We start from the raw sequence: 57,671 nt of genomic DNA on the forward strand, positions 1-57,671 counted from the left end.
CGATTGACATTGATATGTTCGCTTTCTCTGATTGGTTAGCTGAAGCGAGAGCGAAGGTTCCTTGGCTGAACCAATTGTCGCAGCTGAATCAATTAGACAGCCATGATACGGCTCGTCTACTGACGCTGCTAGGCGGCGACCAAGCTAAGCAAAAACTGGCTCTGACGTTGTTGTTTACCTATGTTGGAACTCCGTGTTTATACTACGGAACAGAAGTCGGTTTAGAAGGGGGGCAAGACCCAGATAACCGCAGATGTTTCCCATGGGGAGAGGAAGAGTCTTCGTCTTGGTTCCCATTCCATCAAGCCTTGATAAAACTGAGAACAGAACGTCGCAGCTTACAAAGTGGTGCCTATCTCGAGTTGTATTGTGACGCTGAGACGTTAGTGTTCGCCCGCAGCCTCAACGGTGAAAAAACACTGGTTGTGCTCAACCTATCCCAAAATGAAAAGGCGTTGTCTTTGCCTGTGTGGATGCTTGGACAAGAGCAAGGAGAGTTGGTCAATTTGCAAGGCAAGGAGAAGAGCTTGCCGATTGCTTACGGTGCCGTTGACATTCTTGTTCCAGCGATGCAAGCGAAGATTTTTGATGTGGTAAATTGTTGAATTTTAAAATGACTTAAACAATCTCATCTAACCCTGCTTCATGCAGGGTTAGTTTTATAAAAGGAATTGTCTGTTCAATACTTAGGCTCGATTCATATCAATTTACACTCTTTTACCTCGAGGAAAATGGCAATTAATGTAATAATATTAATGGGGTAAATGAAAATAGCTGAACGCTAAGAGCACATTATATGAAAGTAAATAGGCACTTTAGCCTAACCTTTGTCTTCGGGTTTCCCGCGGTGATCGCGACGATGCTGCTTGGCTTAATCGGAAAGAATCATTTTGATTTGGTGAAGAAAGACATTGGCAGCGAATTCCAACGTATTGAAGAGGTGTTCAAACGAACCACAAAGGTGGTGACAGCCTTAGATTACAGCTTCTCCAACTACTACAAATCAGGAAACCCTCTCTTTCTTGATCACAACAAACAAGTTGTGAATGGCCTTTGCCAAATTTGGCCGATCGACGTGTTACTTCTCGCTGATGGTAAAACCTCAGACATCCCTTCCGTCGATATCGACTATATGTTGGTCGGTGAAGAGTCCCTTTGTTCCGAAACCAGTGACAGCTACAAAAGTGCATCTGAGAAGATTGCTCTTGCGCCAATTCTTTCATTCTTATCCCAACTTGATGAGTTCCATAACGGTGTGCACTTTATTGATACGCGTGGTTATGTGATCTCGTCGCCTGAAGGCTTTGCTAAGAAACTGAGTAAGGAATTGCTTTCGACCATAAAAAGTCGTCCCTATTGGCAAAAAACAGCCAACAATCCAGAACAATTAACACTAACCGGTCCTGCTTATCGATTTGAGTCTCTAGACCGAATGATCAGTATGACGATCCCAGTGTTCCACCAAGGTGTGCATCAAGGGATGCTTTCGGTTGATATTGACGCTGACAAGCTGCTTGCAAACTCGAATGAACATCTTGCCGGTCGTATCGATATCATTGATACCACTTTAGCGACCCCGGTAGATTCTGCGGCTTTTTATCACGAGATCAAACTGGATGGTGTCGCGTCTCACCATGCGATGTATTACGAATTAGACATCACGAAAGAGGTTGAGCACTTTTTCGTCTACGAGAAAGACAGCCTTATTGTTGCCATCATTGTGTATCTGTTCTCTGTAACCATCTTCTTCTACGTCAATTCCAATATTGAACGTGGTTACTTCAAAGATCTCGCAGCCAAAGACCCTATGACAGGGTTATTGAATCGTCGTGGCTTAGAAGCGTTCTGGCGCAGCGTAGAGCACGATCAACTGTTTGCCTTAACCGTCTTCGATATCGATGATTTTAAGTCAATTAACGACACCTACGGCCACGATAAGGGTGATGATGTGATTCGTTATATGTCGCGTCAGATCAGTAACAGTATTCGAAGCAGTGATGTTGCAGCTCGGTTTGGCGGTGAAGAGTTTGTCGTTTACATGAAAGGCGAAGATCGTGAAACTCTGATGAGAACATTAGAGCGAGTGAAGAATGCGATTTGTTCCACTTCAGCCGACATTATTCCAAATGGGTTTACGGTATCTGGTGGTGTCTGCATTGTTGAAACTGAGCAAAGTAAACTTAACTTCGATGAGATATTTAAGTACGCCGATGAAAAGCTGTACGTAGCCAAGACGACGGGTAAAGACCGTCTTGAATTCTAGCCACGTTATTGAATCGTTAAGCGCGTAATCTTAAACAGCTTGGTGGCGTTCTTCTTGATAACGCTGAAGGCGTTCTACAATTGGTGGCGCCTTCTTGAAAGTACGAATTTCTTTAAATAGTTCGTTCGCTTCAGGGTAGCCTTTGCTTAAATAAACAAACCACTGCTTCACTCTATTAGGGTAGTACATGCCTTTGTCCCCTTTAATTTGGAACTCTGAATAGCGCAGCAAAAGTTCAATGACTTTATCCCACGGCATTTTTTGGTGGTTGTGCTTAACTACGTTGCCAAGGTTTGGAATATTGAAAGCACCACGGCAGACCATCAATGAATCGACGCCTGTGGCTTCTATGCAATCTTGACCATCTTGATAGTTCCAGATTTCCCCATTAGCAATCAAGGGTATAGACGTTTTTTCTCTTATTTGATTGATGAAATCCCATTTGATTTCGCTGGCTTTATAGCCGCCAACTTTGGTTCTTGCATGTACGGTGAGTTCGTCAGCTTTTGCTTGTTCGATGGCATCGACGATTTCAAAGCACTCTTCCGGATGCTCCCAACCTAATCGAATCTTTGCGGATACAGGAATGTGTGCAGGTACTGCTTCTCGACAGGCGTTCACCACTTGATAAATGAGTTCTGGCTCTTTTAGCAGTGACGCACCACCATTACTTTTGTTTACCGCCTTTGCTGGGCAACCAAAATTAAGGTCAATGCCTTTAGCTCCTAAGCTAGCAGCTTGAAAAGCATTCTCGGCCATCCAATTTGGGTGTTGCCCTAGAAGTTGGAGATGGATTGGCACACCAGCCATGGTCTGAGAGCCTTGATGTAGCTCAGGGCAAATTCGGTGGAATACATGCGGGGGAAGAAGTTGATCCACGACGCGCACAAACTCTGTCACACAGAGATCGTAATCATTAATCTCTGTGAGAATTTCACGCATTAGGTGGTCTAGAACGCCCTCCATAGGGCCAAGTATTACGCGCATGTTGCTTTACCTAAACTGAGTGAACCGAAAAATCGAGGCGTGATTGTACGGTGTGCTTACAGGATTGTCACTATGAGTGTGGTGTATGTCTTAATGATGGTTTCGTCTCTTAATAGCGACATCTTGGGGAGGATGGCGTTATAATATCGAAAATGCCCAATATCCAGAGCTTTCATGACATATCAATTATTAAGCCTACCAGAATCAATCACAGACATTACTCCGCAGTTTATGGAAGGTGCAATCCTTGCCTCTAACTTAGCGACCAAACCACTCGATCCAGAAGAGTGGCTTGCTATCGTTGCGCCTGAAGCGGGTAAAGAGTTGGTAACAACGGTGACAGAACAGATTAACCGCCAACACAACCTGATTCAGCGTAATGAATACCTACTGACAGACGTATTGGCTGAAGGTGACTTTAACGAACAGTTCGCCGATTTTTCTGAAGGCTTCATGATGGTTTGGCCAACAGTGGAAGAGCAGTGGCAGAGCGTAACAGTCGCGGATGGCACTCTACGCATGTTACAAGCGCTCCTAACAACCTTGATGCTTGCGATTGATGAAGAGCAAACTCAACAACAAATGATCGCAGCAGGGCTTACCAATCCACCATCGCTTGCCGATTTAGTAGGTCAAGTCGATCTGATGATCTCAGAAGTGGCAATGGCAGCGGACGAAGCTATGTTGGGCAATAAATCCCAGAGCGTGAACCCGTTTAAAGATATTGGTCGAAACGACCTTTGCCCTTGTGAAAGCGGCAAGAAGTTTAAACAATGCTGCGGCAAAAACAGCTAATCGCAGTTTGTTGATGAACATCACTTGAGTCAGTAACAGACTCTCTTTATATGTTCAAAAGCTTAAGTAATAAAAAAGTCGACCTTAGGGTCGACTTTTTCGTATCTGAACATGATGAGCTAATTGTTAGTCATTCTTTGATTTAACGAATTGAGAAATAACCACAAAACCGAAAGCAACTAAGTTGCCCGCGAAGATAATCACCAGCCACTGTGGCATCGAAAGCTCTAAGAACTGCCACACCACCTTGCTGCAGTCGCCGTAAGCCTCAAACATCCACGGAGCCCATTGGTTTAAAGGTGCCCAGCTTGGGAAGGTCACGAATAGGTCACAAGTAGCAAAAGGAGACGGATTAAACTGATAGTCAACGTGCTCTAAAGCCAGCGTTAAACCTTTATATGCGCCAAATCCCCAGCCAGCAAGGCCTAACCAACGTGATATTGGGTTATTCGGGGCAATAGCACCAATCATGGCTGCAACACCGATAGCAAGCATAGCAACGCGCTCATAGATGCACATTACGCAAGGGCCAAGCATCATCACGTGTTGAAAGAAGAGAGCGCATGCCTCAAAAAATACAATAAAAGCCAGCAGTAAAAGCCAAGATAAACGTCCCTTAGAGAAGTCTTTGATCATTGCTAAAAAGTTCACGAATTTAATCCCGTCTATAAAATGAAAAAGCCCTGATTACTCAGAGCTTTTTATCTTGGATAAGTTTCCTAATCAACTAATATTTTTGATTAGTTAGTTATACTTAATGTCGTTTGCGACACAGTGTTTAGCTTAGTGACCACCAGAGACAACTGGAGCAACAGCTTCACCAGTGCGCTGAATGATCCAACCTGCATCATAGAACCATGCTGTCATTGGCTCTACGAAGAACACAATGCCTGCTAGGCCAACAAGTGCCAATACGATGGTGTATGGCAACGCCATGATAACCATGCGGCCGTAAGACAATCGAATTAACGGAGCAAGTGCTGATGTTAATAGGAATAGGAATGCAGCCTGGCCGTTTGGCGTAGCAACAGAAGGTAGGTTAGTACCCGTGTTGATAGCAACAGCAAGTAGGTCGAACTGGTCACGAGTGATGATGCCTTCAACCAGTGCAGTTTTCACTTCATTGATGTAAACCGTACCGACGAACACGTTATCTGAAACCATCGATAGAATACCGTTGGCCACATAGAATAGTGCAAGTTGTGCGCCTTTATCTTCAACGTGAAGTACTGCATCGATCACTGGCTTAAATAGCCCTTGATCAATGATTACCGCAACGACAGCGAAAAAGACAGCAAGAAGTGCAGTAAATGGCAGTGCTTCTTCAAAGGCTTTACCCATCGAGTGCTCTTCAATTACACCAGTAAATGCCGTTGCCAAGATGATCACTGAAAGGCCAATCAAACCTACTTCAGCGACGTGAAGCGCAAGGCCAACAATCAGCCAAACTGCGATTGCACTCTGAACCCATAGCTTTGCTACGTCTTGCTTGGTGCGGTTTGCACGTTCTTTGTTGTCAAACTCAACCAAGATTTGGCGAACATTCATTGGCAGCTCAGCACCGTAACCAAACACTTTGAATTTCTCGACAAGTGCACAGGTTAAAATACCGCAGAAGAAAACGGGTAGTGTTACTGGCAGCATACGGATGATAAATTCACCGAACTCCCAACCTGCTTGCTTAGCAATGACTAAGTTTTGTGGTTCACCTACCATGGTCATTACACCACCCAGTGCTGTACCCACACCAGCGTGCATAAGCAGTGAACGTAGGAAAGCACGGTAGTTTTCTAGGTCATCACGAGTTAGCTCTGAGATCTCTTCATCATGCGTATGATCGTGCGAAGACGTTGTGCCTTTACCTGATGCAACCTTGTGGTAGATAGAGTAGAAGCCGACTGCAACGCTAATAACTACGGCGATTACTGTTAGTGCATCTAGGAATGCTGATAAGAAAGCGGCAGCAACACAGAAGGCAACAGAGAGTAAAATTTTAGATTGGATGCCAAGCAAGATCTTCGTGAAAATGAACAGAAGCAGTTCTTTCATGAAGTAAATGCCAGCAACCATGAATACGAGCAAGAGTAATACAGGAAGGTTTGCTTGCAGCTCGTGATAAACCATTTCTGGTTTGGTCATGCCAATGGCGACTGCTTGAATAGCTAGTAGACCACCCGGTTGAAGTGGGTAGCATTTGAGAGCCATAGCTAGAGTGAAAATAAACTCAACCACCAATAGCCAGCCCGCAACAAATGGGTCAACTAGGAAGAAAACAAACGGGTTGATGATTAAAAAGGAAATGATGGCAAGTTTATACCAATCAGGAGCTTTACCAAGGAAGTTCTTGATAAAAGCGTTTCCGAGAGACATCGGCATGTTAATACTCTTTTATGTTGATTATGAATAGACAAGCAATACAACATTTTGAGAATCGAGCTATAGAAATTGTTAAAAACTATAACTAACAGTGACTTAGAAAAACTACATTCCATGTAATGTTCTGTGGTCTTGCCAAGTCACTCCCTTAGAAACTCAAGCACTGCTTATTTTTGAGCGCAACTCTACTCTTAGATAACATTTAGTCAACAGGAAAAACCCTGTAGCACTAAAAATACCTCTTTTTTGTTGAGAAACGCGATCAAAGTAGCGCAAGCATACCACTTAAAATGTGATAAAAACCGACTAGAATCAATATTTCAGCGAAATGATTGAAAATTACAGAATAACGACGACTTATATATGATTATTACAACTTAATATTGCAAATTAATAGCTTTAAAAATATGACCAATCTCATTGATTTTAAAGAAAATTTGTTGTGTTAACGGTTTGTTGAAATGGTGGTTTAGAGTCGCTTGCTTTACAAACCTGAGGTGCAAACGTGTGCTGAACTTTAGAGTTATAGCTCTAACTGTGTTTAGGGTGAGTAAAATTTTTGAGGGTGTTTCCGCTAGGTGTGAACTAGTGGTATGATGAGTAAATTAGAACAGAATAATTAAATTGGATTGAAGTGTAGATGGTCATTAAGGCGAAGAGCCCGGCAGGATTTGCAGAGAAGTATATCATTGAGAGTATTTGGAATGGCCGTTTCCCTCCAGGTTCTATCTTGCCCGCAGAGCGTGAGCTTTCTGAGCTGATTGGTGTTACACGTACTACGCTTCGTGAAGTACTACAACGTCTTGCTCGTGATGGTTGGTTGACAATCCAACATGGCAAACCAACTAAAGTTAACCAGTTTATGGAAACCTCAGGTCTTCATATCCTTGATACGCTAATGACGTTGGACGTTGATAACGCAAGCAAAATGGTAGAAGACCTGCTTGCTGCTCGTACTAATATCAGCCCGATCTTTATGCGTTATGCATTCAAAGCAAACAAAGAAGCTTCAGAGCGTACTATCAGTAACGTGATTGAATCTTGTGAAGCGCTACTTGCGGCACCAACTTGGGATGAGTTCCTAGAATCGTCGCCATACGCTGACAAGATCAAACAAGCGGTAAAAGAAGATTCAGAAAAAGATGAAGCGAAACGTCAGACGATCTTAATCGCGAAGACTTTCAACTTCTATGATTACATGCTTTTCCAACGTTTGGCATTCCACTCAGGCAACCAGATTTATGGCCTAATCTTTAACGGTGTGCGTAAACTGTATGACCGTATCGGTAGTTACTACTTCTCTAACCCAGAAGCACGACGTTTAGCGATGGACTTTTATAAAGAGCTGTTCATTATCTGTGAAAGTGGTGAGCGCGAAACTTTGCCATTAGTGATTCGTAACTACGGTATCGCAAGTGCACAAGTTTGGAATGAAATGAAAACGACATTGCCAACGAACTTCACTGAAGACGACAGCTAAGCCATAGGTTTAATATTGTTGTTCCTGTTTATTCAGTGACGTAAAGAAAACGAAAAAGCGGCGAGATAATTCAATTATCTCGCCGCTTTTTATTTATCTGTCGTTACTAGAAAATTATCCGTGGGTCAGTTACTTACCTATGACGAGTAATTTATCTAGGAGTAGCGACTTAACCCGCAAACTCTTCTGAGTCTGGACGGTTGGTAAATTGCACGCCGTTTAGAAAATCGCAAAGTAGTTGGTCTTCACACACTTTGTAGTTTTTGTTTTCTGGCTTGCGGAAGTAAGCGCCGATTTCATACTTGCTCAAGCAAATGCCAACCACTTCTAGTACGTCCAAAACATCTTCTGCTTTCATGTTTAATGCGATACGAAGCTTCATGAAGATCATGTTGTTCGTCAGTGCAACTTCAGGTTTAGGTTGCTCGCCTTCTTTTTTGCCACGCTTAAGGTTGATGAAACCATTTAGGAATACTGCTAACTCTTTATCTTTCATCTTAGAGCATGACTTGTCGTTGTCGTCTTTTAGCCAGTTAATCACTTGGTCATGAGCAACGGTCACATCAGCTTGTTCGATAGCTTTGATGATTTGTGCATTTTTAAGGTTTAGTGCGTGTTGAATACGACGCAAGATTTCGTTGTTAGTCACAGGGGATTCCTAAAAAGGGTTTTAGAGTAAAGAGGTGTTGGTTTCGCCTATTTTTGTCGACGAACCAGTTTCTACTCTACATAGCATAGTTGACGGCGACTCTAACAGAGAACGCTAATTTTCGGTAGATATAAAAAATCCCCAATGCTGATTAACTCTTTCAAGTCAAAAATGCATTAGGGATTTAGTGATGGGTGCTTGTTATCTGACTGGAGTCAGAATTACATTACACGCATACCAGGTTGAGCACCTTCGTGTGGCTCAAGGATCCATAGGTCGCTGCCGCCAGGGCCCGCTGCTAGGATCATGCCTTCAGACATACCAAACTTCATCTTACGAGGCTTTAGGTTGGCTACCATTACAGTTAGCTTGCCTTCAAGCTCTTCAGGTTTGTATGCTGATTTGATACCAGAGAATACTTGGCGAGTCTCACCACCGATGTCTAGTTGGAACTTCAGTAGTTTGTTCGCTTTTGGTACTTCTTCACAAGAGATGATACGAGCAATACGCATGTCTACTGCTGCAAAGGCATCGAACTCAATCTCGTCTGCGATTGGCTCTTTGTCTAGCTCAGTTTGGCTTGCTTGCTCTTTTTCAGCTTCTGCTTTTTCTTTCGCTGCTGCTTCAGCGGCTGCATCTTCTTTAGAAGACTCAACCATTGCTTCCACTTTCTTAGGGTCAATACGGTTGAATAGCGCTTTGAACTTAGTGATCTCGTGATCAGTTAGCGGAGTCGCTATCGCTTCCCACGTTAGCTCTTCGTTTAGGAAAGCTTCAGTGCGAGCTGCAAGCTCTGGCATTACTGGTTTCAGGTAAGCCATCAGTACGCGGAATAGGTTAATACCTACAGAAGAAACTTGTTGAAGCTCAGCTTCTTTGCCTTCTTCTTTTGCAAGAACCCAAGGTGCTTTTTCGTCGATGTACTGGTTAGCTTTATCCGCTAGTGCAGTGATTTCACGGATAGCACGGCTGAATTCACGAGTTTCGTATAGCTCACCGATACGCTCAGCAGCAGCAACGAATTCGTTGTATAGCTCAGGTTCTGCAAATTCAGCAGCTAGCTTGCCTTCAAAACGCTTAGTAATGAAGCCAGCGTTACGAGAAGCTAGGTTAACAATCTTGTTTACTACGTCAGCGTTTACACGTTGAGTGAAGTCTTCAAGGTTAAGATCTAAGTCATCGATGCGGCTGTTTAGTTTCGCAGCGTAGTAGTAACGTAGACACTCAGGATCTAAGTGGTTTAGGTACGTGCTTGCTTTGATGAATGTGCCTTTCGACTTAGACATCTTCGCACCGTTCACTGTTACGTAGCCGTGTACGAATACGTTGTTTGGCTTACGGAAACCTGCGCCGTCTAGCATTGCTGGCCAAAATAGGCTGTGGAAGTAAACGATGTCTTTACCGATGAAGTGGTAAAGCTCAGTTGTGCTGTCTTTCTTCCAGTATTCATCGAAGTTTAGATCGTCACGCTTGTCACATAGGTTCTTGAAAGAAGCCATGTAGCCAACAGGTGCGTCTAGCCATACGTAGAAGAACTTGTCTTTTTCGCCTGGGATTTCAAAGCCAAAGTAAGGCGCATCACGTGAGATATCCCATTGTTGCAGACCAGACTCAAACCATTCCTGCATTTTGTTTGCAGTTTCATTCTGTAGAGAGCCAGAACGAGTCCACTCTTTAAGCATGCTTTCGAACTGAGGTAGGTCGAAGAAGAAGTGCTCAGAGTCTTTCATTACTGGAGTTGCGCCAGAAACCGCTGATTTAGGGTTAATTAGCTCAGTTGGGCTGTATGTCTCACCACAGTTATCACAGTTATCACCATACTGGTCTTCTGACTTACACTTAGGGCAAGTACCTTTTACGAAGCGGTCTGGTAGGAACATCTCTTTCTCAGGATCGAAAAGCTGAGAAATAGTACGGCTAGAAATGAAGCCGTTCTTTTTAAGTTCTAGGTAGATGTGAGAAGCCAGTTCACGGTTCTCTTTGCTGTGTGTGCTGTGGTAGTTATCAAAGCTGATATCAAAGCCAGCGAAGTCTTTTTGGTGCTCTTCACTAACAGCAGCGATCATCTCTTCTGGCGTGATACCCATCTGTTGAGCTTTAAGCATAATTGGCGTGCCGTGAGCATCGTCAGCACAGATGAAGTTTACAGTGTTGCCACGTAGACGCTGGTATCGAACCCAGATATCAGCTTGGATATGCTCAAGCATATGGCCAAGGTGAATAGAGCCGTTAGCGTACGGAAGCGCACAAGTTACCAAAAGTTGTCTTGGATCAGTTGCCATACTTAATAATTCGCTTTTTTGATAGGTATAAATTTGAGAGGTAATACTACTTTATAACGTGTGATACGCCAAGGTATCAGACAAAGGATTCCCCTAGTTTTTTAGGGGTTCAGTCTTCATCTCGTGGGTGATAGCATAAATAAAAAAAGGAGCCCCAATGCGTAACTTTACTTCTAAGCAAGATTTCTGTTCATGGTTGAATGAGTTCGAGTCACCAATCCTCATCCCAGAGTGGGCGCTACACCAAAATATTGTATCGGTTGATCCGCGTGGATCATTTGTTATCACCTTACCTTTTGCCGCTAATCAGCTTGCGGTTGAATTGGAACAGTGGCTTCACTCTCAGATTGAACAACAGCTTGTTAGCGCTTTTCAGTTTGAAGTAAAAGTGAAACCGTCTGCGCTGGAAACCACAGTCGCGACGCCATTGAAGGGTGTTAAGAATATTATCGCTGTGACGTCGGCAAAGGGTGGGGTGGGTAAATCAACGACTTCAGTAAACCTTGCGCTCGCGTTATCTAAGTCAGGTTCAAAAGTGGGTTTGTTGGATGCGGATATCTACGGTCCATCAGTACCTATGATGCTCGGCCAACTAGACGCGAAACCAGAAGTACAGAACAACAAATGGATGATGCCCATCGAGGCACATGGCATTTTCACCCACTCTATTGGCTATCTTGTGTCGAAAGATGATGCGGCAATCTGGCGTGGCCCTATGGCAGCGAAGGCTTTGGGGCAGCTTGTTAATGAAACTGTATGGCCAGAGTTGGATTACCTTGTGATCGACATGCCACCGGGTACCGGTGATATTCAGCTGACGTTATCGCAACAGATCCCAGTGACTGGGGCTGTAGTGGTGACCACTCCTCAAGATTTGGCGCTAGCGGATGCACGTAAAGGCGTAGCGATGTTCGATAAGGTAAGCGTGCCAGTGGCAGGCTTAGTTGAAAACATGAGTTATCATATTTGTAGTCACTGTGGTGAGAAAGAGCATATCTTTGGTGCTGGTGGTGCAGAAGCTATGTCAGAAGAATTTTACCTCGATATTTTGGCACAGATCCCTCTTCATATTGATGTGCGAGAAGACATTGATGCAGGTTGCCCTACGGTGATTCGTCGTCCAGACAGTGAACATACACTTCACTACTTAGAGCTTGCTGAGAATGTGGCTGCGAAGATGTTTTGGACGGGCAAGGCGAGACCAGAGGCGATTAACTTTTCTTTGGTTGAATAGCGAAAGCCAATCAAAGAGTCATGTAAATCATGCTGGATTAGATAAACAGTGGTCGGATTTAGGCTGATAGCCAATGGGGTTGTGCAAATAGTTGTAGGCAAGTTATTTGAAAGCAAACGATTGTATTCATTAAATGCATTGATATCATCAATTTGACTGCAATTAGCTAAAATGGCGACTAGAATCTATGTGCTTTAGCCCCTATAATCAGGCGGTTTATCTCTTCCCACCACCAAACCATATCGGGTGCAAAATTAATGTCTGATAATAATCAATGTGTCATCGTAGGTATCGCTGGCGCTTCAGCTTCAGGAAAAAGTCTGATTGCTAGTACAATTTATAATGAATTGCGCGAAAAAGTAGGCGACCATCAAATTGGTGTTATCACGGAAGATTGCTATTACAGCGACCAAAGCCACTTGAGTATGGAAGAGCGTGTTAAAACTAACTACGATCACCCAAATGCACTAGATCATGATCTTTTATGTGAACATCTACAGCAGCTAATGAGTGGCAACGCCGTAGAAGTTCCTGAATACAGCTACACAGAACACACACGTACTTCTGAAACGACTACACTTACTCCAAAGAAAGTGATCATTTTAGAGGGTATTCTGCTTCTAACAGACCCGCGTCTTCGTAAACTAATGCACGCAAGTGTGTTTATGGATACACCATTAGACATCTGTCTATTACGCCGTGTTAAGCGTGATGTAGAAGAGCGTGGTCGTACAATGGACACTGTACTCAAGCAATACCAAGAAACAGTACGTCCAATGTTCATGCAGTTTATCGAGCCTTCAAAACAACATGCAGACATCATCGTTCCTCGTGGTGGTAAAAACCGTATTGCGATTGATGTGTTAAAAGCGCACATTGCGAAGTTGTTGAAGTCTTAATCGAATAAAATTTTGCCTAAGTGACTCACTTAGCTTTATTTTTTACCGAATCAGTGGCACTTTTATAGTGCCACTTTCTTTTGGAATCTAAGCAAGGAATATGCGGATGAAGAAACTACTCATTTTCATAGCTGTACCAGTGTTTGTTGTCGTTGCAGCAATTCTGGCACTAGTGCTGTTAGTGAATCCCAACCAATTTAAGCCATTAATTGTCGAACAAGCCCAAAAACACACAGGCCTAGAGCTTGTGATCGAGGGTGATATCAGCTGGCAATTCTTCCCATCGATTGGCTTTGAACTTGGTCAAACTGAATTACGTAATCCTGAAGGGTTCACCCAACCAAACCTATTCAAGGTTGATACCGTTGGCGTTGATGTTTCGGTTACTCCGCTATTTAGTAACCAACTAGAGATCGGCAACATTACTCTAGATGGTGCAGAATTCTATTTAGAAACGCTTAAAGATGGTCGCAAGAACATTGATGCACTAACGCAAGCGTCAGCGCCTCAAGGATCTGAGCCTGCAGCAGATACAAGTTCTGAATCCGCGCCTGCCCCTCAAGAGCAAACTACCACAGACGCATCGGGCTGGACGATCAACCTTGCAGGCGTAACTGTATCAAACGCATTGTTTGAAATGGACGACAAGCAAGCGGGTTCATTCACTAAGCTATACGATGTGTCTTTGAATCTTTCTGAGTTTGCCGTTGATACATGGACAACCGCGACATTTGCGGCTTCTGGTGAGAACAATCAACAGAAGTTCTCTGCACAAGGCAGTGCAGAATTCAAATTAGCTGAAGGCTTCGCAAGTTACGCACTTCGTAATATCGACTTAAACGCTAAGTTCAATGATCCAGCGACGTCGATTGAGTCAGCAAAAATTGGCTTGAATACGTTTGAGTTTGATAAGGTAAACCAACTGACTTACGCCGTAATCGGTAATGCGGCTGGCCTTGACCTTGATCTTAAAGGTGGCGGTGAACTTACGGTTGATAGCGCGATTTCAAAAGTAACGCTGAACAAATTAACGTTAGACTCAACATTCAAAGGCGATACGCTTCCTCAGTCTCCAATGAAAGTCGACATGCTGTCTGACTTAAGCTTCGATCTTAACAAGAGCCACCTGAGCTTTGTGTTAGAGAAGCTACAAGCTAACGCTATTGCATTAGACGGTAAAGCAGACGTAACCCTATCTGAAATACCAAAGGTTCGTTTCTCTCTTCATAGCCCGAATATTGATTTAGATGAATTCCTAGGCTTAGGCAATACAACAGAAACCGCGAGCACAGCGCCTTCTGGTTCTGCTGGTGGCTCAACGTCAAACTCAGGTAGCTCTGCTCCTGCTAAAGAAGTGGAACCTGATCTGTCGGCTCTGAAAACGTTAGACGTGAAAGGTGACATTACGATTGATAAGTTCAAGGCGAACAACGCGAAAATGCAGAATGTTAAAACGGCATTTTCGGTTAACCGTGGTATCGCAGAGCTAACTTCATTCACATCGAATCTTTACCAAGGCTCTATTTCAGCTACGGCTAAGCTAGATGCTCGTAAAACACCGGCAACTTATACGGCTAAGAAGAAAATTAAAGGCGTGAAAGTACAACCGTTACTGGTTGATGTTGCAGATAACGATATGCTGGAAGGTACCGGTAATATTGATGTCAACGTGAAAGGTAAGAGCTTAACTCCAACAGGAATCAAGAAGAACCTTGTCGGTACTATCGCGATTAACTTTGAAGATGGTGCGGTTAACGGCATCAACGTAGCTCAACTGATTCGAGAAAACTACGCTAAGATCAAGGGCGAGAAAGTTGAAAGCACAAATGAAGCTCAAAAAACGGACTTCAGTGCAATGAAAGCGACGCTGAAAGTGGATAAAGGTTGGGTTTCAACTAACGACTTATCAGCACAGTCGCCACTGTTACGTGTGACAGGTCAAGGTAAAGCAAACTTCATCAATGAAACGGTCGACTTCCTTGTGCGTACATCAATTGTGGGTTCACTTGAAGGTCAGGGCGGTAAGAGCATTGACGACCTGAAAGATGTGACAATCCCAATTAAGGTAACTGGTCAGTGGGCTGCCCCGAAATTCGCACTTGTTTTTGATGATGTATTGAAGCAGAAAGCACAGAAAGAAATTGACCGTGGTGTGAACAAGCTAACGGACAAGATTAAAGACGAGAAAACTAAAGAAGCAGTTGATGGTTTATTGAAAGGTTTCTTTAACTAAACGTTTTTAACTCATATATAAAAGAAGGGCCATTCCTACTGTAGGAATGGCGCTTTTGTTTGGGTGCTTATAATACTTTCGAGAGATTCCCTATGACACGCGTCACTCGCTCTAGGGGATGAAGACAGGTCTCGTCCTTTGTTCAAGGGCGTGAAAGTCTAGTGGTCGTCATCCTTGAGAGGGAAGAATGACCGAGTCGGGGATCTCTGGTTGAGTGCGATTACCAGTCAACGCCTTGAAGCGCTTTTACACCAGACTCGAAAGCGTGTTTAACGTTACGAACTTCAGACACGGTATCGGCCATGTCCGTTAAAGTTCGGTGCGCGCCACGGCCAGTAATGATCACGGATTGCATTTTCGGACGGTTGTTTAGAGCTTCTACCACTTCATCCAGTTCAATGTAGCCGTAACTCACCATGTAAGTCAGCTCATCAAACAGAATTACATCAATCGACTCATCGGCTAGCATACGCTGACACTCTTTCCACACGCGCTGGGCGGCTTCGATATCTTGAGCCTTGTTTTGAGTTTCCCAAGTAAAGCCAGTACCCATCACTTGGAACTCTACATCGAGCTTTTGAAGAACGTTCTTTTCGCCGTTATCCCATGTTCCTTTAACAAACTGAGCGACGGCACATTTCTTACCATGACCGACTGCACGTGTAATCGTACCAAAACCGGATGTTGATTTACCTTTACCGTTACCCGTGATGACCAACAATAGGCCTTTTACTTCTTGTGCTGCAGCGACACGAGCATCGACTTGTTCTTTTACTTTCTGTTGTCTTGCTTTGTGGCGTTGTTCTTTGTTGTCTTCAGTCGACATAACAAATCCTTTTAAGTTGTGATTGCGCCTATCATAGCCTAACTTAACGATAGCAAAAACCATCGGAAGAACAGGTGATTAGGGATGAAAAAGATACTCGTAGTTTGTATGGGAAACATTTGCCGTTCGCCAACAGGTGAAGCGGTGCTAAGGAAGAAAGCGCAACAACTGGATATTGACGTTGTGGTCGACTCTGCAGGGACGATTGGTTTTCATCAAGGCAACCCGCCAGACTCGCGTTCGAAATCTGCAGGAGAGAAGCGAGGCTATAGCTTTAAGGGGATAACTTCTCGTAAAGTGGTTGATAATGATTTCGAAGAATTTGACCTGATACTCGCGGCCGATAGGGCGAATCTAGATGACTTAATGAGCCAGTGTCCCGCTCATCTCCAATACAAGCTTGCGTTATTTTTAAGCTTTGGAAAGTCACAATATCAAGAGATCCCCGATCCGTATTATGGTGAGGGAAATGGCTTTGAATTGGTGTTGGATTTAATCGAAGAGTCTAGCGAAGCGATACTACGTTCAATGTAGTTTAGGAACAATGTGCGTTGTTAGGTGTTCAGCGTAAGAGCTGACCGATAGGTATAAAAAAGGCCGACATTGAATGTCGGCCTCTCTAAATCTAACTTAAAGCTACAGCTAAGATTACTTAGACATTACTTTGTAGATTGGGTCTTCTGCAACGTTTGCTTCAACTAAGCTACCTGCTTTGTGCAGCATAGCAACACAGTCTTGGCTTAGGTGGCGAAGGTGAAGTGTTTTACCTAGCGCCGCGTAACGGTCAGCAATCGTGTCGATCGCTTCAATTGCAGAGTGGTCAGTCACGCGTGAGTTTGCGAAATCAACGATCACATCTTGTGGATCGTTGTAAGCGTCAAACAACTCTAGGAAGTTAGCCGTCGAACCAAAGAATATTGGACCGTTAACTTTGTACTCTTTTGAGCCTTCAGCGTTTACTGATGTATCTGCGTAGATGTGTTTAGCATGTTGCCAAGCAAACATTAGCGCTGAAGCTACAACACCAACACCTACCGCTACAGCAAGGTCTGTCAGTACGGTTACTACGGTAACAAGAACGATAACGAAGAAGTCTTGCTTAGGAACGCGACGTGCAAGCTTGAAAGTAGCCCATTCAAATGTGCCGATAACAACCATGAACATTACGCCCACAAGTGCTGCTAGAGGAATCATTTCAATCAGTGCAGAACCGAACAGGATGAACATCAGTAGTGCAACTGCGGCTACGATACCTGAAAGGCGACCACGACCACCTGAGTTTACGTTGATCATCGATTGACCGATCATCGCACAACCACCCATCGCGCCAAATACAGAACACGTTACGTTAGCCATACCTTGACCAACACATTCACGGTTAGATTGACCACGAGTGTTTGTCATTTCGTCTAGTACTGTTAGTGTCAGCAGAGATTCAATCAGGCCGATAGCCGCAAGGATAATCGCGTAAGGCAGGATGATCTGTAGTGTCTCTAAAGAAAACGGAACAGCAGGAATTGAGAATGTTGGTAGAGAGCCCGCTAGCGTAGCAGCTTCGTCACCAGACATTGTACGTAGGAAGTCGACAACAGTGCGAGTTTCAAGGTCAAGACCCACAACCAAAGCTGTTACTGTAACAATAGCAACCAATGAAGATGGTACTGCTGTTGTTAGCTTAGGTAGGAAGTGGATGATAGCCATTGTAAGGGCTACTAGACCTAGCATTAGTGTCATTTGACCGCTTGGTAACCAAGTCAACGCACCTGTTACGTCTGGTGCTTTAAATTGACCAAGCTGAGCTAGGAAGATAACAATGGCCAAACCGTTCACGAAACCAATCATTACTGGGTGTGGAACGATACGGATAAATTTACCTAGTTTAAATACACCCGCTGCAATTTGCAGAAGGCCAGCCAGCATAACGGCTGCGAATAGGTATTGAACACCATGGGTTGCCACTAGGCTCACCATTACCACGGCCATTGCGCCAGTTGCACCAGAAATCATACCTGGACGACCGCCAAAGACAGAAGTGATTAAACCTACGATGAATGCTGCGTAAAGACCAACCATTGGGTCAACGCCAGCAACAAAGGCGAATGCTACAGCTTCAGGTACCAGAGCTAGGGCTACTGTAAGACCTGAAAGCACGTCATTCTTTACAGAGTGCTTTGAAAATTGTGGGAATTCGAACATGTTTGCTCAGCTATGCTTAAGATGGATTTACCGACACGGGTGTATTGCGTAGCCAAACAGTGATGGAAAAGAGCGGCAATAGCGAAGTGTCGAAAAGATAAGTGCGCGAATGCTACCCAAAAATGTGATTAAGTTCAAGGTTGAACCTAACTTTGAGTAATATATCTGTTAATTTTTATTCGATTAGTAGATATGAAAAAGGCTGCTTTAATAAGCAGCCTTTGATTCTATTTACTTGCGATTATCTATCAGTAATCACTAGTAGTTTGGCTTAGTCATCGCCGCGCCAGCTTTGTTCGACGCTGCCTGACTGCCTGCACCTTTCGATACAAAACGTTCAGTGCGGAACGGAGCTGCAATCACTTCAATCTCTTTGATCTCTTGAGGACCAGGAGCTTTAGTCATTGGTGAACCGGCTTGCTTCTTAGCAACAGCTGCCTTTGGTGCCGCTTTAGGAGCTTCTGTTTTTACAACAGGTGCTTCTTCAACTTTTGCACTTTCAGCTTTAGGCGCTTCAGCTTCAACAACTGGTGTTGCTTCTGCTTGTACAGCTTCTGCTACAACAGGCGCTTCAACTTTCGTCGCTTCTGCAATCACTGGAGCTTCAACTTTTGCAGTTTCAACGACCACTGGTGCTTCTTCAACGACTGCAGGAGCTTCAACTACAGTAGGAGTCTCAGCTACTTGAGCTTCAACAGCAGCTTCTTCGCGACGGATAATCACTTTACCCATTGCAAGCTCTGGACATGCGAAGCCGCCAGCCATTACTACATTGCTTTGTGGTGCCGTCTCTAGAGCAACATTCTGCTCTTGAACAGATGTTTGCGCTTCAGCTGCTACTTGAACTTCAGCCACTTCAGGTTTTGCCTGCTTGTGGTGAGGTTTTGGAATGAAGCGAGGCATCACTTTACCCATAGCCATCTCTGGAGAAGCTACACCACCTTTACGTAGGCGGAATGGGTTAGGGCGACGATCACGACCGCGACGACGACGTTGACCACTTGCACGTAGGTGACGTGGAGAACGACGGTTACGACGTTGTTTCGGCTCTTCCTGTTCAGTTTGCTCTGCATTCGCTTGAGTTGCTTCTACTTGTTCCGCAACTTTTTGCTCTTGAGCTACTGATTGTTCTTTAGCAACAACCTGTTCTTTTGAAGCGTTATCTTCAGCTTGAGCTTGTTGGTCTTTAACACGAACTTGCTTGTTCAGTTTACGACGCTGACGACGCTCTTTAATCTTAGCTGCTTTTGCTTCAGGTTTAGCCTTAGGCGCTTCCGGTTTACCAGCTTGTGCTTCTGCTGCTAGCTGTAGACCTTCTTCTGCTAATTTAGATGGTGCTTGCTCTTCGCGTTGCTTCTGCTCATCACGTGGCTTGTTGCGACGGTCTTGCTTAGGCTTACGAGGCTGACGAGTTTGCTGTGGAGCTGCTTCTTTTTGCTCTTCAGGCTTCTCATCACGAGCTGGCTTACGACGGCGTTTGTTGTCACGGTTTTCGTTACGATTGTCGCCACGTTCACCACGGTCGTTACGCTCACCACGTTGGTTACGACGACGGTTATCGTTACGATCACGGCGTTGACGGTTGCCGTTGTTGCGATTGTTTTTAGGTTTCTCTTCTTCTTTCTTCTCTCCTTCTTTTTTCTCTTCTTGAGTTGAAGAGCCAAATAAGAAGCTACCGATAGCTTTGAAGAAACGACCAATTAGGCCTGGTTCTTGAGTCGCTGCTGGTTCAGCTTTCTTCTCTTCAACAGCTTTAGGTGCTGGAGCAGGAGTCGGTGCTGATTGAGCAGGAGCTGCAAAGCCTTTCAGAGCAGGTTCTTCGATCTTCTTAGGACGAATAGTCTGTTCAGCTGGCTCTTTGCTTTCCGCTTCTTTTAGAGCTTCTAGCTTGTTAGGCAGCAAGTAAGACAGTAGATCGAACTCTTCACCTTCACGAACACGGATAACCTCAAAATGCGGCGTTTCCATGTCTGAGTTAGGAACAACAGTGATCTTAACTTCTTGATTCTTCTCGATGTGGTTTACTGAACGACGTTTTTCGTTCAGAAGGTAAGAAGCGATTGGAACAGGTACAACAGCAAGTACTTGTGCTGTGTTGTCTTTTAGAGCTTCTTCTTCAATCAAACGTAGAACAGAAAGTGCTAGAGATTCGTTATCACGAACAACACCAGTACCTGTACAACGAGGACAAATGTGGTGGCTTGCTTCTGCTAGTGATGGGCTCAAACGTTGACGAGACATCTCTAGAAGACCAAAGCGAGAAATACGACCAATCTGAACACGTGCGCGATCTAAACGAACGGCATCACGTAGACGGCTTTCTACTTCGCGTTGGTGGCGAACCGGAGTCATATCGATAAAGTCGATTACAACAAGACCACCTAGGTCACGTAGACGTAATTGACGTGCAATTTCATCGGCAGCTTCTAGGTTAGTGTTAAGTGCTGTTTCTTCAATATCGCCGCCCTTTGTTGCACGAGCAGAGTTGATATCGATAGAAGTCAGTGCTTCTGTTGGGTCGATTACGATAGAACCACCAGATGGAAGACGAACTTCACGTTGGAAAGCAGATTCGATCTGGCTTTCAATCTGGTAATGGCTGAATAGTGGCACTTCACCATCGTATTTCTTAACGCGATTCATGAAATCTGGGCGTATTAATTGAATGTGCGCTTGAGCACGTTCAAAAATAGTATTGCTGTCGATTAGAATCTCGCCAATATCACGACGTAGGTAGTCACGAATTGCGCGAACAATAACGTTACTCTCTTGGTGAATTAGGAAAGGAGCTGCATTTGAATCAGAAGCTTGCTTGATAGCGCCCCAATGGTTCAATAGAACGTTTAGGTCCCACTCTAGCTCTTCTGCGCTTTTGCCAACGCCCGCTGTACGCACGATTAAGCCCATACCTTGAGGAAGCTCAAGAGTGCTCAATGCTGCTTTCAGTTGGGTGCGCTCATCACCTTCGATACGACGAGAAATACCGCCAGCACGAGGGTTATTAGGCATAAGAACTAAGTAACTACCAGCCAAAGAGATGAAAGTTGTCAGTGCAGCACCTTTGCTACCACGTTCTTCTTTCTCTACTTGTACGATTACTTCTTGGCCTTCTTTTAGCACTTCTTTAATGCTAGGACGGCCTTGGTATGTATAACCTTCAGGGAAGTATTCGCGGGCAATTTCTTTAAGAGGGAGGAAACCGTGACGTTCTGCGCCGTAATCAACGAATGCCGCTTCTAGGCTTGGTTCAATACGGGTAATACGTCCTTTGTAGATATTCGCTTTCTTTGACTCGTGACCTGGACTTTCGATATCTAGATCGAACAGTCGTTGGCCATCAACCAAAGCGACACGCAACTCTTCTTTTTGAGTTGCGTTAATTAACATTCTTTTCATTTAGAAATTCTCATTGTCTTTTCTTATTTTCATCATTGTTCTTATCGCTTTATTTCGTTTCTCATGGTGCCAGATCCCATGGCTTTATCGGTGCAGCCTCCCGGCTGGAGAGGGATGCTCTGGGGCACGTCAGTCATCATAGGGAGTTAGCCTATGATCCGCGATGTGGCGGTGAATACTCAACATGAGTGTACGTGAGTAGAGCGATAAGGAACTCAGTTGACCGTGTCTTACGCCGATTGCAGCACTGTCTAATCTGAGTTATCTACTCATTTACTTGCTTATGAATGGTTAGCTGTTTAAATAATAGTCAAACCACTGATAGCAGCTGTGAACTATAGCAGCGGTCGGTAAACACAGCAATCTGCTTTGTCGGAATGCTGTAAAAAAAACAGTTTTTGTTTGGGTTTTGATAGCTCTAACTCACTGTCTATAAATAATTTATCAATTGATATTTTAATTTGCAGGAATCTTGGTGCTTTTTTGTTCGAAGAATCAAAGAAATATAGAACTTCAATGACCATTTTGGGATAGATCGGTAAGGATTAGGGATAAATAAGTTCGGAATAGGGCTAAGAAAATCTCAATTATCAAAAGTGACAGTGATACAATAGCGCAATGAGCGAAATTAGAACCCAAGTCCAATTCGTCGACATTGACGAAGATATGGCTGGTCAGCGTATTGATAACTTCTTACGCAACCAATTAAAAAACATCCCGAAAAGCATGATTTACCGAATCGTGCGTAAAGGCGAAGTCCGCGTAAATAAAAAACGCATCAAGGCTGAGTACAAACTAAAAGCTGGCGATTTAGTTCGTATCCCTCCGGTTACTATTGAAGAGAAAACAGAAGAGAACGTGCCGAGCACGAAACTCAACAAGGTTTCAGAATTAGAACAGTGCATCATTTATGAAGATGATCACATGCTAATTCTTAACAAACCATCTGGCACTGCTGTTCATGGTGGTAGCGGATTAAAGTTTGGCGCGATTGAAGCATTACGTGCTCTTCGTCCTGATGCTCGTTTTCTTGAATTAGTACACCGTATCGATAGAGATACGTCTGGCATTTTGCTTGTTGCTAAGAAGCGCTCGGCGCTAAGACACCTTCAAGCACAGTTCCGTGAAAAAACGGTTCAAAAATACTACTTCGCTTTGGTCATGGGCGAATGGAAGAACAGCTGTAAAGTCGTCAACGCACCTTTGTTAAAAAACGAAGTGAATAGCATTGTTCGAGTGAACCCGAATGGTAAAGCTTCTGAAACTCGCTTTAAGGTTTTAGAGAAGTTCCAAGAGGCGACGTTGATTCAAGCTAGCCCAATTACAGGCCGTACACACCAAATTCGTGTGCACGCTCAGTATACTGGTCACCCAATAGCTTGGGATGATCGCTACGGTGATCGTCGTTTTGATGCTTACACGGGCAAGGTTGGTCTTGATCGTCTGTTCCTACATGCAGCAAACATCAAGTTCACACACCCAGGTAGTGAAGAGAAGATGGATATCTCGGCGCCAATGGAAAGAAGGCTTGAGAAAGCCTTAACTGGTTTACGTAAGCTTTAAGAAGATACGAGATACGAGATACGAGATACGAGATACGAGATACGAAGGTATAGAGTGCCTCTAAATTTGTTCTTCAGTATCCATAAATGAGAAAGGTTGACGAATATCGTCAACCTTTTTTGTTTTCATCTGTTGTAGAAGATCCTCAAGTCGCTCGTTCCTCGCTCTTGAGGATGACGACTTTTTAAAATCACGTTCTATATCATTAGTTGGTTAGATAAAATTGCGTGTTCCGTCATTCCCTAGACTGACGAAGGAAGGAGTAGGGAATCTCTAACAAAGAGAGCGTATCCGTTATAGTACGCCCATTCCTTGCGCTTCTAACATATCGACGAGATCGATTAACGGTAAGCCGATCAAAGTATTCGGATCTTTACCTTCCATCTGTTTAAACAATGCGATGCCTAACCCTTCACACATAAAACTGCCCGCGCAGTAATAAGGTTGTTCTTTCTCGACATAACTCATGATTTGCTGCTCGGTTAAATCGCGGAAATGCACAACAAAGGTGTCGAGACGCGTGTCAGCTTGATTGGTTTCGTTGTTCCAAACCGAAAGCCCAGTATAAAAAGTAATGCTCTTGCCGCTTTGACGAGATAACTGTTCGATCGCTTTTTCTCGAGTATGAGGTTTACCTATGATCTCTCCATCAATCACACAAACCTGATCAGAACCGATGACTAAGCTAGGTTGCTCCACAGCACAAGACTTAGCTTTGGTCTCAGCAAGGCGCATCACCAACTGTTGTGGCGTCTCTTCTGGAAGCGGCGTTTCATCGCAGTCTGGCTTGGCTGTAATGAAGCTTAACTGTAGTTTTTTGAGGATCTCTTGCCTAAATGGTGATGTAGAGGCTAAAACTAGTTGGTAATTTCTCATTTTAATTTACAATTCAAGGAAGCATTTATCTCAGGATAACGTAACTTGTCCTGCTATTCATAATGCTCTGAATAGGAAAGGCAGGAAAGTACATTTTTTTTGCCATTTCCTTTGACTAAACACGATTTGGAAGATAAGATTCGCGCCCTATGCAAAAGGAAAAAATACCGCGTACAGTTGATCCGGCAAGAACGGCTCAAAAACGACTCGATATGGATGGTATCATTCAGGTCAGTCTTTTGAAGCGTTTAACTGAAGCAACTGAAGGCGTAAAACGTGACGCGCAAGTCTCAATGTCATTTGGGCTTGATGAACAACGATTAGTCGTTATCTCTGGTAAAGCTAACGTCGAAGTCGATTTAGAGTGTCAACGTTGTAATGAGGTTTTCGCACATGAGTGCGATGTCCAATTTACTTATACTCCTGTTTACAGTGAGAAAAGTGAAGAGGAAGCACCGGAAGAGTACGATTTGGTAGATCTGAACGAGTACGGTGAGTTAGACCTGATTCAATTAGTTGAAGACGAGTTCATCCTTGGATTGCCACAAATAGCAATGCACGACGATGCGAAATGTAGCGTTAACTCAAATAACTTGGTGTTTGGTGAACTTCCTGAAGAAATTGAGGAAGACAAAAAGCCGAATCCATTTGATGTTTTAAAAAGCTTAAAGAAGTAATTGCTTCTTTAAGAATTTACATAGGAGTAGGGTCAATGGCCGTACAAAAGAGCAAGAAATCACGTTCAATGCGTGGCATGCGTCGTTCACACGATGCGCTAACTACAGCTGCACTTTCTGTAGACGCAACTTCAGGTGAAACTCACCTACGTCACAACGTGACTGCCGAAGGTTTCTACCGCGGCAAAAAGGTTATCAACAAGTAAGGTTGACCTTTGCAAAATCTAACCGTTGCGCTTGATGCAATGGGCGGGGACTTCGGTCCTCGTGTAACAGTGCCTGCCGCCGTGCAGGCACTGTCGTATTTCCCAGAGCTAAAAGTCATTCTAATAGGTGATCGAAACACGATCACATCTCAATTATCTTCATTAGGTCGAATGCCTGATTCTCGTTTGAGTATCCAGCATTGTGATCGAGTCATTTCCAATTCTGAAAAACCTTCACTAGCCTTACGTAATAGTCAGGGTAGCTCTATGCGTGCCGCTATCGATCTGGTTGCCGAATCACAGGCTGATGCTTGTGTGAGTGGTGGTAACACTGGCGCACTGATGGCTTTATCCCGTTTCAGACTCAAGCTTCTTCCCGGTATTGATAGGCCTGCATTGGTTTCAGCTTTGCCTACTGCATCCGGAAATCGTACATGGATGCTTGATTTAGGGGCGAACGTTTCTAGCGACGCAGATTCACTGTTTCAGTTTGCTGTCATGGGCAGCGCATTAGCAGAACAACATTTAGGTCGCGCACCACGTGTCGCTATCTTGAATATCGGTGCAGAAGAAATTAAAGGCAATGACCTTGTAAAACGATGCGCTGAAATGTTGTCTAATACTCAGTCTGTGAACTTCATAGGCTATATTGAAGGTAATCAATTACTTCAAGATGCTGCTGATGTCGTCGTATGTGATGGTTTTGTGGGCAATGTCTGCTTAAAAACGTGCGAAGGTACGGCTCAGCTCTTTATTGATAAGCTAAAAACGCGCATGATGGCTTCAACAATAAAGGGTTGGATAGCCAGAATGCTGTTTTCTGAGCTATTTACTGAATTAAAAACCTTGAACCCCGACCAGTATAACGGCGCAAGTTTGTTAGGATTGCGCGGCATTGTCATTAAAAGTCATGGAAGTGCTGATGTGTCTGCAGTCGTCAACGCGATTGGTGAAGCAGTACACGAGGTCAAACGACAAGTCCCCAGCCGCATTAGCGATCGTTTGGAAGCGGTTTTACTCGAGAGGCATTATTAGTCTTCATGTATAGCAAAATTTTAGGTACTGGCAGCTACTTGCCATCTCAGGTGCGTACTAACGCAGACTTAGAGAAAATGGTAGAGACTAGCGATGAGTGGATCGTTGCTAGAACTGGTATTAAAGAGCGTCGTATTTCAGCGGAAAACGAAACCGTTGCTGATATGGCGTTTTACGCTGCTGAAAATGCCATTGAAATGGCAGGTATCGACAAAGAAGAGATTGATTTAATCATCGTTGCGACAACCAGCAGTAGCCACACATTCCCGTCTTCGGCATGTCAGGTACAAGGCAAGCTTGGTATCAAAGGCTGTCCTGCGTTTGATTTGGCTGCGGCGTGTTCTGGTTTTGTCTACGCACTGTCTGTTGCTGATCAACACATCAAGACTGGCATGTGTAAGAACGTTTTGGTAATTGGTGCTGATGCACTGTCAAAAACCTGTGATCCGACTGACCGCTCTACTATCATCTTATTTGGTGATGCAGCAGGCGCGGTGGTTGTAGGCGCAAGCGAAGAGCCAGGTATTTTGTCTACTCATATTTACTCTGACGGTAAATACGGTGAGCTTCTAAGTTTAGAAGTACCAGAGCGTGGCGGTGATGCGGACAAATGGCTGCACATGGCGGGCAACGAAGTATTTAAAGTGGCGGTAACTCAGCTTTCTAAGCTAGTTAAAGACACATTAGCGGCGAACAATATGGATAAGTCAGAGCTTGATTGGTTAGTTCCACACCAAGCGAACTACCGTATTATTTCGGCAACCGCTAAAAAGCTGACGATGTCGCTTGATCAAGTAGTGATTACTCTTGATAAGCACGGCAACACGTCAGCAGCTACCGTACCAACGGCTCTAGATGAGGCTGTTCGCGACGGGCGAATTAAACGTGGTCAAACGCTTCTACTTGAAGCATTTGGCGGCGGCTTCACTTGGGGTTCTGCGTTAGTTAAATTCTAACCCCAAGCGATAATCAACAAACAAGGCACATAACTTATGTGCCTTATTCAATTTTTTGCTTTGCTTAAAGGAAAATTACAATGAGCAAGTTTGCTATCGTATTCCCAGGCCAAGGCTCTCAAGCTATCGGTATGCTTGCTGACCTAGGCGAACAGTATGATGTTGTAAAACAGACATTTGCTGAAGCTTCAGAAGCACTTGGTTACGATCTATGGGCATTGGTTCAAGATGGTCCAGTAGAAAATCTAAATGAAACTTTTCGCACTCAACCGGCTCTACTAACAGCGTCTGTTGCAATTTGGCGTGTATGGCAAGAGCTTGGCCTAGAGCAACCTATAAATCTAGCAGGTCACAGCCTAGGTGAATACTCTGCACTTGTATGTGCTGGCGTTATCGACTTTAAAGAAGCGATCAAACTGGTTGAACTACGTGGTCAATTGATGCAAGAAGCGGTTCCTGCAGGCGTTGGCGCAATGTACGCAATCATCGGTCTAGACGATGAAGCGATTGCTAAAGCGTGTGAAGAAGCTGCGCAAGACGAAGTTGTGTCTCCAGTTAACTTTAACTCTCCTGGCCAAGTTGTTATCGCGGGTAACAAAGCGGCAGTAGAGCGTGCTGGTGCACTTTGTAAAGAAGCGGGCGCTAAGCGTGCACTTCCGTTACCTGTTTCTGTGCCGTCTCACTGTGCACTGATGAAGCCAGCAGCAGACAAGCTAGCAGTGGCTCTAGAAGCTCTAGAGTTCAACACGCCAGCATTGCCTGTTATCAATAACGTTGATGTTATTGCTGAAACAGACCCTGCAAAAATTAAAGACGCACTTGTTCGTCAGCTATACAGCCCAGTTCGTTGGACTGAAGGCGTACAAGCGATGAATGAGCAAGGCGTTGAGAAGCTACTTGAATTAGGCCCTGGTAAAGTTCTTACTGGTCTAACAAAACGAATCGTAAAAACTATGACAGCTGCTGCAGTTAATGACACTGCATCACTAGAAGCTGCTAAGTAAATAACCACTTAATAGAGAAGTTATGATGAATTTAGAAGGCAAAGTTGCACTAGTTACAGGCGCAAGCCGTGGCATCGGTCGTGCAATCGCTGAACTTTTAGTTGAGCGTGGTGCTAAAGTTATCGGTACTGCGACATCTGAAGGCGGCGCAGCTGCAATCAGTGAGTACCTTGGTGAGAACGGTAAAGGTCTTGCTCTTAATGTAACGGATACTGACTCAATTGCTGCTACACTGAAAACCATCAACGATGAATTCGGTGCGATTGACATTCTAGTTAACAACGCAGGTATCACTCGTGATAACCTACTGATGCGTATGAAAGACGAGGAATGGAATGACATCATCGATACTAACCTAACGCCTATCTTCCGTATGTCTAAAGCTGTATTGCGTGGCATGATGAAGAAGCGTCAAGGTCGTATCGTAAACGTTGGTTCTGTAGTAGGTACTATGGGTAACGCTGGTCAAGCTAACTACGCAGCTGCAAAAGCAGGCGTAATTGGTTTTACTAAATCAATGGCTCGCGAAGTTGCGTCTCGTGGCGTTACAGTGAACACTGTAGCTCCTGGTTTCATCGAAACTGACATGACTAAAGCGCTAAATGATGACCAACGTGCAGCAACTTTGGCGAATGTACCAGCAGGTCGACTAGGTGACCCTCGCGAAATCGCTGAAGCTGTGGTATTTTTGGCGTCACCTGCGGCAGCTTATATCACAGGTGAAACACTTCACGTCAATGGCGGTATGTACATGGTGTAAATTATGTGCAACATTTGTGCATGATTTAAGTCAAGATCATACGTAATTTCGGTTAAAATCGTGAAAATTGTGGTTTGACCAGAAAAGTTGACCTTGCAACTTTCAATAGATTGAATAAACTACGGAAAACATCGCATAAAGCGAACTCTGTAAAGGAAAAGAAAAAATGAGCAACCTCGAAGAACGCGTAAAGAAAATCATTGTTGAACAGCTAGGTGTAGACGAAGCTGAAGTTAAAAACGAAGCTTCTTTCGTTGATGACCTAGGTGCAGATTCTCTAGACACAGTAGAGCTAGTAATGGCTCTAGAAGAAGAATTCGACACTGAAATCCCAGATGAAGAAGCTGAGAAAATTACTACTGTTCAAGCAGCTATCGATTACGTAACTAGCGCTCAGTAATAATCTCTCCCAGGCGGTCACCTCGACCGCCTGTGTTTTATCTAACTCATCTATCCTCATCTTAAATCACCTCAATCCCCGGAGTGTAAAATCGTGTCCAAGCGTCGTGTAGTTGTCACTGGCATGGGTATGTTGTCACCGGTAGGCAACACTGTAGAATCTTCTTGGAAAGCCCTGCTAGCTGGTCAAAGTGGTATCGTTAATATCGATCATTTTGATGCAACCAATTTCTCAACTCGTTTTGCAGGTCTAGTTAAAGACTTTAACTGCGAAGAGTATATGACTAAAAAAGATGCTCGTAAGATGGACTTGTTCATCCAGTACGGCGTCGCAGCAGGTATTCAAGCTTTAGATGATTCAGCCCTAACTATTACTGAAGAAAACGCTCCACGTGTGGGTGTTGCTATCGGTTCTGGTATTGGTGGTCTTGGTTTGATCGAAGCCGGTCACCAAGCTCTAACTGAAAAAGGCCCTCGTAAGATCAGCCCGTTCTTCGTACCGTCGACGATCGTGAATATGATTGCTGGTCACATGTCTATCATGCGTGGCCTACGCGGTCCAAACATCGCGATTTCTACTGCATGTACGACTGGCCTACATAACATTGGTCACGCGGCTCGTATGATTGCATACGGCGATGCAGACGCAATGCTAGCGGGTGGTGCTGAAAAAGCATCAACTCCACTAGGTATGGGCGGTTTTGGTGCGGCTAAAGCACTTTCTACTCGTAACGATGAGCCTCAAAAAGCTTCTCGTCCATGGGACAAAGGCCGTGATGGCTTCGTTCTTGGTGACGGTGCAGGCATGATGGTTCTTGAAGAGTACGAACATGCGAAAGCTCGTGGCGCTAAGATTTACTGTGAGCTAGTTGGCTTCGGTATGTCGGGTGACGCTTACCACATGACATCTCCAAGTGAAGATGGCTCAGGTGGCGCACTAGCGATGGAAGCGGCTATGCGTGATGCTGGCATTACTGGTGAACAAATCGGTTATGTAAACGCACACGGTACTTCGACTCCTGCAGGTGACGTAGCGGAAGTTAAGGGCATCAAGCGTGCTCTTGGCGAAGCAGGCAGCAAGCAAGTATTGGTTTCTTCTACGAAATCAATGACAGGCCACCTTCTAGGTGCTGCTGGTTCTGCTGAAGCTATCATCACGGCTATGTCTCTGGTTGACCAAATTGTTCCACCAACAATCAACCTAGATGATCCTGAAGAAGGCTTAGATATTGACTTAGTACCTCACACTGCGCGTGAAGTTAGCAACATGGAATATGCTGCATGTAACTCATTCGGTTTCGGTGGTACAAACGGCTGTTTGATCTTCAAAAAGATTTAATCATCTTATTAAAGACGTAAACACTCGTAGATAGTCACAATTAGACTTGTTTTTAAACGGCTTGATGCTTTAGCATTGAGCCGTTTCTTTTTATGGGGAAAAACATGTTTTGGGTTGATGGAGAAAGCCAGCAAACTATCGATATTTTGGATCGCTCGTTTCAGTACGGAGACGGCTGTTTTACGACGATGCTCGTGAGTGATGGTGAGATACAACATTTTCACGATCATCAGCACCGTGTCGACGAATGCCTTAAAGCGCTGCGCATTTCTGCTCTTGATTGGGATGTTGTTAGTCTTTGGCTCGATACTGCGCTTCAACACATCCAAGATAACGATCTTCATGGCACAAAGAGCCTTGATGGTTCAAAGAAGATCCAAAACGCAAACAAGCCTAATAATCAAAAAGCAGGGATCAAGCTGCACGTTAGCCGTGGCGCTGGCGGGCGTGGCTACAGTACCAAGAATATCGCCAAGCCGACAATCACCATCAGTACCTTCGATTACCCAAGTCACTATTCAGCGTGGCAAGACTTCGGTGTTGAACTCGGTATCTGTCATCAAGCGCTAGGTTTGAGCCCACTACTGGCTGGCCATAAGCACAATAATCGTCTTGAGCAGATTTTGATGAAAGATGAAATGGATCAGGCTAATGAAGTAGATGGTGTGGTTCTTGATATATCGGGCAATGTGATTGAAACCACCATGGCCAATCTGTTTTGGCGCAAAGGTCAGTCGATATACACACCTCAACTCACTCAAAGTGGTGTCGCGGGTGTTATGCGTAAGCAAGTGTTAACCGCGCTGAATCAAGCTGAACTTTCCGTTACAATTAGTGACTACTGCTTATCTCAACTCATGCAAGCTGATGAGGTTTTCATGACCAACTCCATTTTAGGGGTTGCCCCAGTTACCCGTATTAGTGATACCCAATTTAACATTGGAACCGTTACTCGTAGCCTTCAAGGACAACTAAACTCGTGATCAAAAAGTTATTTATTTTTATTATCTTGTGCTTAATCGCAGCCGGTGCTGCTGGTTTTTATGTTTACAACCAAGCGCAAGATAACCTGAAACAAGTTATTCAATTAGAAAAACCACAAGTCGTGACTGTTGCTTCAGGTAGCAGCTTTAACCGCGTTCTAGCCCAGTTGATTAACGAAGGGCTGTTTGAGGCTTCTCCTTACGAGAAATTAATCCGTAAGTTACATCCTGAGCTTGTAGACGTAAAAGCGGGTACATTCCTGCTTGAACCGGGTTTAACCTTAGAGCAGGCGCTACAGGTGCTTGTAGAAGGGAAAGAACACCAGTTTACCATTACCTTTGTAGAAGGCAGTCGTTTTGACGAATGGCTTGTTCAGCTAAAAGACAACGAATTCATTCAACAGACATTGGATGGCGTTTCTGAAAAAGAGATCGCTGAAAAGTTGGGTATTGAAAACGAAAAGCTAGAAGGTCTCTTCTTAGCAGAAACGTATCACTACACCTACGGCACCACTGATTTAGATTTGTTGAAGCGCGCGCATCGAGACCTAATGAGCGTGGTGAATGAAGAGTGGGAAAATCGAGCGGATAAACTGCCTCTTAAATCGCCTTATGAAGCGTTAATTCTTGCGTCTATCATTGAGAAAGAGACCGCTGTTGCGTCAGAACGTGAGCGTGTTTCTTCTGTGTTCGTTAACCGTCTGAACAAGCGTATGCGTTTGCAAACTGACCCAACGGTTATCTATGGCATGGGTGACAGCTACGATGGCAACATCCGTAAGAAAGACTTACGCACGCCAACGCCATACAACACCTATACAATGAGTGGCTTGCCACCGACACCTATCGCCATGGCAGGCAAAGCATCTATCAACGCGGCGTTGAATCCAGAGAAGAGCAACTACTTGTATTTCGTTGCGAGTGGAACAGGCGGTCACGTATTTTCAAAGAGTTTGACTGAGCATAACCGTGCAGTGCGAGCTTACTTAAAGCAATTAAAAAAAAACAGATAAAGAAATAATTATGAATCAGTCGAAATTTATCGTGGTTGAAGGCCTTGAAGGCGCAGGCAAAAGCACAGCAATCAATGCCATCGTTGAGACATTAAAAGCATCGGGTGTTGAGGATATTGTTAATACTCGTGAGCCGGGTGGTACTGTCTTAGCTGAAAAGATGCGTTCATTGGTTAAAGAAGAGCACGAAGGCGAGAAGCTTCAAGACATGACTGAATTGCTGCTGATGTATGCAGCACGTGTTCAATTAGTCGAGAACGTCATCAAGCCGGCACTCGACAATGGTCAATGGGTATTGGGTGATCGTCATGATATGTCTTCACAGGCATACCAAGGTGGTGGTCGCCAGATCGCGCGCACGACTATGGAATCACTGAAATCAACCACGCTAGGCGGCTTTAAACCCGATCTAACGCTATATTTGGACCTAGACCCTAGAGTAGGGCTAGAGCGTGCTAGAGGTCGTGGTGAGCTTGATAGAATTGAAAAGATGGACATCTCATTTTTCGACCGCACGCGTGAGCGCTATCTAGAAATTGCAGAACAAGATGATTCTGTACTTGTGATTAACGCGCAGCAAGAAATTGAGCAAGTAGCCGCTGATATTAAAGTCGCGCTAACTGCTTGGCTCGACAAACAGTAGGTAGTCATGGCTGAAGTGTATTCTTGGCTCACACCGGTATGGAGTGAGTGGAAAAAAAGTCTCGATGCGGAGCGTTTTCCTAACTCTGTGATTGTTAATGCACCGGAAGGGCTCGGCGTTGATGCGTTGATTAGCCAACTTACCGACGCATTGATGTGCACGAACTATGAAAGCGAGTCGTGCGGGTTTTGCCACAGCTGTGAGTTAATGAAGTCGGGCAGTCATCCTGATTTTCATGTGATCTCACCAGAGAAAGAAGGTAAGTCGATCACGGTTGATCAAGTGCGTGTCAGTAACCGCTGGGCTCAAGAGTCTTCTCAGTTAGGTGGTTTGCGCGTTATCTTACTTAACCCAGCTGAAGCAATGAACGAATCGGCTTCCAACGCACTATTGAAAACTCTGGAAGAGCCATCAAGCAAGTGCATCTTCATTCTGTCTACTCGCAACAGCAATCGCTTAATGCCGACTATTATTAGTCGTTGTCAGCAATTCAATGTGGTTAGCCCACAGTTGGAGACAGCATCGGCGTGGTTAGATAGTGAAGTGGGCAAAGCGGTACCGCAGTATATTTTAGCACTCAATGACAACGCGCCTTTAAAAGCAAAAGCGATGTTTGAGCAAGGTGGCGTTGAAGCCTCAACAAAAGCGCTCGATGGTTTTGTGAATGTGATAAAAGGCACTCAACCTGACATGCTAAAGTTCTCTACAGAGCTTAGCAAAGACCCTTTGATTCAACTTGGCTGGCTTTGGCATCTATTGTCAGATGTACAGAAGCTGCATTTTGGTTTGGCGAATCAGGCTTTCACTCCGAGTGCGAAAGCACTGTGTGAGGTGATGTCTTATCAAAGTGCTTATGCCGCATCGAATAAACTGCTGATATTGATTGAACAGTTAAAGCAACACCCTGGGCTCAATACGGAGCTACTCATAATGAATTGGCTGATAGCCACTTGCGAGGAAACATGTTCGTAGATTCCCACTGTCATTTAGACAAACTGGATTACCAAGATTTACACACCAGCGTAGAAGATGTGGTTAACAAGGCGAAGGCTGCTAACGTAAACCAATTGCTTTCTGTCGGTGTGACACTCGATTCGTTTGAAAATATGCTCGAGATGATCTCGCCGTTTGATAACGTTAAAGCCTCTTGTGGCGTTCACCCTCTCGATGTTGAAAGTGATTTCAGCCTAGAGACAATGCGTGAATACGCGAGCAACCCTAAGGTTGTGGCGATTGGTGAGACAGGTTTAGATTATCACTACCAACCAGAGACGGCGGAACTGCAACAGCTACGATTTAAGCAGCATGTTGAGTTAGCCGTTGAGCTGAATAAACCTTTGATCATTCACACTCGTAACGCACGTGAAGACACATTAGCTATTTTACGTGATGGTGGAGCTGAGAAGTGTGGTGGTGTGATTCACTGCTTTACCGAAGATCAAGCGTTCGCTGAAGCGGCAATGGAATTAGGTTTCTATATCTCAATTTCAGGCATTGTGACCTTTAAGCAGGCTACAGAACTTAAAGAAGTTGTTAAAAACCTACCGCTAGACAGGTTGCTGATCGAGACGGATTCTCCATACTTGGCGCCCATTCCATATCGTGGAAAGCAGAATCAGCCTGCATATGTCGTTGAAGTTGCGGCCTACATTGCGCAATTAAAAGGTGTGTCGATGAAAGAGGTTGCTGAACAAACGACCAAAAATTACCAAAAACTTTTTTTGCGATAAAAATCTAAGTAAACAAATAAAAGGGAGCGAAAGCTCCCTTTTTGTGTTTTTGATCACCAAAAATACGTTTTTTTTTAATGTTTACGAATTATGTTGAACTTGAGAGCGCTAATTATAACATTTGTAATTTTGTTACTAAAAATAACATTCGCTCCTATTTTATTTACCCAGTAAAATAATATAGCTCTTGAAAAATACTTATATATTTCAATGTATTAAATGCTTGTAAAGCATTGCATTTCTAGATTTGACATGTGATCCAAGACGTGTTTTGAAACTAAATTTCGTAAGTGACTAGAAAGTTAGTTCCCCATCAATATATATTTAGCGGCAGAAAATATAATGCAATACATGGTTACATTTTCGCAGGGTGCTAACATATAGGCTACGGGGGTGTGCCGTTAGAACCCAATATAATTATTTTATCTTTATCAGGAGCATAAACATGTTTAAGAACCTTTTTGCTAGCCTGCAGAAAGTTGGTAAGTCTCTGATGCTTCCAGTATCAGTTTTACCAGTTGCGGGTATTTTGCTAGGTGTCGGTGCAGCAGATCTTCCTTTCATTCCAGAAATCGTTTCAAACTTAATGGAACAAGCTGGTGGTTCAGTATTCGGTCAAATGGCACTACTGTTCGCAGTAGGTGTTGCACTTGGCTTTACTAACAACGATGGTGTAGCGGGTCTAGCTGCTATCGTTGGTTACGGCATCATGACTGCTACACTTGGCGTAATGGCTGGTGTAATGGGCGTTGATAAAATCGATACTGGTGTACTAGGTGGTATCCTAGTCGGTGGTGTTGCTGCTTGGGCATTCAACCGTTTCTTCCGTATTCAACTACCAGAGTACCTTGGCTTCTTCGCTGGTAAGCGTGCTGTGCCAATCATCACAGGTTTCTCTGCGATTGGTCTAGCAATCCTACTATCTGTAGTATGGCCACCAGTTGGCGGCGCTATCTCTGCGTTCTCTGATTGGGCTGCTCACCAAAACCCACAAGTGGCGTTTGGTATCTACGGTATCGTTGAGCGTTCTCTAATTCCATTTGGTCTTCACCACGTTTGGAACGTACCTTTCTTCTTTGAAGCTGGTACTTGTGTAAACGCTGCTGGCGAAACTCAAAACGGTGTTCTTACTTGTTACCTAGTTGCTGATGACGCATCTCGTGCAGCGGGCAATGGCTTCGGTCAGCTAGCTGGTGGTTACATGTTCAAGATGTTCGGTCTACCTGCTGCTGCAATCGCGATTGCACACTCAGCTAAGCCTGAAAACCGCGCTAAAGTAATGGGCATCATGGCTTCTGCTGCGTTGACTTCATTCCTAACGGGTATCACTGAACCAATCGAATTCTCTTTCCTATTCGTTGCTCCAGTACTGTACGCAATCCACGCTCTACTAGCTGGTTCTGCATACGTTCTTGCGAACACTCTAGGTTTTGTACACGGTACATCTTTCTCACACGGTCTAATCGACTTCCTAGTTCTATCTGGCAACGCGTCTAAGATGGGCCTAATGGTTGTATGTGGTATTGCTTACGCTGCAATTTACTACATCGTATTCCGCACTGTGATTAAAGCTCTAGACCTTAAAACTCCAGGCCGTGAAGACGAGACTGAAGAAGAGTCAGTTGCGACTGGTTCTGAACTTGCTGGTGAGCTAGTTGCTGCATTCGGTGGCAAAGCGAACATCACTGGTCTTGACGCTTGTATTACTCGTCTACGTGTTGCCGTTGCTGATACAGCAGTTGTTGACCAAGACAAACTGAAGAAACTAGGCGCTGCAGGTGTTGTTGTAGTTGCTGGTGGCGTACAAGCTATCTTCGGTACTAAGTCTGACAACCTTAAGACAGACATGGATGAGTGGATCCGTAACAACGGTTAATTCACTGATTCAATAAATTGAAAGGAGGCCGAAAGGCCTCCTTTTTTGTTTTCAGCTTTACGAAAAACCTTTCCGCGTTTAATCCCCTCTAACTCAGAGAGTTACCATTCAACTCGATCATTTGATGGTCGTTCCCAAATTTTTCGTGTCGTTTATCTTTTACCCAGCGATGACACCTTTTGCTGAGATTCCAGTAGACTTCCGTTTTTTAAATACAGTCTGAGAATATTATGAAACATCGTTACTTGATCGGCCTTATGTGCTGCAGCGGAGCCTCGTTTGCTCAAGCTTCTGAAGCTCCAGCTTTGGAAGTTGGACTCGCCATTGACCAAGACCTGAGTGTCGTTGTGGAATTTGATCAGAAATACCGTGCTACGATTGGCAATGACGGCGCTGCCTTTGATTACATTTTGAAGCGTGGTCAGTTCGAGACTGAAGCTCCGTTGAGCTGGTACGTCGGTGCAGGTGCTTGGGCTGAATGGAATGACGACTTTGGCTTACGCTTGCCGTTAGGCGTGAAAGTGAATTTCTACGAAGGTTGGAATGCTTACGCTCAAGTTCACCCTGAACTCGATATGTATAAAGGTGTTGAGTTGCAAATAGGCGGCGCTTTAGGTGTTACCTATAAGTTCTAATCTGAACTAAAACCGTTTTAATAATGAAAAAACCAGCATTTAGCTGGTTTTTTCGTTTGGGCCGATCTTATATTTTTGCTTCATTGAGCCGCTTAGAAAGTAAAACTCAGTCCGACATTGGCTTGGAATTGGTTCATCCAGTCGGTATCAAAGCGAATGATGCACTCTTGCCCGTTATTTGGGATATTACAAACACCGGAGGTATCGTTGTCGACAACCGTGCCTAACCAACGTACTTGTGTGTTCAACGCTAGTCGGTCACTAAATTTGTACTCTAAGCCACCAAAGATAGAAGTTGAGAATCCATACTTATCTTTTGCCCAGTCTACATCGACGTAAGAAGCACCAAGGCCTAACCCTAGATAACCCGACAACACAGGCGAAGCAGGGTAGTAGATGCTGCTTTGAAGGTGCAGGTATTGGATGGAGGAGCTTAGGTTGAGCGTTTCTAATTCCGAGCTCTGATTGGAGTAGAAGAAGCCGATGCGTCCTTTTTCAAGTGGCGTTTCAATGGCAAAGGTGTAATTTTCAGAGCCTTTCATGTCATAGGTTTTACCGTCCTGGTCTTCGACACTGCCACCGCCGGTATAACCTACCATAGGTGTAATGATGATCTCCGGCGAAGCATACGCGCTTGAAACGGAGAGAAGCGTAATCAGTGCCATCATATTTGCTTTGTTATTCATGAGTATATCCTTATCCATACACATACTAATTGTGATGGTTACATCAATATTGTGCGACTAATTTCGACGATTCTTGAAGATACTTCACACACCTGATAGTACTTAAATAGAGACTCGACAAATTAATAATAAGCCAGAGGTGTCTATGGACCATAATCTGAAAAATGCCCTACAAATTACCGTGTTTATCTACATGATCATTCTTTCATTTGGCTTTATTGCGATTGGTAGTTAATACCATCTATTGCGAGGCTGAGTTTTGATACTCAGGGAATAATGAATAGTGGGATTATAACCAATATTGATACAGCAATAGACTTGGATTATTACGCTAAGTTTATTGCTGGAAAAACAGCACTGGTCGCTCAAGGTGGCGGACAGAGAAGTATTTTTACTTCTGGAGTGCTGGATGCCTTTCTTCTCTCAAATTTTGACCCCTTCGACGAATTTTTTGGTACCTCAGCAGGTGCTCTCAACTTATGTGCTTATCTGTGCCGTGATAAAGGCCTTGGACGTTCTTTTGTTCTCGACCTCACAACCTCACCAGAGTTCTTCAATCTCTTTTCCTATATACGACACAGAAAGAACCTAGGATTAGAATGGGCGCTAGAACAAATTATGGCTTACCCATATAAGCTCGATCTGGATTTAGGGCGACAAACGCTAGGCGATCGCCACTTCTATGCGGCTGTAACGGATTCCAAAGACTTACGAGACCACTACTTCCCATTATTGGGCGAAGATTGGTACAAGGTGATGATTGCGACCTGCGCCATTCCTCGCTTGTACAATGATGAAGTCTTTATTGGTGACAGTGCTTATGTGGACGGTGGTGTATCGGCGTGTATCCCGGTTCAGGAAGCGTGGCGAAGACAAGCCCGTTCTATTGTGGTGATTCGTACTGAGCCAGTGGTGGAGGAAGGTAATACCCATTTGGTTGAAGCACCAGTTAAGGGATCTTCAGTCAAAGCGCCTAAACCAATCTCTGCCGAAGAACTGGAGTGGTTCCGCGAATCTTTCGATAGTGTTCAAGGTCATTGGCAACAGAAAGTGGAACAGTGGAAAACCGACTGGACCTCTTTCTTCCAACAACAAATTATGCGCTCAAAAGAGCAGAAGCGTGACCGTGGGCATTTAGATCTGCTAAATGGTGGTCGCTGGCTATTTGGTGCAGATGATATTTATCGCTTAAGTCATTTAATCGGGGATAAGTTTGATTCAGGCTTGGCTGACATGCTGATGGTGCATTATCAGACCTACTCATTAACTCAGGATTTTTTGAATTCGCCACCAGACGACGCGTTTGTGGTACAGATAGCGCCAAGTCAGCCACTAAAATCGAGTTCATTAATGAGCGACAAAGAAGACCTGTTGCACGATTACGAATTGGGCTTAGAAGCCGGTTACCGATTTGTAGAAACCTACACTTCAACGGAAAACGCTCGCAATTCTCATATGCCACAGTTAGCCACCATTGCTGCGGGCAAGTAATTCTCGAAGTTGATGACCTAGCATGCTGTGATCTCGTTATGCTGCTATAAGCAGGTTGCAGTGAGTCGTGTTCTGAAATGAAAAAGGGTTATTGAACTTGGTTCGATAACCCTTTTTGGTTTTTGAGGAAAGGCAAATCGTTTCGCCTTAAGGTCAAATATTAGGTGACAGGCAAGATTCTCATACAGTTGGTTGACCCTGCTACATCCATAATGTCGCCTTGAGTGACGATCACTAGGTCGCCAAACTTAAGGTGTCCTTTCTCTTTCAAGCAAGTGAGTGTAGATAGTGCAATGTCAAAGCTGTCTTCGGCTTCTGTCTCGAAGTAGATAGGTGTCACACCTCGGTATAAGGTACAGCGATTAAGCGTTCCTTCGTTACGAGACAGCGCGTAGATCGGCATGTCGGCACTCAGGCGAGACATCATCAGTGCGGTGCGGCCTGACTCGGTGAGAGTGACAACGCCTTTAATACCTTCCATATGGTTTGCAGAGTAGATGGTCGCCATCGAAACGGTTTCTTCGGCGGTTACAAAGGTGCGATCAATACGGTAATTGGATTGGTTGTTAATGCCTGCCATTTTCTCCGCACCAATACAGACTTCTGCCATCGATTTTACGGTCTCGACTGGGTAGTCACCAGCTGCAGTTTCACCAGACAGCATCACAGCATCTGTTCCATCGAGTACGGCGTTGGCAACGTCCATGACTTCGGCACGGGTTGGCATTGGCGCAGAAATCATTGATTCCATCATTTGAGTTGCGGTGATGACTGTTCGGTTAAGCGCTCTGGCACGGCGTATAAGCTGTTTTTGTACTCCGACTAACTCAGGGTCGCCAATTTCTACTCCGAGGTCACCACGAGCCACCATGACGACATCTGAGGCCATTATGATGTCATCCATGTTCTCAACAGTAGCGACTGTCTCTGCTCGCTCCACTTTTGCGACGAGGTGCGCTTCTAAGCCGGCTTCTCGTGCAAGCTGACGAGCATAGTGCATGTCTTCACCATTGCGAGGGAAAGACACCGCTAGGTAATCCACTTTGATTTGTGCGGCGGTGACGATGTCGCGCTTGTCTTTTTCTGTTAGCGCTTCTGCGGAAAGGCCGCCACCTTTTTTGTTGATGCCTTTGTTATTTGATAGTGGGCCGCCAATGATGACTTCGGTATGAACGCGACAGCCTTCTACTTTGGTTACTTTGAGTTGAACACGACCATCGTCAAGTAACAGGATATCGCCGGCGGATACGTCGTTAGGCAGTTCTTTGTAATCAAGGCCAACGGCTTCTTGATTGCCTTCACCTAAACCTAGGCTACTGTCGAGAGTGAACAGGTCGCCTACGGCAAGTTGGATTTTGCCATCTTTGAATGTCGACACACGAATCTTGGGACCTTGTAAGTCTCCGAGAATGGCGATTTGAGTGCCGTGTCTTTTGGCTATTGCTCTGACTTTTTCTGCGCGTTGTATATGGTCGTCGCTGGTGCCGTGAGAGAAGTTCATACGAACAATATTGGCACCGGCTTTGATGATCTCTTCAAGCACGTTACCTTTATCAGTAGAAGGGCCTAGCGTTGTGACGATTTTCGTTTTTCTTAATTCGGCTGTCATGAATACTCCTAGAGTGAGGCCAAGTAATCTTTTAAAAGACTAGGGCGTGTTGATCTTTCGAGCTGATTTTTGCAGCGAGTTGCTGGGTATTTATACAAGGCAGAGGCTTTGATGTGTAGCTAGCCTACATGAGAAGCCGATAACGTAGTAGAAATGACCAGCAAACGCTGCCCAAAGGGTTCGGCTAAAAGCGTTTTACTCTTTGTTGAGGGAGATTTGCTTAGAATGACTAGGCTACTTCTCCCTCGCCGCGATTAAAACGCTTTTATATCGAACAAAATTTAACCACGAAAGGTCAACGCGCCTTAATTAAGTATATGCATTAATTGATAATTTATTGGGAGCTAGGAGGATATTTTTTGATTTGCCTTTAATTATTGAATTTAGGGCTCAAACGCGATGTTTTATTCTGAAAATTAAGTCGCAAATTATCGATGTGGGTGTTAATTTTCCTCGAACTATTTGACTCGATACACAAAGATTCATGTATATACGTGATACTGGTCACGGCGATATACCAAGTGACTTCACAATTACTTCGCAAAGTAAAAAAATTACCTCGTTGATGATTTCTGGAGCGTAAAATGTACATGGCTCAACCGGGCCATATTGATCATATCAAACAGGTCAATGCTGGTCGTGTATATAAACTAATTGACCTTAAAGGTCCTATTTCTCGTATCGATCTGTCCAAGCAAAGTGAGTTGGCTCCGGCGAGTATTACTAAAATTACCCGTGAACTCATTGAAGCTCACCTTATTCACGAAACGACGGTTCAAGAAGCCACGACTCGTGGGCGTCCTGCTGTCGGTCTGCAAACCAATAACGAAGGTTGGCAGTTTCTGTCGATGCGTCTTGGTCGCGGATACTTGACGATCGCGCTCCATGAATTGGGCGGCGATGTGCTTATCGATACCAAGATTGATATCCATGAACGCGATCAAGATGATGTGCTTGCGCGTCTTCTTCATGAAATCGATGAGTTCTTCCAAACCTATGCCGAGCAACTCGACAGGGTGACGAGTATCGCTATCACACTGCCAGGTCTGGTGAATTCAGAGCAAGGTATTGTGTTGCAGATGCCGCACTACAACGTTGAAAACTTAGCGTTGGGGCCGGAGATCTACAAAGAAACCGGTTTGCCAGTTTTTATTGCCAATGATACCCGAGCGTGGGCATTAGCAGAGAAACTGTTTGGTAACTCACAAGACAACGACAACTCTGTTCTTATCTCGATTCACCACGGTTTAGGTGCCGGGATCATTCTTGATGGTCGCGTTCTGCAAGGGCGTCACGGTAACATCGGTGAGTTGGGGCATATCCAGATCGATAAGGAAGGCAAGCTTTGTCACTGTGGAAATCGAGGCTGTTTAGAAACGGTGGCGAGTTCTCAGGCAATCCGTGAGCAAGTCAAAGAGCGACTGGCAAATGGTGAAGAATCAACGCTAACGGTGTTTGAAGACGTCACTATTGAACAGATCTGTGCTGCCGCTGCTAATGGGGATCCACTGGCTGTCGAAGTGATTGAACAGTTAGGCCGTTATCTAGGCTCTGCGATTGCGATTGTGATTAACCTGTTCAACCCAGAGAAAATCTTGGTCGGTGGTGTTATCAATCAGGCGAAGAGCGTGTTATACCCAGCGATTCAAAAGTGTATCGAAGAGCAGAGTCTATCGGTTTACCATAAAGACTTAGAGCTGGTGGAATCTCGTTTTTATAAGCAGGCAACCATGCCAGGTGCTGCGCTCATCAAGCAGGCCTTATACGATGGCCAACTGTTAATGAAAGTTATTGAAGGTTAACCCCTTTTTCTCGTCTTGTAGCCTTACCCTGAATCTTTCCATGTACTTAAGCTTTGTATAACATCATTTGTTGTACTTAGTTTAAGCATTCTGTGCATTGGCGCTTTGCTTTAACCTATTGAAGTAGGCTATTGTAGCCACAGTTATTATTTGTCACTAAGGTGTTGTATGTCTGGCGTTTTAAATTCGGTTGATCAGAGAACCAAACTGGTCGGTGAAAACCGTCTGGAACTCTTGTTATTCAGCTTAAATAGTCGTCAACTATTTGCGATTAACGTATTTAAAGTGAAAGAAGTCCTCAAAGTGCCAGTACTCACTCGCTTACCGGGCTCTCATCATCATATTACGGGTGTTGCGTCTTTACGTGGTGAATCGGTGCCTGTTATCGATTTACGCAGTGCCATTGGCTTTCCGCCATCTCGTGCGGAATCTCAAGAAAGTAACTTGATCATTACGGAATACAACCGAACCGTACAAGGTTTCTTGGTTGGGCAAGTTCGTAATATCGTGAACACGACATGGACAGAAATCCAGCCGCCGCCAAAGACAACAGGCCGTGCAAATTACCTAACCGCTATCACGCATATTCAAGAAGAAGAGCAGCACAAGATCGTCGAGATCATCGATGTTGAGAAAGTGTTGGCTGAGATCATTGATTACGATGTTTCGATCTCTGAAGGCGTCTTGGATGAACAATTAGCTCAGGAGATGATTGGGCGTAACGTGCTTATCGTTGATGACTCTTCAACGGCGCGTAACCAGATCAAAGGCACCTTGTCACAACTGGGTTTGAACATTATTGAGTGTTGTGATGGCTTAGAAGCACTGACCTTGCTTAAGGGCTGGTGTGATGAAGGCAAAGACATCAATCAAGAAATATTGTTGATGATCACCGATGCTGAAATGCCTGAAATGGACGGCTACAAGCTGACACACGAAGTACGTACTGACCCTAGAATGCATGACCTGTTTATTACGCTAAATACTTCATTAAGTGGAAGTTTTAATGAAGCTATGGTCGAGAAAGTAGGGTGTAACCGCTTTATTTCTAAGTTCCAGCCAGACCTCTTGGTTGAAGTGACTCAAGAGCGAATGCGTCAGATTTTATAATTAATGCTGCTGTACGGTTTGTTTTGAGTGACCTTATAGAAAACGTTTGCTAATATTCACGCAGCATATTTTTCTTAACGAAATATGCTCAACTACTAGCGTAACTTTTCACACACAATCTAAGGTAGTTCCTCTTAATGATATGGTTAACGTCTAAAGTCGTCATGACTTTGAGCTTATTACTGTATAGGGAATTTAAGAAAAGACGTACGGAAGCTGAAGTTGAGTCATAACTCAACAATGGAATTGAAGGGAAGCGGATGCTTCCCTTTTTCGTTTCTCTTTCTCTCGTTTCTTTAGCCAATGACCGATTGAGCACAGTTGGTACTTAGTTAATGAAAATCCCGAGATTTGGTTTTCAAGCCAACAATTTCATCGGTAATATCGATAAGTTTCCCCGCGATAACATGCACGACTTCTCCTTCTTTTTCTAATATCCCTTTTACTTTTAACGCCTTGGCTGAGAGGTAAGCCTGCTGTTGAGCGCGCGCGGTTGCTCCCCATACCACGACATTAATATTGCCAGTGCTATCTTCCAGCGTGACAAAGGTGACACCTGCCGCGGTGCCGGGAGATTGTTTTCCTGTGACTAATCCGACAACGGTGACCATAGATTTGTGTCTTTGTTGTATTAAATCTTTCATGTGCGTGAATCGACCTAATCGTCCCGCTTCTTCGAGCAAAGTGATTGGGTGTTTGTTCAATGAAATTCCGACACTGGTGAAGTCTTCGAGTAGATCTTGCATCTCATTGGGTTTGTGCAGTGCATGTTCGTCATGTCCTGCCCCAGCATCGTCATAGGTTTGACTAAACAGAGGTAAATCAGACGCCGAGTCCATGATCGCCCAGCGAGTCTGGAAACGGTCTCCAGAAACGTTATGTAGCGCATTGGCTGATGCCAGTAGCTCGATGTCTTTCTTATTCATCGATAACTGTTTCACCTGACTAGGGTGGCGATAACCGGATTGTGGGCGATTGGCGAGCACGCTTTGAATTCCATGCTCGCTGAATCCTTTGATTTGCCGCAGCCCTAAGCGAATCGCTAAACCATTCTGATGAGAGACAACCGTGTGGTCGTTTTGAGAAGCGTTCACACATACCGGAAGTATCACCACATTGTGTCGTTGTGCGTCTTGTACCAACTGTGAGGGGCTATAAAAGCCCATGGGTTGGCTATTCAACAGAGAAGCGTAGAAACATTCAGGGTAGTAGCACTTCAACCAAGCTGAGCAATACGCTAACACCGCAAACGAAGCCGAGTGGCTTTCAGGAAAACCGTACTCGCCAAAGCCGCATATCTGTTTAAATATCTGCTCAGCAAACTCTGTCTCATAGCCGCGCTTTTGCATACCCTCGATGAGTTTGTTTTTAAACTTAAAGACGTTGCCATTTTTCTTCCAAGCGGCCATCGCACGTCTGAGTTGATCTGCTTCACCACCTGTGAACCCTGCCGCTACCATCGCGAGTTTGATCACTTGCTCTTGGAATATCGGTACACCCAAGGTGCGCGACAGTACTGACTCCACGTCTTTAGATGGATAACTGATTGGCTCAGTGCCATCTCGACGCTTGAGAAACGGATGCACCATATCGCCCTGAATAGGACCTGGACGTACGATAGCGATTTGAATCACCAAGTCGTAATAAGTCTTCGGTTTAAGCCTTGGCAGCATGCTCATTTGCGCGCGAGACTCAATTTGGAATATCCCGACCGTGTCTGCTCGTTGAATCATGCCGTAAACCTGAGGATCGTCCTTAAGGCGAGTGATCTCTGCAATGGTCAGTGATCGCCCGTGAATACGTTTGATCAGGTCGAAACATTTACGAATCGCAGAGAGCATACCAAGCGCGAGCACATCAACTTTCAGCAGCCCCAAGGTTTCTAGATCGTCCTTATCCCATTGGATAATGGTTCGATTGTGCATCGCGGCATTCTCGACGGGAACCAGTTCATACAAAGGCCCAGAAGATATGACAAAGCCACCAACGTGTTGAGATAAGTGACGTGGGAAGCCGATGATCTCATTAACCAAATGGATAAATTGTTGCCCCTTCAATGAATCAGGTTGTAGCCCCAATTGAGTTAACTGAGCCTGCCAACCTAGGCTTTTGTCCCTGCGATTCGTGTTCTTAATGAAGTAGTCGAGCTGAGTTTCTTGTAGCCCCAATGCTTTACCGACATCTCTTACCGCACTTTTAAAGCGATAAGAGATGACCGTTGCGGCAAGTGCAGCCCGTTCTCTACCGTATTTTTGGTAGATGTATTGAATAACTTCTTCGCGGCGTTCATGTTCAAAATCGACATCAATATCAGGCGGCTCATCGCGCTCTTTACTGATGAAACGCTCAAACAGCACTGAGATCTGTCTTGGGTCGACAGAGGTGATTTCTAAGCAGTAACAGACCACGGAATTGGCCGCTGAACCTCGACCTTGGTAAAGAATGCCTTGGCTTTTGGCAAACATCACGATGTCATGAATGGTGAGAAAAAAGAAAGGGTAGTCAAGCTCGCCAATTAACCCCAATTCTTTCTCTATGATCTGTTGGATGTCGTTAGGTACACCTTGTGGGAAGCGAGTCTGTTTTCCCTTTTCGACCAACATGCGCAGATAACTCATGGGTGTTTCACCTTGAGGAATCAGCTCACTGGGATATTCGTATCGCAAGCTATCTAAATCAAATTCACACAACTCAGCGATGCGGTTGCTCTCTTCTAGCCACTCTGCTTTGAAGATATGAGAGAGCTTATTGATACTCCGTAAACAACGTTCTGCATTAGCGAGTAAGTGACTGCCCACTTCGGTAATGGGTTTTTGATATTTAATCGCAGTGAGTGAGTGCTGCAAGGGTAAGCGATTCGCATTGTGCATCAACACACCACCACAAGCTGTAATCGGCAGTTGGTAGTGTTGTGAAAGCTCAACGCAGTAATCTGTGTACTGCTGGTCGGTTTGTTTTAGGTGTCGTTGTAAGCCTATCCAAAGCCGACCTGAATGGTGCTGGGAGAGCCATTGTCCCCAGTGCGCGTCTTCATTTTTCTGTTGAGGAAGCCAAAGAATAAAGCAGTGCTTAGCCGACATGATATCCCACTCAGAGAGCTGATAATGTCCCTTGCTGCTACGACGTCTCGCGTTGGTAATTATACGGCACAGCTCGGCGTAGGCTTGTCTGTTTGGGCATATCAAGATCACTTGGCACTCTTCATTTAACCAAAACATGCTCCCGACAATTTGCTTGAGTGACAGTTTATGTTGCTTGATTGCAGAGTGAACCTTAACGATGCCCGCGACTGAGCACTCATCAGTAACCGCGAGTGCTTTGTAGCGTAAAAAGTCGGCCTGTAAAACAAGCTCTTCTGCGTGTGAGGCTCCCTCAAGGAAGGAGTAATTGCTTTGGCAAAATAGCTCTGAGTATTGCTGAGACATAACGTAATCTCACTTAATCATTGCGAGTGAACATGATTGAAAAGGGACGCTGAAATTGAATCAGTAGAACAGACTAGCTAAATAAGCCGTGCAAAAACCACTGTTTATCTGGCGTTCTAAATATCCAGAGCCACCGACCGTTTTCACTGTGAGCAATAAAGTAGTCACGAATGATCTTCTCTCCGTCCCACCAGCCAGACACAATGCGTTCAGGGCCTTGAGATAAGGTGACGCTTTCGGTTAAGACTTCGGGCTCTGGCAGTAAAATACTTGGCCTGAGTCGTTGTTGATTGACACTGAGAGTTGTGGCTTGTTGCTCGCTCTCTGGGGGCGTTTGCCTTTTTGCCACAGATTTACTCAGTGTTGGGAGCGAGTACTGATTGGCCTTTTCTGGCCTTGGATCATGCTGTATTTTCGGTGTTTGAATACAGGCTTGCCCAAGCTTTGCTTGCAACAGTGAGAGCAAATCTAACGCGGCAAGTGTTCCAGTATTACCATCAAAAAGATCATGGTAGGCCATTTGCGGTTCTCCATGACGAACCAAGCTGAGGGTCAGCCCTTGAACCGGTGCTGTTAGTTTTAGTGACTCTAAGGTGAGATGAGTCAGGTTCGCCCATTTTTCAGCAAGGTAATCACCTTGTGCCGAATAAAAAGAGACAGGGTGATCGTCTTTATCTCTGAGGTGCAAAGTCAACGTTAACTCGAAAGCCACTCGGTCGCGTAGCTTCAAAAAACATTCGAGTTGATTCAATAATTTCAGCAACGGCTTTTCGATAAATAGGATGTTTTCAATATCAAATAACAGCTCCAAATATTGCTGGAAATTCTCTGGTGGGTGATAGAAATCAATCGGGTGCTTGAACTGGCCGTTAAGGCGACCGACATAATTCACCAAGTCGATATCAAAGCGGCGTGCGACCTCTTGCAAAGGCAGCTCTAATAGGTCTTCAACGATATTGATACCGACACGGTTCAGGCGTTCTACTTGCTTGGTCGGTAGCTCACTGGAATTCAATGCTTGTTGATTGACCCTAGCTTTCATCTGCTCAATATTGTTTGTTGCTTGGTCGATTGCTTGCTTACCCAAAAGGATCGCAGCAAGCGGCGAATAACCCGTAGCGAAGCTGAACTGGATATTGAGCGTTTCTAAGTGGCTTTTGAGCTCATGCCAGTAGTTATCTAACCCGTCGTAAAGTGACAGCATGTTAGAGGCTTTAATCAGCAAACCATTAGGTGGCAATAACGCCATGTCGGAAGTGACTAGATACGCCCATTGAGCGATCTCTTTGAGCTTACTTTTCTCCAGTTCAATACTGTAAGGGTGGACGTGTAAGTTGTGGGACAGCGCCGCCGCAGACCCTAAGCCCATACCAAGTGAAATTCCTGATTGCAGCGCAGCTGGGTTCGCTTGTAGTACACGGTGATCTTTTTCATCCACGATGATAATAGGTTGTTCGAGCGAGTCTTCGATCGAACCCAATTCATTAGAGTTAAACAAGGTATCCAACTGCAGAGATGGAAAGTGCAGATAAAGCCACAACATACGCTAGCCTTGCTTCGCAATAGGAAAAGCTAGCACTGTGTTACCTGACAAAGTACGGTCTGAATTGTCTTCATAAACGACTTTCTCTGTGAGTAATGGCCAGTTGTGTGTCATGTCTAGAATAAAGCTGCCATACGACCAACTGCCTTTTCTTTTTGTTACCTCTACCTTCAGCCCTTGGGCGTGAGAAGACAGTTTCATGCTTAAGGAAACGGGCAGGGATAGTTGATTATGGCTGGTGGCTTTAAAGTGAAACTGCAGGCACTTACCGGTTTCACTGGCTGCTTGTAAGCGCTTGGTTTGGTGTATTTCTAGATCGGCTCCCCATAGCAATACAGAGTGACAAGCGCCGCTTTTGAGGCACTGCTCAGCTGCCCACAATGCATCGAGATCGCGTTGGGGCTGGATAACGAGAATATTCTCTAATTCAATGCCTTGGCTGATAAAAAACTCGGCACATATCTTCCCTGGCGGATTAATGAATATGGCCAGTTTTTGCGAGTTTTGTTGAGATAAATAGGGCGTCAGTAGGCGAAGCTCGCCGATCCCTTGTTGTGATTCAACCTCAATAACGCCGTGCGTCGGGAAGCCGCCCTCAAGCTGTTTATCCAGTTGAGGATAGCCTGTTGAAGTGGTGCTTCCTTGCGTTGTTGATTGTAACCCTTTCCAGATTAGCTGGCGGTCTTGTAAGTTTTTTATTAGTTCATGCATAATTAAACACCTGTATATTTATACAGTATATTTAACAATGAAAAAGATGCAAAGCAAAATGATGAAAATTAGCGGAAGTAAGTGTTAGTTGATTGATTTAGATACAAAAAAAGCCGCTATGGAAGCGACTTTTTATTATTGGTTAATGATATCAGTTACTTAGGTTGAGCATCGATACATTGGCCATTAATGTCTGTCACACTTGGGTTCATTAAGTGTAGGTACAGTGGGATGATGTCGAGTGGCGTTTTTAGCTTATTCGCATCTTCTCCTGGGTACGCTTTTGCACGCATGCGTGTTTGAGTGCCGCCCGGGTTGATTGCGTTAACACGGATGTTCGTGTCTTCAAGCTCGTCCGCTAGGATCTGCATCATACCTTCGGTAGCAAACTTAGAAATCGCGTAAGTGCCCCAGAATGCACGGCCAGAGTGACCAACCGTTGAAGAGGTAAATACGATGCGACCTGCTTCTGCTTTCTTAAGTGCAGGCAGTAATGCTTGAGTCATCAAGAACTCAGACTTCACATTGATCTGCATAACATCATCAAAGGTTTCTTCATCAATCTGCTCAAACGGACTCAGAGTGCCGAGAACACCTGCGTTATGAAGTAGGCCATCTAAACGACCGAACTGTGATTCAATGGTTTCAGCCATATCAATGTAGTTCTGCTTTGTCGCACCTTTTAAATCCAATGGGATAATCGCAGGTTGTGGGTAACCAGCGCTTTCGATTTCATCGTAAATGAATTCAAGGTTTTTAACATTGCGGCCTAACAGAATGACAGTTGCGCCATGTTGAGCGAAGCTTAGTGCTGCTTGGCGACCAATGCCAGCACCGGCACCTGTAACCAAAATTACTTTATCTTTGAGGGCATCTGTAGAGATTGGGTAATCCACTGTGCTTATCCTTCTTTCTTTTATTATGTTCGTCATTCCATTGATGTTTAATCACACAGATAACCGCAGGAATGATGAGAAATTCTTGGTAATCGTGACAAGATGGTTACAATACACTAATTCATACAATAGGGGATATGACATTGGAATTTTTGTTGGACTACGGCTTGTTTTTAGCCAAGATTGCGACCGTTGTAATCGCCATCATCGCAATTTTAGTGATTGCTAAATCTGTGGGTGGGAAATCAAGCGCGATTAAAGGTGAGCTGGAAATCACGAACCTATCTGAACACCACAAACAGACGATTGAACAATTAGAGCACCATCTACACGATGATGCTTTCATCAAAGCCCGTGATAAAGCAGAAAAGAAAGCGGAAAAAGAGAAAGTAAAATCACGCGGTAAAGAAGTGAAGAAAGCAGCGAAAGAGGGTGAGCTTGATAGCAAGCGTGAACCACACCTATTCGTTCTTGATTTTAACGGCAGCATTGATGCGAAAGAAGTGGCTTCATTACGTGAAGAGGTAACGGCGGTTCTGGCTGTGGCTCGTGAAGGTGATGAAGTATTGCTTAAACTTGAGTCTGGCGGTGGCATGGTTCACGGCTATGGTTTAGCGTCTTCTCAACTTGATCGTATCAAAGCGGCAGGTTTGCCTCTGACTATATCTGTAGACAAAGTCGCAGCAAGTGGCGGCTACATGATGGCATGTATCGCAGACAAAATTGTATCTGCACCGTTTGCTATTGTTGGTTCTATTGGTGTTATCGCTCAACTGCCAAACTTCAACAAACTGCTTAAAAAGCACGATATTGAATTCGAACAGCTAACGGCGGGTGAGTACAAACGCACGCTTACTATGTTTGGTGAGAACAGCGATAAAGCACGCGAGAAGTTTAAAGAAGAGCTAGAAGAGACACATGGTCTATTTAAAGACTTTATCCGTGACCATCGTCCTGCGTTAGATCTTGAAAAAGTAGCAACGGGTGAACACTGGTTTGGTACACAAGCACATGAACTTGGGCTGGTGGATGAGATCAGCACTTCTGATGACTTAGTCGTAGCGGCATGTAAGGACAAAACGGTTCTAGCAATTCACTACGTACAGAAGAAAAAGCTTTCAGACAAACTAGCGGGCGTGGCAGGTAAATCTGCAGACAGCGTGCTGATGAAGCTAATTGAACGTGGTCAAAAGCCGATTGTTTAAGCTTATTGAGTGTTCTAGTTTTAGGTTTAGTGCCTTACGTTCATTTGCAGACGTTTGAGCCTTAAAAAGAAAGCGCATAAGTCATCAGACTTATGCGCTTTTTTATTGCTCCACTTCCGAGCGGGTGACCACTATGTTGTAGGGGGAGCGGAGTTTTATACCAATCACTGACTTACTGTGATTGATATTAAATCTTGGCTCCATAATCATTACGTTTTGGACAAGTCGTCAGAATCTCTCTATGACCCGTATCTTTGAGCTCTTCCAAAATCACATCAAAGCCCCACAAGCGATAGAGATGCTTCATCACTTCGTCGTAGCCTTTATCAAGCGGGATGCGGTCATGAGGCACATATTGCAGTGTCATTGAGCGGTCACCACGTACATCGACATTAAACACCTGAATATTCGGTTCAAGGTTACTTAGGTTGTATTGCGCCGCAAGCTTCTCACGAATCAGGCGATAGCCCGGATCATCATGAATGGCACTCACCTCGATGGTGTTTTTACGGTCGTCGTCGAGTACAGAGAACAGCTTAAAGTCTCGAATGATTTTTGGAGAAAGGTATTGGCTGATAAAGCTTTCATCTTTGAAATTGTGCATCGCAAAGTGCACTGCTTCTAACCAGTCACTTCCTGCCAGATCTGGGAACCATTCTCGGTCTTCATCGGTTGGCTCTTCACAGATGCGTCGGATGTCTCTAAACATCGCAAAGCCAAGCGCATAAGGGTTTATTCCGCTGAAATAAGGGCTGTTGTAGGCAGGTTGTGCGACGACACTGGTATGGCTGTGTAGGAATTCTAAGATGAACTTATCACTCACCAAGCCTTCGTCGTAAAGGTGGTTAAGAATGGTGTAGTGCCAGAAGGTTGCCCAGCCTTCGTTCATCACTTGAGTTTGTTTCTGAGGGTAGAAGTATTGGCTCACCTTGCGAACGATGCGAACACACTCTCGTTGCCAAGGTTCAAGCAGTGGTGCGTTCTTCTCGATAAAGTAGAGAATGTTTTCTTGAGGCTCGCTAGGAAAGCGGATCTTGGTCTCTTCTTCCTTACTTTTATTCTGAGGAACGGTTCGCCACAGCTCATTCACTTGAGATTGCAGATAAGCTTCGCGTTCTTCTTGTCTTGCTGTCTCTTCTGCAATGGAAATCTTCTCAGGGCGTTTGTATCGGTCTACGCCGTAATTCATCAGTGCATGACAAGAATCAAGGAGCTGCTCGACCTCAGCGACGCCATATTTCTCTTCACAACCACTAATGTACTTCTTAGCGAACAACAAGTAATCGATGATGGAACTGGCATCGGTCCATGTTTGGAACAGGTAGTTGCCTTTAAAGAAAGAGTTGTGGCCGTAACAAGCGTGAGCCATTACCAGCGCCTGCATTGTGACTGTGTTCTCTTCCATCAGATAAGCGATACAAGGATCAGAGTTGATCACGATTTCGTACGCCAAGCCCATTTGGCCATGCTTGTAGTTTTGCTCGGTTTGAATGAATTTCTTACCAAATGACCAGTGGTTGTAATTGATAGGCATACCAATGCTCGAGTAGGCATCCATCATCTGTTCTGAAGTAATCACTTCAATCTGGTTTGGGTAAGTATCTAAACGGTAATGCTGCGCCACACGCTTAATTTCTACGTGGTATTTCTCCAAGAGGTTGAATGTCCAATCTGGACCATCAGGCAGCATCTTGTCGTTTTTCTTCTTTGCAGCTTTGTCTTTCTCTGCAACGTTTGATTTCGCTGTCATGGCAAACTCCCTTACGCTGTCTCTTTCTGGAACAGTTCTCTAAACACAGGAAAAATATCATCCACCGTTTTAATGTTTTTCATGGCGAAGTTGTCAAAGCTACTCTCGAGTTTTTCGTATTCGTGCCAAAGCGTTTGATGAGAGCGGCGTGTTATTTCGATGTAAGAGTAATATTGGCAAGTTGGCAGAAGCGTATTGACCAGTAACTCTTTACAACGAGGAGAGTCATCCGCCCAGTTATCGCCATCAGAGGCTTGTGCTGCATAGATGTTCCACTCATTCGCAGGGTAGCGGTCTGCGACAATTTCCTTCATCAGTTTCAATGCACTCGAAACAATGGTGCCACCTGTTTCTTGTGAGTAGAAAAACTCATGTTCGTCGACTTCTTTAGCCTGAGTATGGTGACGAATAAACACAACATCGACGTTTTCGTAGGTGCGGTTTAAGAACAGATACAGAAGGACATAAAAGCGCTTCGCAATATCTTTTGTAGCCTGATCCATTGAGCCGGACACATCCATTAGACAGAACATCACGGCTTGGCTAGATGGAATAGGGCGCTTCTCATAGTTTTTAAAACGTAAGTCGAAGGTGTCAATGAACGGCACGCTTTCAATCTTTTTACGTAACTCGGCAATCTCTTCTTTGAGGCGACCCTCTTCAAAAGGTTGCGCCGGCTCCGTCATTTTAACTTGGTCAAGCTGCTCCATCAGAAGGTTAAGCTCGCGCTTTTTACCTGCTGTCATCGCGGTTCTACGAGCCAGAGATTGCTGTAGTGAACGAACGATAGCGATGTTGGATGGAATCCCCGCGCTTTGGTAACCAGAGCGGTGAGTTTTCCATTCGGTGATTTTGTTGACCTGATTTTTCTCTAGATTAGGTAGAGCTAAATCTTCAAAGAGAATATCAAGATACTCATCTTTTGAAATTTGGAAGGTAAATTCATCTTGGCCTTCGCCATCAGGGCTTGCGTCGCCTTGGCCTGAGCCACCACCTTGACCGCCACCTTTAGGGCGTTCGATTTTATCGCCAGTGATGAACTGATCATTACCTGGGTGAACGCGCTCTCTTACGCCGCCTTGACCTTGGTGAAAGTTCGGCTCTTTGATGTCTTTATGGGGAATAGTGACGTCTTCACCCGTTTCAGTATTGGTGATTGAGCGTCGGTTGACTGCATCGGCCACAGATTCTTTGATTTGCTCTTTATGGCGTCGTAAGAAACGCTGTCTATTCACAGCACTCTTATTTTTGCCATTGAGCCTCCGATCGATAAATTGTGCCATAAGAACTCCCTCTCAGCTGATGTAGCGATCCTACTTTTTATTCGGGTATAAGAGTTATTGGTTTATACGAGCTGCTCAGTTGAGCAGCTCAATACCGTTTAGTTATGAGGATTTACGAACTCTTAGGTACCATTCAGATAGCAGTCTCACTTGTTTCTCGGTGTAGCCTTTTTCCATCATACGAGCAACGAAGTCGTCATGTTTTTTCTGATCATCCGTTGAGGTCTTAGCATTGAACGAAATAACAGGAAGCAGCTCTTCTGTGTTAGAGAACATTTTCTTCTCAATTACAGTGCGCAGTTTCTCGTAGCTCGTCCACACTGGGTTTTGACCGTTGTTGTTGGCTTTGGCACGAAGCACAAAGTTCACAATCTCATTTCGGAAGTCTTTAGGGTTACTGATACCGGCGGTCTTCTCGATTTTCTCTAGTTCACCATTCAGAGAGGCACGGTCAAATAGTTGGCCTGTTTCTGGATCGCGGTACTCTTGGTCTTGAATCCAGAAGTCTGCGTAGGTGACATAGCGGTCGAAGATATTCTGACCGTACTCAGAGTAAGACTCTAGGTAAGCGGTTTGAATCTCTTTACCGATGAACTCTACGTAGCGTGGTACTAGGTATCCTTTCAAGAATTCTAGATACTTCTCTGCGGTCTCTTGAGGGAACTGCTCACGTTCGATTTGCTGTTCAATAACGTAGAACAGGTGCACTGGGTTTGCGGCCACTTCGGCTTGGTCAAAGTTAAAGACACGAGACAGGATCTTAAAGGCGAAACGCGTTGATAGCCCAGACATGCCTTCGTCAACGCCAGCATAATCTCGGTATTCTTGGTAGCTCTTCGCTTTTGGATCGGTGTCTTTTAGAGTCTCACCATCGTAAACACGCATTTTTGAGAACAGAGAGGAGTTTTCAGGCTCTTTCAGTCTCGATAGGATGCTGAATTGCGACAGCAGATCGAGTGTGCTTGGTGAACAAGGGGCTTTGGATAGCTCACTGTGTTCAAGCAGTTTCTGGTAGATCTTAACTTCTTCAGAGACGCGCAGACAGTAAGGGACTTTTACAATATACACACGGTCTAGGAATGCTTCGTTGTTTTTGTTGTTACGGAAGGTCTGCCACTCGGATTCGTTCGAGTGAGCGAGAATCATACCGTCAAATGGCAGTGCTGAAAGCCCTTCGGTACCGTTGAAGTTACCTTCTTGTGTTGCCGTTAGTAGAGGATGCAATACCTTGATTGGCGCCTTGAACATCTCCACGAATTCCATTACACCTTGGTTGGCTTTACATAGCGCACCAGAGTAGCTGTAGGCATCAGGATCATCTTGAGAGAAGTGTTCAAGTTTACGAATATCAACTTTACCAACCAGAGACGAGATATCTTGGTTGTTTTCATCACCTGGCTCTGTTTTCGCGATCGCAACTTGATCGAGAATAGAAGGGCGCAGTTTGATGACTTTGAATTTGGAAATATCACCGCCAAAATCGTGCAGACGTTTTGCTGCCCACGGAGACATAATTGAGCGAAGATAGCGTTTCTCAATGCCATATTCATTCTTCAATAAGTCGCCGTCTTCGTTAACATCGAATAGACAGAATGGGTGATCGTTTACTGGGCTTCGTTCACCGTCAGCAGACAATACATAGATTGGTAGTTTCTGCATCAGGGCTTTGAGTTTTTCGGCGAGAGAAGATTTACCACCGCCCACAGGGCCAAGTAGGTAAAGGATTTGTTTACGTTCTTCTAAACCTTGCGCAGCATGTTTTAAGTAAGAAACAATCTGTTCAATCGCATCTTCCATACCGTAGAAATCTTTAAATTCGCTGTAGCGTGAGATGACACGGTTCGAGAAAATACGACTCAGATGAGGGTCTTGAGCGGTGTCAATGACCTCCGGTTCGCCAATGGCTAGTAATAAGCGCTCGGCAGCATTAGCGTAAGCACTTTTATCGTCTTTACACAGCCCTAAGAACTCTTGCAATGTCAGCTCTTCTTCCTTGGCTGCTTCATAACGTGATTGATAGTGGTCAAAAATACTCATAGTCACATTCCCCTTGTTAACCAGTCAAAACTGACGAGCGATTGAAAAATAGGCTCTCCCTACATTTTAAGGTTAGACCCGCTTCCACAATTTTGCTTAACAATTATGTATTTATTTACAATTTTGCGTGTGAAAAACGTGGCGAGCACAATACGCAACTTGAGGCGCGTAGAATCAAATTATTTTACATTCGAGGGGATCTGGCCGTTTGTTTTGAGATTTTAGGTCGCTTAATAATACTCACAATGGATTTATGTGCATTAGATGTATAACTGAGCTCTATTGATTTTTCGGAATGAAGTGCCATATAATGCGCGGCGTTATCAAAAATTGCTCAATAAATAGGTAGATGTAGTGAAGAATAATGGGTTAAAAATAGTGGCTATCAGTGCTGCGTTACTGGCTTCAACAACAGCACATGCAAGAATCTCGCAGTGGTCATTGGGTGTTGCCGCCTCTTATTCTCCTGCTGTCTATAAAGATACACCATCAAACCGTGCCGTGATCCCTATGGTTGGTTATGAAGGCGAGCACTTCTTTATGCGTGGTTTCAGCGCTGGTTATCGTTTATTACCAGCAGGCTCACCGCAAAACATCGTATTTCGAGCGGTTTATGATTCAAGAACATTAAAGCCTGGTGATTCCGATAACGTCGATATTCAAAAGTTGGATGAACGTGATGCCTCGATATTGGGCGGTATCAGCTATCAAGTGATCACTTTGGTGGGCATGTTTGAAGCGACTGCGGGTTCGGATTTAGGCTTTAAGCACAACGGCATCTATGCGGAAGCGGCATGGCGTCTACCTATTCG

The 57,671-nt window shown here is 44.6% G+C and carries 48 protein-coding genes (2 of these 48 cut by a window edge); 30 read left to right on the forward strand and 18 right to left on the reverse strand.

Translation table 11 applies throughout. The features are described from left to right. A protein-coding gene (gene malZ / locus AB6E85_RS13430; RefSeq protein ID WP_372143005.1) for a maltodextrin glucosidase crosses the window boundary here: on the forward strand, nucleotides 1–605 show its 3' end. It extends 1,243 nt beyond the left edge of the window; only the last 605 of its 1,848 coding nucleotides appear in the window; its start codon lies beyond the left edge, outside the window; it ends in the stop codon at nucleotides 603–605. 191 nt (nucleotides 606–796) lie between these two features. After that, nucleotides 797–2,263 carry a GGDEF domain-containing protein gene (locus AB6E85_RS13435; protein ID WP_372080077.1) on the forward strand — a complete coding sequence of 489 codons (1,467 nt, stop codon included), beginning with the start codon at nucleotides 797–799 and terminating at the stop codon, nucleotides 2,261–2,263. Between the two features lie 30 nt (nucleotides 2,264–2,293). On the opposite strand, the gene dusC is transcribed toward AB6E85_RS13435, so the two are convergent. Further along, nucleotides 2,294–3,250, reverse strand: a complete 957-nt coding sequence (gene dusC / locus AB6E85_RS13440) for a tRNA dihydrouridine(16) synthase DusC (protein WP_248639507.1) — start codon at nucleotides 3,248–3,250, stop codon at nucleotides 2,294–2,296. Nucleotides 3,251–3,424: 174 nt separating this feature from the next. On the opposite strand from dusC, the gene AB6E85_RS13445 reads away from it, so the two are divergent. Next, complete coding sequence (locus tag AB6E85_RS13445; protein ID WP_048613192.1) at nucleotides 3,425–4,045, forward strand: SEC-C metal-binding domain-containing protein; 621 nt, start codon at nucleotides 3,425–3,427, stop codon at nucleotides 4,043–4,045. A 126-nt stretch (nucleotides 4,046–4,171) separates the two neighbouring features. On the opposite strand, the gene dsbB is transcribed toward AB6E85_RS13445, so the two are convergent. Further along, nucleotides 4,172–4,696, reverse strand: coding sequence for a disulfide bond formation protein DsbB (gene dsbB / locus AB6E85_RS13450; protein WP_372080075.1), 525 nt, complete (start codon nucleotides 4,694–4,696; stop codon nucleotides 4,172–4,174). A gap of 132 nt (nucleotides 4,697–4,828) precedes the next feature. Beyond that, a complete protein-coding gene (gene nhaB, locus AB6E85_RS13455; RefSeq protein ID WP_048610560.1) occupies nucleotides 4,829–6,421 on the reverse strand; it encodes a Na(+)/H(+) antiporter NhaB in 1,593 nt (530 codons plus the stop codon). 640 nt (nucleotides 6,422–7,061) lie between these two features. On the opposite strand from nhaB, the gene fadR reads away from it, so the two are divergent. After that, complete coding sequence (fadR, locus tag AB6E85_RS13460; protein ID WP_017062161.1) at nucleotides 7,062–7,901, forward strand: fatty acid metabolism transcriptional regulator FadR; 840 nt, start codon at nucleotides 7,062–7,064, stop codon at nucleotides 7,899–7,901. Between the two features lie 169 nt (nucleotides 7,902–8,070). Here the strand turns inward: fadR and AB6E85_RS13465 are convergent, their stop codons facing one another. After that, nucleotides 8,071–8,550 carry a DUF1456 family protein gene (locus AB6E85_RS13465; protein WP_372143006.1) on the reverse strand — a complete coding sequence of 160 codons (480 nt, stop codon included), beginning with the start codon at nucleotides 8,548–8,550 and terminating at the stop codon, nucleotides 8,071–8,073. A 221-nt stretch (nucleotides 8,551–8,771) separates the two neighbouring features. After that, a complete protein-coding gene (gene metG / locus AB6E85_RS13470) occupies nucleotides 8,772–10,832 on the reverse strand; it encodes a methionine--tRNA ligase (protein WP_372143007.1) in 2,061 nt (686 codons plus the stop codon). Between the two features lie 157 nt (nucleotides 10,833–10,989). On the opposite strand from metG, the gene apbC reads away from it, so the two are divergent. The 3 genes from apbC to AB6E85_RS13485 all read left to right on the forward strand — a co-directional run bounded on the left by apbC (nucleotide 10,990) and on the right by AB6E85_RS13485 (nucleotide 15,198). After that, the gene (gene apbC, locus AB6E85_RS13475) at nucleotides 10,990–12,066 is read left to right on the forward strand and encodes an iron-sulfur cluster carrier protein ApbC (protein ID WP_372143008.1); all 1,077 of its coding nucleotides are present in this window, start codon (nucleotides 10,990–10,992) and stop codon (nucleotides 12,064–12,066) included. A 257-nt stretch (nucleotides 12,067–12,323) separates the two neighbouring features. After that, the gene (gene udk / locus AB6E85_RS13480) at nucleotides 12,324–12,965 is read left to right on the forward strand and encodes a uridine kinase (protein WP_004734002.1); all 642 of its coding nucleotides are present in this window, start codon (nucleotides 12,324–12,326) and stop codon (nucleotides 12,963–12,965) included. 106 nt (nucleotides 12,966–13,071) lie between these two features. Beyond that, nucleotides 13,072–15,198: an AsmA family protein gene (locus AB6E85_RS13485; protein ID WP_372143009.1), complete on the forward strand. Its 2,127-nt coding sequence runs from the start codon at nucleotides 13,072–13,074 to the stop codon at nucleotides 15,196–15,198. Between the two features lie 220 nt (nucleotides 15,199–15,418). On the opposite strand, the gene cobO is transcribed toward AB6E85_RS13485, so the two are convergent. Then, nucleotides 15,419–16,024, reverse strand: a complete 606-nt coding sequence (gene cobO / locus AB6E85_RS13490) for a cob(I)yrinic acid a,c-diamide adenosyltransferase (RefSeq protein WP_048610567.1) — start codon at nucleotides 16,022–16,024, stop codon at nucleotides 15,419–15,421. An 84-nt stretch (nucleotides 16,025–16,108) separates the two neighbouring features. Between cobO and AB6E85_RS13495 the strand changes: the two genes are divergently transcribed. Beyond that, entirely contained in the window at nucleotides 16,109–16,558 is a 450-nt protein-coding gene (locus tag AB6E85_RS13495; RefSeq protein ID WP_172379805.1) for a low molecular weight protein-tyrosine-phosphatase, read from the forward strand. Between the two features lie 114 nt (nucleotides 16,559–16,672). On the opposite strand, the gene AB6E85_RS13500 is transcribed toward AB6E85_RS13495, so the two are convergent. Continuing rightward, on the reverse strand, nucleotides 16,673–18,220 hold the full coding sequence (locus AB6E85_RS13500; RefSeq protein ID WP_019823563.1) for a SulP family inorganic anion transporter: 1,548 nt from the start codon (nucleotides 18,218–18,220) through the stop codon (nucleotides 16,673–16,675). 258 nt (nucleotides 18,221–18,478) lie between these two features. Then, nucleotides 18,479–21,616 carry a ribonuclease E gene (rne, locus tag AB6E85_RS13505; RefSeq protein ID WP_372143010.1) on the reverse strand — a complete coding sequence of 1,046 codons (3,138 nt, stop codon included), beginning with the start codon at nucleotides 21,614–21,616 and terminating at the stop codon, nucleotides 18,479–18,481. Nucleotides 21,617–22,234: 618 nt separating this feature from the next. Here rne and rluC point away from each other — a divergent pair. Then, nucleotides 22,235–23,179 (forward strand): 23S rRNA pseudouridine(955/2504/2580) synthase RluC, encoded by a 945-nt coding sequence (gene rluC / locus AB6E85_RS13510; RefSeq protein ID WP_017054981.1) that lies wholly within the window; start codon nucleotides 22,235–22,237, stop codon nucleotides 23,177–23,179. Nucleotides 23,180–23,473: 294 nt separating this feature from the next. Here rluC and AB6E85_RS13515 read toward each other — a convergent pair whose 3' ends face one another. Then, nucleotides 23,474–24,055 (reverse strand): nucleoside triphosphate pyrophosphatase, encoded by a 582-nt coding sequence (locus AB6E85_RS13515; RefSeq protein WP_372079085.1) that lies wholly within the window; start codon nucleotides 24,053–24,055, stop codon nucleotides 23,474–23,476. A gap of 149 nt (nucleotides 24,056–24,204) precedes the next feature. On the opposite strand from AB6E85_RS13515, the gene yceD reads away from it, so the two are divergent. The 15 genes from yceD to AB6E85_RS13590 all read left to right on the forward strand — a co-directional run bounded on the left by yceD (nucleotide 24,205) and on the right by AB6E85_RS13590 (nucleotide 37,311). Further along, nucleotides 24,205–24,732, forward strand: coding sequence for a 23S rRNA accumulation protein YceD (gene yceD / locus AB6E85_RS13520; RefSeq protein ID WP_017062153.1), 528 nt, complete (start codon nucleotides 24,205–24,207; stop codon nucleotides 24,730–24,732). Nucleotides 24,733–24,767: 35 nt separating this feature from the next. Further along, nucleotides 24,768–24,938: a 50S ribosomal protein L32 gene (rpmF, locus tag AB6E85_RS13525; RefSeq protein ID WP_004737376.1), complete on the forward strand. Its 171-nt coding sequence runs from the start codon at nucleotides 24,768–24,770 to the stop codon at nucleotides 24,936–24,938. Nucleotides 24,939–24,947: 9 nt separating this feature from the next. Then, nucleotides 24,948–25,973 carry a phosphate acyltransferase PlsX gene (gene plsX, locus AB6E85_RS13530; protein WP_372143011.1) on the forward strand — a complete coding sequence of 342 codons (1,026 nt, stop codon included), beginning with the start codon at nucleotides 24,948–24,950 and terminating at the stop codon, nucleotides 25,971–25,973. A 5-nt stretch (nucleotides 25,974–25,978) separates the two neighbouring features. Continuing rightward, a complete protein-coding gene (locus tag AB6E85_RS13535) occupies nucleotides 25,979–26,929 on the forward strand; it encodes a beta-ketoacyl-ACP synthase III (protein ID WP_017054985.1) in 951 nt (316 codons plus the stop codon). Between the two features lie 80 nt (nucleotides 26,930–27,009). Beyond that, nucleotides 27,010–27,933, forward strand: coding sequence for an ACP S-malonyltransferase (fabD, locus tag AB6E85_RS13540; protein ID WP_372143012.1), 924 nt, complete (start codon nucleotides 27,010–27,012; stop codon nucleotides 27,931–27,933). 25 nt (nucleotides 27,934–27,958) lie between these two features. Beyond that, nucleotides 27,959–28,693, forward strand: coding sequence for a 3-oxoacyl-ACP reductase FabG (fabG, locus tag AB6E85_RS13545; RefSeq protein ID WP_372143032.1), 735 nt, complete (start codon nucleotides 27,959–27,961; stop codon nucleotides 28,691–28,693). A gap of 166 nt (nucleotides 28,694–28,859) precedes the next feature. Then, complete coding sequence (gene acpP / locus AB6E85_RS13550; RefSeq protein WP_004737381.1) at nucleotides 28,860–29,093, forward strand: acyl carrier protein; 234 nt, start codon at nucleotides 28,860–28,862, stop codon at nucleotides 29,091–29,093. A gap of 93 nt (nucleotides 29,094–29,186) precedes the next feature. Then, on the forward strand, nucleotides 29,187–30,431 hold the full coding sequence (fabF, locus tag AB6E85_RS13555) for a beta-ketoacyl-ACP synthase II (protein WP_010437291.1): 1,245 nt from the start codon (nucleotides 29,187–29,189) through the stop codon (nucleotides 30,429–30,431). Between the two features lie 104 nt (nucleotides 30,432–30,535). Then, nucleotides 30,536–31,414 (forward strand): aminodeoxychorismate lyase, encoded by an 879-nt coding sequence (pabC, locus tag AB6E85_RS13560; RefSeq protein ID WP_372143013.1) that lies wholly within the window; start codon nucleotides 30,536–30,538, stop codon nucleotides 31,412–31,414. Continuing rightward, nucleotides 31,411–32,427, forward strand: a complete 1,017-nt coding sequence (mltG, locus tag AB6E85_RS13565; RefSeq protein WP_372143014.1) for an endolytic transglycosylase MltG — start codon at nucleotides 31,411–31,413, stop codon at nucleotides 32,425–32,427. Before pabC ends, mltG begins: the two co-directional genes overlap by 4 nt. Before the next feature lie 10 nt (nucleotides 32,428–32,437). Continuing rightward, nucleotides 32,438–33,070, forward strand: coding sequence for a dTMP kinase (gene tmk / locus AB6E85_RS13570; RefSeq protein WP_019821240.1), 633 nt, complete (start codon nucleotides 32,438–32,440; stop codon nucleotides 33,068–33,070). 6 nt (nucleotides 33,071–33,076) lie between these two features. Continuing rightward, nucleotides 33,077–34,042, forward strand: a complete 966-nt coding sequence (locus tag AB6E85_RS13575) for a DNA polymerase III subunit delta' (protein ID WP_372143015.1) — start codon at nucleotides 33,077–33,079, stop codon at nucleotides 34,040–34,042. After that, nucleotides 34,033–34,800: a TatD family hydrolase gene (locus AB6E85_RS13580; protein WP_048610588.1), complete on the forward strand. Its 768-nt coding sequence runs from the start codon at nucleotides 34,033–34,035 to the stop codon at nucleotides 34,798–34,800. Before AB6E85_RS13575 ends, AB6E85_RS13580 begins: the two co-directional genes overlap by 10 nt. Nucleotides 34,801–35,245: 445 nt before the next feature. Then, nucleotides 35,246–36,676 (forward strand): PTS glucose transporter subunit IIBC, encoded by a 1,431-nt coding sequence (ptsG, locus tag AB6E85_RS13585; RefSeq protein WP_048610590.1) that lies wholly within the window; start codon nucleotides 35,246–35,248, stop codon nucleotides 36,674–36,676. A gap of 230 nt (nucleotides 36,677–36,906) precedes the next feature. Beyond that, a complete protein-coding gene (locus tag AB6E85_RS13590; RefSeq protein ID WP_048610592.1) occupies nucleotides 36,907–37,311 on the forward strand; it encodes a hypothetical protein in 405 nt (134 codons plus the stop codon). Nucleotides 37,312–37,403: 92 nt separating this feature from the next. Here the strand turns inward: AB6E85_RS13590 and AB6E85_RS13595 are convergent, their stop codons facing one another. Continuing rightward, complete coding sequence (locus tag AB6E85_RS13595; protein WP_017067207.1) at nucleotides 37,404–37,997, reverse strand: outer membrane beta-barrel protein; 594 nt, start codon at nucleotides 37,995–37,997, stop codon at nucleotides 37,404–37,406. A gap of 145 nt (nucleotides 37,998–38,142) precedes the next feature. Between AB6E85_RS13595 and AB6E85_RS13600 the strand changes: the two genes are divergently transcribed. Both AB6E85_RS13600 and AB6E85_RS13605 read left to right on the forward strand, forming a co-directional pair. Beyond that, nucleotides 38,143–38,232 carry a YnhF family membrane protein gene (locus AB6E85_RS13600; protein WP_100214626.1) on the forward strand — a complete coding sequence of 30 codons (90 nt, stop codon included), beginning with the start codon at nucleotides 38,143–38,145 and terminating at the stop codon, nucleotides 38,230–38,232. A 41-nt stretch (nucleotides 38,233–38,273) separates the two neighbouring features. Then, nucleotides 38,274–39,488 carry a patatin family protein gene (locus AB6E85_RS13605; RefSeq protein ID WP_193840579.1) on the forward strand — a complete coding sequence of 405 codons (1,215 nt, stop codon included), beginning with the start codon at nucleotides 38,274–38,276 and terminating at the stop codon, nucleotides 39,486–39,488. Nucleotides 39,489–39,648: 160 nt separating this feature from the next. Here the strand turns inward: AB6E85_RS13605 and pyk are convergent, their stop codons facing one another. Next, entirely contained in the window at nucleotides 39,649–41,097 is a 1,449-nt protein-coding gene (gene pyk, locus AB6E85_RS13610) for a pyruvate kinase (RefSeq protein WP_017062141.1), read from the reverse strand. 584 nt (nucleotides 41,098–41,681) lie between these two features. Between pyk and AB6E85_RS13615 the strand changes: the two genes are divergently transcribed. Both AB6E85_RS13615 and AB6E85_RS13620 read left to right on the forward strand, forming a co-directional pair. Then, nucleotides 41,682–42,899 carry an ROK family protein gene (locus tag AB6E85_RS13615; protein WP_019820875.1) on the forward strand — a complete coding sequence of 406 codons (1,218 nt, stop codon included), beginning with the start codon at nucleotides 41,682–41,684 and terminating at the stop codon, nucleotides 42,897–42,899. Nucleotides 42,900–43,067: 168 nt separating this feature from the next. Further along, entirely contained in the window at nucleotides 43,068–44,009 is a 942-nt protein-coding gene (locus AB6E85_RS13620) for a chemotaxis protein CheV (protein WP_017062139.1), read from the forward strand. Between the two features lie 332 nt (nucleotides 44,010–44,341). Here AB6E85_RS13620 and AB6E85_RS13625 read toward each other — a convergent pair whose 3' ends face one another. From AB6E85_RS13625 to AB6E85_RS13640, 4 genes are all read right to left on the reverse strand, one after another. Next, a complete protein-coding gene (locus AB6E85_RS13625; protein ID WP_372143016.1) occupies nucleotides 44,342–47,434 on the reverse strand; it encodes an error-prone DNA polymerase in 3,093 nt (1,030 codons plus the stop codon). A 73-nt stretch (nucleotides 47,435–47,507) separates the two neighbouring features. Beyond that, nucleotides 47,508–48,977 carry a DNA polymerase Y family protein gene (locus tag AB6E85_RS13630; RefSeq protein ID WP_372143017.1) on the reverse strand — a complete coding sequence of 490 codons (1,470 nt, stop codon included), beginning with the start codon at nucleotides 48,975–48,977 and terminating at the stop codon, nucleotides 47,508–47,510. A gap of 3 nt (nucleotides 48,978–48,980) precedes the next feature. After that, nucleotides 48,981–49,688 (reverse strand): translesion DNA synthesis-associated protein ImuA, encoded by a 708-nt coding sequence (gene imuA / locus AB6E85_RS13635; RefSeq protein ID WP_372143018.1) that lies wholly within the window; start codon nucleotides 49,686–49,688, stop codon nucleotides 48,981–48,983. A 155-nt stretch (nucleotides 49,689–49,843) separates the two neighbouring features. Then, on the reverse strand, nucleotides 49,844–50,584 hold the full coding sequence (locus AB6E85_RS13640; RefSeq protein WP_017629695.1) for a YciK family oxidoreductase: 741 nt from the start codon (nucleotides 50,582–50,584) through the stop codon (nucleotides 49,844–49,846). 143 nt (nucleotides 50,585–50,727) lie between these two features. Here AB6E85_RS13640 and sohB point away from each other — a divergent pair, with 143 nt between their 5' ends. Continuing rightward, on the forward strand, nucleotides 50,728–51,789 hold the full coding sequence (gene sohB, locus AB6E85_RS13645; protein ID WP_009849001.1) for a protease SohB: 1,062 nt from the start codon (nucleotides 50,728–50,730) through the stop codon (nucleotides 51,787–51,789). 187 nt (nucleotides 51,790–51,976) lie between these two features. Here the strand turns inward: sohB and AB6E85_RS13650 are convergent, their stop codons facing one another. From AB6E85_RS13650 to AB6E85_RS13660, 3 genes are all read right to left on the reverse strand, one after another. Then, nucleotides 51,977–53,539, reverse strand: a complete 1,563-nt coding sequence (locus tag AB6E85_RS13650) for a SpoVR family protein (RefSeq protein WP_048607450.1) — start codon at nucleotides 53,537–53,539, stop codon at nucleotides 51,977–51,979. 11 nt (nucleotides 53,540–53,550) lie between these two features. Next, nucleotides 53,551–54,822, reverse strand: coding sequence for a YeaH/YhbH family protein (locus AB6E85_RS13655; RefSeq protein ID WP_017062133.1), 1,272 nt, complete (start codon nucleotides 54,820–54,822; stop codon nucleotides 53,551–53,553). Between the two features lie 102 nt (nucleotides 54,823–54,924). Beyond that, complete coding sequence (locus tag AB6E85_RS13660) at nucleotides 54,925–56,859, reverse strand: PrkA family serine protein kinase (RefSeq protein ID WP_029405329.1); 1,935 nt, start codon at nucleotides 56,857–56,859, stop codon at nucleotides 54,925–54,927. A 354-nt stretch (nucleotides 56,860–57,213) separates the two neighbouring features. On the opposite strand from AB6E85_RS13660, the gene AB6E85_RS13665 reads away from it, so the two are divergent. Continuing rightward, nucleotides 57,214–57,671, forward strand: the 5' portion of a protein-coding gene (locus AB6E85_RS13665) for a MipA/OmpV family protein (protein ID WP_172379759.1). It continues 298 nt past the right edge of the window; the window shows 458 of its 756 coding nt (coding positions 1–458); the start codon lies at nucleotides 57,214–57,216; the stop codon falls past the right edge of the window.

Source organism: Vibrio sp. 10N.247.311.51, assembly GCF_041467855.1.
GTDB lineage: Bacteria > Pseudomonadota > Gammaproteobacteria > Enterobacterales > Vibrionaceae > Vibrio > Vibrio coralliirubri.

What these genes read in the sequence shown, in the direction of transcription:
- AB6E85_RS13435 (WP_372080077.1), top strand. Translation starts at nt 797, where the DNA reads ATGAAAGTAAATAGGCACTTTAGCCTAACCTTTGTCTTCGGGTTTCCC.
- dusC (WP_248639507.1), bottom strand. Translation starts at nt 3,250, where the DNA reads ATGCGCGTAATACTTGGCCCTATGGAGGGCGTTCTAGACCACCTAATG.
- AB6E85_RS13445 (WP_048613192.1), top strand. Translation starts at nt 3,425, where the DNA reads ATGACATATCAATTATTAAGCCTACCAGAATCAATCACAGACATTACT.
- nhaB (WP_048610560.1), bottom strand. Translation starts at nt 6,421, where the DNA reads ATGCCGATGTCTCTCGGAAACGCTTTTATCAAGAACTTCCTTGGTAAA.
- fadR (WP_017062161.1), top strand. Translation starts at nt 7,062, where the DNA reads ATGGTCATTAAGGCGAAGAGCCCGGCAGGATTTGCAGAGAAGTATATC.
- metG (WP_372143007.1), bottom strand. Translation starts at nt 10,832, where the DNA reads ATGGCAACTGATCCAAGACAACTTTTGGTAACTTGTGCGCTTCCGTAC.
- apbC (WP_372143008.1), top strand. Translation starts at nt 10,990, where the DNA reads ATGCGTAACTTTACTTCTAAGCAAGATTTCTGTTCATGGTTGAATGAG.
- udk (WP_004734002.1), top strand. Translation starts at nt 12,324, where the DNA reads ATGTCTGATAATAATCAATGTGTCATCGTAGGTATCGCTGGCGCTTCA.
- AB6E85_RS13485 (WP_372143009.1), top strand. Translation starts at nt 13,072, where the DNA reads ATGAAGAAACTACTCATTTTCATAGCTGTACCAGTGTTTGTTGTCGTT.
- cobO (WP_048610567.1), bottom strand. Translation starts at nt 16,024, where the DNA reads ATGTCGACTGAAGACAACAAAGAACAACGCCACAAAGCAAGACAACAG.
- AB6E85_RS13495 (WP_172379805.1), top strand. Translation starts at nt 16,109, where the DNA reads ATGAAAAAGATACTCGTAGTTTGTATGGGAAACATTTGCCGTTCGCCA.
- AB6E85_RS13500 (WP_019823563.1), bottom strand. Translation starts at nt 18,220, where the DNA reads ATGTTCGAATTCCCACAATTTTCAAAGCACTCTGTAAAGAATGACGTG.
- rne (WP_372143010.1), bottom strand. Translation starts at nt 21,616, where the DNA reads ATGAAAAGAATGTTAATTAACGCAACTCAAAAAGAAGAGTTGCGTGTC.
- rluC (WP_017054981.1), top strand. Translation starts at nt 22,235, where the DNA reads ATGAGCGAAATTAGAACCCAAGTCCAATTCGTCGACATTGACGAAGAT.
- AB6E85_RS13515 (WP_372079085.1), bottom strand. Translation starts at nt 24,055, where the DNA reads ATGAGAAATTACCAACTAGTTTTAGCCTCTACATCACCATTTAGGCAA.
- yceD (WP_017062153.1), top strand. Translation starts at nt 24,205, where the DNA reads ATGCAAAAGGAAAAAATACCGCGTACAGTTGATCCGGCAAGAACGGCT.
- rpmF (WP_004737376.1), top strand. Translation starts at nt 24,768, where the DNA reads ATGGCCGTACAAAAGAGCAAGAAATCACGTTCAATGCGTGGCATGCGT.
- AB6E85_RS13535 (WP_017054985.1), top strand. Translation starts at nt 25,979, where the DNA reads ATGTATAGCAAAATTTTAGGTACTGGCAGCTACTTGCCATCTCAGGTG.
- fabD (WP_372143012.1), top strand. Translation starts at nt 27,010, where the DNA reads ATGAGCAAGTTTGCTATCGTATTCCCAGGCCAAGGCTCTCAAGCTATC.
- fabG (WP_372143032.1), top strand. Translation starts at nt 27,959, where the DNA reads ATGAATTTAGAAGGCAAAGTTGCACTAGTTACAGGCGCAAGCCGTGGC.
- acpP (WP_004737381.1), top strand. Translation starts at nt 28,860, where the DNA reads ATGAGCAACCTCGAAGAACGCGTAAAGAAAATCATTGTTGAACAGCTA.
- pabC (WP_372143013.1), top strand. Translation starts at nt 30,536, where the DNA reads ATGTTTTGGGTTGATGGAGAAAGCCAGCAAACTATCGATATTTTGGAT.
- tmk (WP_019821240.1), top strand. Translation starts at nt 32,438, where the DNA reads ATGAATCAGTCGAAATTTATCGTGGTTGAAGGCCTTGAAGGCGCAGGC.
- AB6E85_RS13575 (WP_372143015.1), top strand. Translation starts at nt 33,077, where the DNA reads ATGGCTGAAGTGTATTCTTGGCTCACACCGGTATGGAGTGAGTGGAAA.
- AB6E85_RS13580 (WP_048610588.1), top strand. Translation starts at nt 34,033, where the DNA reads ATGTTCGTAGATTCCCACTGTCATTTAGACAAACTGGATTACCAAGAT.
- ptsG (WP_048610590.1), top strand. Translation starts at nt 35,246, where the DNA reads ATGTTTAAGAACCTTTTTGCTAGCCTGCAGAAAGTTGGTAAGTCTCTG.
- AB6E85_RS13590 (WP_048610592.1), top strand. Translation starts at nt 36,907, where the DNA reads ATGAAACATCGTTACTTGATCGGCCTTATGTGCTGCAGCGGAGCCTCG.
- AB6E85_RS13595 (WP_017067207.1), bottom strand. Translation starts at nt 37,997, where the DNA reads ATGAATAACAAAGCAAATATGATGGCACTGATTACGCTTCTCTCCGTT.
- AB6E85_RS13600 (WP_100214626.1), top strand. Translation starts at nt 38,143, where the DNA reads ATGGACCATAATCTGAAAAATGCCCTACAAATTACCGTGTTTATCTAC.
- AB6E85_RS13605 (WP_193840579.1), top strand. Translation starts at nt 38,274, where the DNA reads ATGAATAGTGGGATTATAACCAATATTGATACAGCAATAGACTTGGAT.
- pyk (WP_017062141.1), bottom strand. Translation starts at nt 41,097, where the DNA reads ATGACAGCCGAATTAAGAAAAACGAAAATCGTCACAACGCTAGGCCCT.
- AB6E85_RS13615 (WP_019820875.1), top strand. Translation starts at nt 41,682, where the DNA reads ATGTACATGGCTCAACCGGGCCATATTGATCATATCAAACAGGTCAAT.
- AB6E85_RS13620 (WP_017062139.1), top strand. Translation starts at nt 43,068, where the DNA reads ATGTCTGGCGTTTTAAATTCGGTTGATCAGAGAACCAAACTGGTCGGT.
- AB6E85_RS13625 (WP_372143016.1), bottom strand. Translation starts at nt 47,434, where the DNA reads ATGTCTCAGCAATACTCAGAGCTATTTTGCCAAAGCAATTACTCCTTC.
- AB6E85_RS13630 (WP_372143017.1), bottom strand. Translation starts at nt 48,977, where the DNA reads ATGTTGTGGCTTTATCTGCACTTTCCATCTCTGCAGTTGGATACCTTG.
- imuA (WP_372143018.1), bottom strand. Translation starts at nt 49,688, where the DNA reads ATGCATGAACTAATAAAAAACTTACAAGACCGCCAGCTAATCTGGAAA.
- AB6E85_RS13650 (WP_048607450.1), bottom strand. Translation starts at nt 53,539, where the DNA reads ATGACAGCGAAATCAAACGTTGCAGAGAAAGACAAAGCTGCAAAGAAG.
- AB6E85_RS13655 (WP_017062133.1), bottom strand. Translation starts at nt 54,822, where the DNA reads ATGGCACAATTTATCGATCGGAGGCTCAATGGCAAAAATAAGAGTGCT.
- AB6E85_RS13660 (WP_029405329.1), bottom strand. Translation starts at nt 56,859, where the DNA reads ATGAGTATTTTTGACCACTATCAATCACGTTATGAAGCAGCCAAGGAA.